Annotated in this window: 53 protein-coding genes (1 of these 53 running past the window's edge); 17 read left to right on the top strand and 36 right to left on the bottom strand. The window is 61.9% G+C overall.

Annotation, left to right across the window (positions count from 1 at the left end):
* A protein-coding gene (locus ACP15P_RS17275) for a phosphotransferase family protein (protein WP_424929708.1) crosses the window boundary here: on the bottom strand, positions 1-152 show its start. It extends 862 nt beyond the left edge of the window; 152 of the gene's 1014 nt are visible here — the first part of the coding sequence; its start codon is at positions 150-152; its stop codon lies beyond the left edge, outside the window.
* Positions 153-260: 108 nt separating this feature from the next.
* Here ACP15P_RS17275 and ACP15P_RS17270 point away from each other — a divergent pair, with 108 nt between their 5' ends.
* Both ACP15P_RS17270 and ACP15P_RS17265 read left to right on the top strand, forming a co-directional pair.
* On the top strand, positions 261-1235 hold the full coding sequence (locus ACP15P_RS17270) for a LacI family DNA-binding transcriptional regulator (protein WP_424929707.1): 975 nt from the start codon (positions 261-263) through the stop codon (positions 1233-1235).
* Positions 1236-1241: 6 nt separating this feature from the next.
* Entirely contained in the window at positions 1242-1400 is a 159-nt protein-coding gene (locus ACP15P_RS17265; RefSeq protein WP_424929706.1) for a DUF2256 domain-containing protein, read from the top strand.
* 27 nt (positions 1401-1427) lie between these two features.
* On the opposite strand, the gene ACP15P_RS17260 is transcribed toward ACP15P_RS17265, so the two are convergent.
* From ACP15P_RS17260 to ACP15P_RS17235, 6 genes are all read right to left on the bottom strand, one after another.
* The gene (locus ACP15P_RS17260; protein ID WP_424929705.1) at positions 1428-1991 is read right to left on the bottom strand and encodes a glutathione peroxidase; all 564 of its coding nucleotides are present in this window, start codon (positions 1989-1991) and stop codon (positions 1428-1430) included.
* A complete protein-coding gene (locus ACP15P_RS17255) occupies positions 1988-3370 on the bottom strand; it encodes an ABC1 kinase family protein (protein WP_424929704.1) in 1383 nt (460 codons plus the stop codon). Before ACP15P_RS17255 ends, ACP15P_RS17260 begins: the two co-directional genes overlap by 4 nt.
* Before the next feature lie 112 nt (positions 3371-3482).
* Positions 3483-4514, bottom strand: coding sequence for a LacI family DNA-binding transcriptional regulator (locus tag ACP15P_RS17250; protein WP_424929703.1), 1032 nt, complete (start codon positions 4512-4514; stop codon positions 3483-3485).
* 37 nt (positions 4515-4551) lie between these two features.
* Complete coding sequence (locus ACP15P_RS17245; protein WP_424929702.1) at positions 4552-6048, bottom strand: tripartite tricarboxylate transporter permease; 1497 nt, start codon at positions 6046-6048, stop codon at positions 4552-4554.
* 10 nt (positions 6049-6058) lie between these two features.
* Positions 6059-6478 carry a tripartite tricarboxylate transporter TctB family protein gene (locus ACP15P_RS17240; protein ID WP_424929701.1) on the bottom strand — a complete coding sequence of 140 codons (420 nt, stop codon included), beginning with the start codon at positions 6476-6478 and terminating at the stop codon, positions 6059-6061.
* A gap of 134 nt (positions 6479-6612) precedes the next feature.
* Positions 6613-7656, bottom strand: a complete 1044-nt coding sequence (locus ACP15P_RS17235) for a hypothetical protein (protein ID WP_424929700.1) — start codon at positions 7654-7656, stop codon at positions 6613-6615.
* A 241-nt stretch (positions 7657-7897) separates the two neighbouring features.
* Here ACP15P_RS17235 and araD point away from each other — a divergent pair, with 241 nt between their 5' ends.
* The 5 genes from araD to ACP15P_RS17210 are packed head-to-tail and all read left to right on the top strand — an operon-like array spanning position 7898 to position 13844.
* Positions 7898-9640, top strand: coding sequence for an L-arabinonate dehydratase (gene araD, locus ACP15P_RS17230; RefSeq protein WP_424929699.1), 1743 nt, complete (start codon positions 7898-7900; stop codon positions 9638-9640).
* 19 nt (positions 9641-9659) lie between these two features.
* Positions 9660-10571 carry a dihydrodipicolinate synthase family protein gene (locus ACP15P_RS17225; protein ID WP_424929698.1) on the top strand — a complete coding sequence of 304 codons (912 nt, stop codon included), beginning with the start codon at positions 9660-9662 and terminating at the stop codon, positions 10569-10571.
* Between the two features lie 13 nt (positions 10572-10584).
* A complete protein-coding gene (locus ACP15P_RS17220) occupies positions 10585-11310 on the top strand; it encodes a ribonuclease activity regulator RraA (RefSeq protein ID WP_424929697.1) in 726 nt (241 codons plus the stop codon).
* A 9-nt stretch (positions 11311-11319) separates the two neighbouring features.
* On the top strand, positions 11320-12846 hold the full coding sequence (locus ACP15P_RS17215; protein WP_424929696.1) for an aldehyde dehydrogenase (NADP(+)): 1527 nt from the start codon (positions 11320-11322) through the stop codon (positions 12844-12846).
* Positions 12846-13844, top strand: a complete 999-nt coding sequence (locus tag ACP15P_RS17210; RefSeq protein ID WP_424929695.1) for an aldo/keto reductase — start codon at positions 12846-12848, stop codon at positions 13842-13844. The genes ACP15P_RS17215 and ACP15P_RS17210 overlap by 1 nt, the downstream gene beginning before the upstream one ends.
* A gap of 13 nt (positions 13845-13857) precedes the next feature.
* Here the strand turns inward: ACP15P_RS17210 and ACP15P_RS17205 are convergent, their stop codons facing one another.
* The 6 genes from ACP15P_RS17205 to ACP15P_RS17180 form a co-directional block, all read right to left on the bottom strand.
* Positions 13858-14922 (bottom strand): DUF475 domain-containing protein, encoded by a 1065-nt coding sequence (locus ACP15P_RS17205; RefSeq protein WP_424929694.1) that lies wholly within the window; start codon positions 14920-14922, stop codon positions 13858-13860.
* Positions 14919-15890 carry a 2-hydroxyacid dehydrogenase gene (locus tag ACP15P_RS17200; protein ID WP_424929693.1) on the bottom strand — a complete coding sequence of 324 codons (972 nt, stop codon included), beginning with the start codon at positions 15888-15890 and terminating at the stop codon, positions 14919-14921. The genes ACP15P_RS17205 and ACP15P_RS17200 overlap by 4 nt, the downstream gene beginning before the upstream one ends.
* 3 nt (positions 15891-15893) lie before the next feature.
* Entirely contained in the window at positions 15894-17522 is a 1629-nt protein-coding gene (locus ACP15P_RS17195) for an ABC transporter ATP-binding protein (RefSeq protein ID WP_424929692.1), read from the bottom strand.
* Positions 17519-18457, bottom strand: a complete 939-nt coding sequence (locus ACP15P_RS17190; protein ID WP_424929691.1) for an ABC transporter permease — start codon at positions 18455-18457, stop codon at positions 17519-17521. The genes ACP15P_RS17195 and ACP15P_RS17190 overlap by 4 nt, the downstream gene beginning before the upstream one ends.
* Before the next feature lie 11 nt (positions 18458-18468).
* Positions 18469-19383, bottom strand: a complete 915-nt coding sequence (locus tag ACP15P_RS17185) for an ABC transporter permease (RefSeq protein WP_424929690.1) — start codon at positions 19381-19383, stop codon at positions 18469-18471.
* 65 nt (positions 19384-19448) lie between these two features.
* Entirely contained in the window at positions 19449-20954 is a 1506-nt protein-coding gene (locus ACP15P_RS17180; protein WP_424929689.1) for an ABC transporter substrate-binding protein, read from the bottom strand.
* Positions 20955-21141: 187 nt separating this feature from the next.
* Between ACP15P_RS17180 and ACP15P_RS17175 the strand changes: the two genes are divergently transcribed.
* Entirely contained in the window at positions 21142-22053 is a 912-nt protein-coding gene (locus ACP15P_RS17175; protein WP_424929688.1) for a LysR family transcriptional regulator, read from the top strand.
* Here the strand turns inward: ACP15P_RS17175 and ACP15P_RS17170 are convergent.
* Positions 22050-22922 (bottom strand): DMT family transporter, encoded by an 873-nt coding sequence (locus ACP15P_RS17170; protein ID WP_424929687.1) that lies wholly within the window; start codon positions 22920-22922, stop codon positions 22050-22052. The genes ACP15P_RS17175 and ACP15P_RS17170 overlap by 4 nt on opposite strands.
* A 282-nt stretch (positions 22923-23204) precedes the next feature.
* On the opposite strand from ACP15P_RS17170, the gene ACP15P_RS17165 reads away from it, so the two are divergent.
* The 4 genes from ACP15P_RS17165 to ACP15P_RS17150 are packed head-to-tail and all read left to right on the top strand — an operon-like array spanning position 23205 to position 27361.
* A complete protein-coding gene (locus ACP15P_RS17165) occupies positions 23205-24365 on the top strand; it encodes a sialidase family protein (protein ID WP_424929686.1) in 1161 nt (386 codons plus the stop codon).
* Positions 24349-25254, top strand: coding sequence for a dihydrodipicolinate synthase family protein (locus ACP15P_RS17160; RefSeq protein WP_424929685.1), 906 nt, complete (start codon positions 24349-24351; stop codon positions 25252-25254). Before ACP15P_RS17165 ends, ACP15P_RS17160 begins: the two co-directional genes overlap by 17 nt.
* Complete coding sequence (locus tag ACP15P_RS17155) at positions 25251-26381, top strand: iron-containing alcohol dehydrogenase (protein ID WP_424929684.1); 1131 nt, start codon at positions 25251-25253, stop codon at positions 26379-26381. The genes ACP15P_RS17160 and ACP15P_RS17155 overlap by 4 nt, the downstream gene beginning before the upstream one ends.
* Positions 26382-26392: 11 nt before the next feature.
* Positions 26393-27361, top strand: a complete 969-nt coding sequence (locus ACP15P_RS17150) for a ketopantoate reductase family protein (RefSeq protein ID WP_424929683.1) — start codon at positions 26393-26395, stop codon at positions 27359-27361.
* 21 nt (positions 27362-27382) lie between these two features.
* On the opposite strand, the gene ACP15P_RS17145 is transcribed toward ACP15P_RS17150, so the two are convergent.
* The 8 genes from ACP15P_RS17145 to ACP15P_RS17110 form a co-directional block, all read right to left on the bottom strand.
* Positions 27383-27880, bottom strand: coding sequence for a nucleoside deaminase (locus ACP15P_RS17145; RefSeq protein ID WP_424929682.1), 498 nt, complete (start codon positions 27878-27880; stop codon positions 27383-27385).
* Entirely contained in the window at positions 27870-28844 is a 975-nt protein-coding gene (locus ACP15P_RS17140; RefSeq protein ID WP_424929681.1) for an ABC transporter ATP-binding protein, read from the bottom strand. Before ACP15P_RS17140 ends, ACP15P_RS17145 begins: the two co-directional genes overlap by 11 nt.
* Positions 28841-29836, bottom strand: a complete 996-nt coding sequence (locus tag ACP15P_RS17135; RefSeq protein WP_424929680.1) for an ABC transporter ATP-binding protein — start codon at positions 29834-29836, stop codon at positions 28841-28843. Before ACP15P_RS17135 ends, ACP15P_RS17140 begins: the two co-directional genes overlap by 4 nt.
* A complete protein-coding gene (locus tag ACP15P_RS17130; protein WP_424929679.1) occupies positions 29833-31269 on the bottom strand; it encodes a chlorohydrolase family protein in 1437 nt (478 codons plus the stop codon). The genes ACP15P_RS17135 and ACP15P_RS17130 overlap by 4 nt, the downstream gene beginning before the upstream one ends.
* Positions 31269-32450 (bottom strand): amidohydrolase family protein, encoded by a 1182-nt coding sequence (locus ACP15P_RS17125; protein ID WP_424929678.1) that lies wholly within the window; start codon positions 32448-32450, stop codon positions 31269-31271. The genes ACP15P_RS17130 and ACP15P_RS17125 overlap by 1 nt, the downstream gene beginning before the upstream one ends.
* A gap of 6 nt (positions 32451-32456) precedes the next feature.
* Positions 32457-33413, bottom strand: coding sequence for an ABC transporter permease (locus ACP15P_RS17120; protein ID WP_424929677.1), 957 nt, complete (start codon positions 33411-33413; stop codon positions 32457-32459).
* A gap of 13 nt (positions 33414-33426) precedes the next feature.
* On the bottom strand, positions 33427-34410 hold the full coding sequence (locus ACP15P_RS17115; RefSeq protein ID WP_424929676.1) for an ABC transporter permease: 984 nt from the start codon (positions 34408-34410) through the stop codon (positions 33427-33429).
* 131 nt (positions 34411-34541) lie between these two features.
* Entirely contained in the window at positions 34542-36119 is a 1578-nt protein-coding gene (locus ACP15P_RS17110; RefSeq protein ID WP_424929675.1) for an ABC transporter substrate-binding protein, read from the bottom strand.
* A 163-nt stretch (positions 36120-36282) separates the two neighbouring features.
* On the opposite strand from ACP15P_RS17110, the gene ACP15P_RS17105 reads away from it, so the two are divergent.
* The 3 genes from ACP15P_RS17105 to ACP15P_RS17095 all read left to right on the top strand — a co-directional run bounded on the left by ACP15P_RS17105 (position 36283) and on the right by ACP15P_RS17095 (position 38533).
* Positions 36283-36972: a GntR family transcriptional regulator gene (locus ACP15P_RS17105; RefSeq protein WP_424929674.1), complete on the top strand. Its 690-nt coding sequence runs from the start codon at positions 36283-36285 to the stop codon at positions 36970-36972.
* The gene (locus tag ACP15P_RS17100; RefSeq protein WP_424929673.1) at positions 36969-37643 is read left to right on the top strand and encodes a flavin reductase family protein; all 675 of its coding nucleotides are present in this window, start codon (positions 36969-36971) and stop codon (positions 37641-37643) included. Before ACP15P_RS17105 ends, ACP15P_RS17100 begins: the two co-directional genes overlap by 4 nt.
* A 146-nt stretch (positions 37644-37789) precedes the next feature.
* Complete coding sequence (locus ACP15P_RS17095; protein WP_424929672.1) at positions 37790-38533, top strand: hypothetical protein; 744 nt, start codon at positions 37790-37792, stop codon at positions 38531-38533.
* Between the two features lie 20 nt (positions 38534-38553).
* Here the strand turns inward: ACP15P_RS17095 and ACP15P_RS17090 are convergent, their stop codons facing one another.
* On the bottom strand, positions 38554-39261 hold the full coding sequence (locus ACP15P_RS17090; RefSeq protein ID WP_424929671.1) for a FadR/GntR family transcriptional regulator: 708 nt from the start codon (positions 39259-39261) through the stop codon (positions 38554-38556).
* A gap of 185 nt (positions 39262-39446) precedes the next feature.
* Between ACP15P_RS17090 and ACP15P_RS17085 the strand changes: the two genes are divergently transcribed.
* Positions 39447-40187, top strand: a complete 741-nt coding sequence (locus ACP15P_RS17085; RefSeq protein WP_424929670.1) for an SDR family oxidoreductase — start codon at positions 39447-39449, stop codon at positions 40185-40187.
* 46 nt (positions 40188-40233) lie between these two features.
* On the opposite strand, the gene ACP15P_RS17080 is transcribed toward ACP15P_RS17085, so the two are convergent.
* The 6 genes from ACP15P_RS17080 to ACP15P_RS17055 all read right to left on the bottom strand — a co-directional run bounded on the left by ACP15P_RS17080 (position 40234) and on the right by ACP15P_RS17055 (position 46780).
* Complete coding sequence (locus tag ACP15P_RS17080) at positions 40234-41433, bottom strand: PQQ-dependent sugar dehydrogenase (RefSeq protein ID WP_424929669.1); 1200 nt, start codon at positions 41431-41433, stop codon at positions 40234-40236.
* A 123-nt stretch (positions 41434-41556) separates the two neighbouring features.
* The gene (locus ACP15P_RS17075) at positions 41557-42318 is read right to left on the bottom strand and encodes an ABC transporter ATP-binding protein (RefSeq protein ID WP_424929668.1); all 762 of its coding nucleotides are present in this window, start codon (positions 42316-42318) and stop codon (positions 41557-41559) included.
* Positions 42319-42321: 3 nt separating this feature from the next.
* Positions 42322-43152, bottom strand: coding sequence for an ABC transporter ATP-binding protein (locus tag ACP15P_RS17070; protein ID WP_424929667.1), 831 nt, complete (start codon positions 43150-43152; stop codon positions 42322-42324).
* Complete coding sequence (gene nikC, locus ACP15P_RS17065) at positions 43149-44057, bottom strand: nickel transporter permease (protein ID WP_424929666.1); 909 nt, start codon at positions 44055-44057, stop codon at positions 43149-43151. Before nikC ends, ACP15P_RS17070 begins: the two co-directional genes overlap by 4 nt.
* Positions 44054-45127, bottom strand: coding sequence for an ABC transporter permease (locus tag ACP15P_RS17060; RefSeq protein ID WP_424929665.1), 1074 nt, complete (start codon positions 45125-45127; stop codon positions 44054-44056). Before ACP15P_RS17060 ends, nikC begins: the two co-directional genes overlap by 4 nt.
* Before the next feature lie 60 nt (positions 45128-45187).
* Positions 45188-46780 carry an ABC transporter substrate-binding protein gene (locus ACP15P_RS17055; protein ID WP_424929664.1) on the bottom strand — a complete coding sequence of 531 codons (1593 nt, stop codon included), beginning with the start codon at positions 46778-46780 and terminating at the stop codon, positions 45188-45190.
* Positions 46781-47075: 295 nt separating this feature from the next.
* On the opposite strand from ACP15P_RS17055, the gene ACP15P_RS17050 reads away from it, so the two are divergent.
* Positions 47076-48122: a dipeptidase gene (locus ACP15P_RS17050; protein WP_424929663.1), complete on the top strand. Its 1047-nt coding sequence runs from the start codon at positions 47076-47078 to the stop codon at positions 48120-48122.
* A gap of 3 nt (positions 48123-48125) precedes the next feature.
* Here ACP15P_RS17050 and ACP15P_RS17045 read toward each other — a convergent pair whose 3' ends face one another.
* From ACP15P_RS17045 to acs, 7 genes are all read right to left on the bottom strand, one after another.
* Positions 48126-49490, bottom strand: a complete 1365-nt coding sequence (locus tag ACP15P_RS17045; RefSeq protein WP_424929662.1) for an MATE family efflux transporter — start codon at positions 49488-49490, stop codon at positions 48126-48128.
* Between the two features lie 50 nt (positions 49491-49540).
* Positions 49541-50977, bottom strand: a complete 1437-nt coding sequence (locus ACP15P_RS17040) for a 3'-5' exonuclease (RefSeq protein WP_424929661.1) — start codon at positions 50975-50977, stop codon at positions 49541-49543.
* Positions 50978-51055: 78 nt separating this feature from the next.
* Complete coding sequence (locus tag ACP15P_RS17035; protein WP_424929660.1) at positions 51056-51577, bottom strand: hypothetical protein; 522 nt, start codon at positions 51575-51577, stop codon at positions 51056-51058.
* Between the two features lie 21 nt (positions 51578-51598).
* Complete coding sequence (locus ACP15P_RS17030; protein WP_424929659.1) at positions 51599-53413, bottom strand: DUF294 nucleotidyltransferase-like domain-containing protein; 1815 nt, start codon at positions 53411-53413, stop codon at positions 51599-51601.
* A 106-nt stretch (positions 53414-53519) separates the two neighbouring features.
* Positions 53520-55298 carry a sodium:solute symporter family protein gene (locus tag ACP15P_RS17025; RefSeq protein ID WP_424929658.1) on the bottom strand — a complete coding sequence of 593 codons (1779 nt, stop codon included), beginning with the start codon at positions 55296-55298 and terminating at the stop codon, positions 53520-53522.
* A 10-nt stretch (positions 55299-55308) separates the two neighbouring features.
* Positions 55309-55572, bottom strand: coding sequence for a DUF4212 domain-containing protein (locus tag ACP15P_RS17020; protein ID WP_424929657.1), 264 nt, complete (start codon positions 55570-55572; stop codon positions 55309-55311).
* Between the two features lie 251 nt (positions 55573-55823).
* Positions 55824-57671, bottom strand: a 1848-nt coding sequence (acs, locus tag ACP15P_RS17015; RefSeq protein ID WP_424929656.1) for an acetate--CoA ligase, incomplete at its 5' end; no start/stop codon positions are given.

Genomic DNA, 57671 nt, shown 5'->3' with positions numbered 1-57671 from the left:
TTCACGCAGTAACGTGTGTCACCGACCCTCAGTGCCGCGATGTCGGACGCAACCCCACCTGTCAAAGGCGTAACGTCGCGCACCTCTTCCCGACGACCGAGGCCCAGTTCCTCGATCAGATCACAGCATTTTTCCGGCAGGGATTGAGACATTTCGACTTTACATGCTGCTTATGTTCACGTGAACATTTCATATTGGCATCTGTTTTTTTGTCAAGCCTCGTTCTTCCGTGATAGGGGTTTCCGGACAGGAGCAGTAAGTTGAACCGTGTAACAATCAAGTCCATTGCCAACGACCTTGGCATCTCGCACATGACCGTATCGCGGGCGCTTTCAAACAGCCCCAACGTCCAGAAGGAAACCCGCGAGGCCGTCCAGAAACGCGCCCGCGAACTGGGCTATGTCAGGAACGCAGCCGCGATGGTGATGCGCGGCGATGCCCCGAAAATCGTTGGACTTTTGCTTCCAAACATCGTCAACGAATTCTACGCGCGTTTCGCCAACGACATGGCCACCGCCTGTGAGAGCCACTCGCTCCAGCTTATCATCCACCTGACCAATGATGACGTCGCCAACCAGCAGCAGGCCCTGGACCGTCTGCAGGAGGTTCAGGCCTCATCGGTCGTCATGGTGCCTGCCCCGAACCGGACGGACGGGGACACTCCAAACACCGGGTCAATGCGCACCATCGAACTGATCCGCCAGAGCAGCAACGCGCCAGACACGCCCGCCATTCTGGTTGATGACGACCCCGCGATTCGCGCAGCGACGGACCATCTCGCCCGGGCCGGGCACACTCACATTGCCTATATCGGTGCTACAAGGGACCTATCCAGCGGCCGCAGACGTCTCGAAGCATTTGTTCAGGGTACTACGGAAGCAGGCCTCACCATCCCGCCAGAGATGATCCATACCGGCGCGCCCTCCTTTGCGATGGGCCGTGACAAGGCCAACATGATTTTAGAGGAAAATCGCGCTACCGCGATACTCTGCGGCGGCTTTGAAATCTCCAACGGCGCATTGAGCGCGGTCATTGATGGCACCAGGAATATTGACAGGAAAATTGCCTTTGTGGGCTACGGCGATCCTTCGTTCTATGCATGGATCGAAAACGGCATATCGACTGTTCAGGTTCCGGTGACCGAACTCGCCAACCATGCGGTCGATCTTATCACGACACAGGACAGCGAAGCATCGGTCGCAAGCGCGTTCCCGGCAAAATTTATCGCCAGATAACCCTCAATGAAAATGCGTCGAAAATCCGACCTTCCATCCAAGGTCTGCCCAATCTGCAACAGACCGTTCAACTGGCGCAGGAAATGGCAGCGCGATTGGGAGAACGTAATCTACTGCTCCGAAAGGTGCCGCCGTCTCGCCCGCACCAACCGACCGGAGAAATAATACGCGGGACTGGTTTTCTTTAGGCACCTAAGCCGGTGCCGCGAGAGCCTCCTCAATCACCGCCCGTGCCTCAACCGAGTCCGGCTCAAGCCTGCTTGGCATCCAGGTTTTGATTCTTCCGTCACGACCAACCAGATACTTGTTGAAGTTCCACGTCACCCGCTTGCCCGTCTCGGCCGCGGCCCATTTGTAGAACGGGTCAGCATCCGGCCCCTTTACGTGCAGCGGCGCTGTCATCGGGAAATCCACGCCGAAGGTCAGCTCACAGAAATCCTTGATCTTGGCGGTATCCTCATACTCCTGCCGGAAATCACCGGAAGGGACCCCGACAACCACCAGCCCGTCATCGCGGTAGTCCTGCCAGACTGACACGAGACCCTCGTACTGCGAGGTAAAACCGCAGAACGACGCCGTATTTACCACCAGGAGAACCTTGCCACGCCATGTTTCAAAGGGCATCTCCGTGCCCTCAAGCGATGTGAAACTGAATTGCCACGCGTCCGTTGGCCCTGCGGCCATAACGCCGTTCATCTTCGGCGCAAGACACGCCGCGGCTGACGCGGTCAAAAGCATGGCCTGTCTTCGATTCATGTCACGTCCTCCTGATTCGACGTCATGAAATCGCGCCTTCGCGCGGTTTCAGCATCTTCCCCGGCATAACGTTGCGCAAGCTCAATGACCGACAGTTTCGCCCGCATCCGAACGCAGAAAAGAGCCGTGCCACTGATCTTACGTTGCACGAATAAAGTCGTGGCGGGCGGCACGTGCCAGCTTTCCCGATCGGCCACCAGGGGCGCCGCCGCCTCGCGCAACCGGTCGACAAAGGCCCGGTCGGCGAAATCAAAAAGACCATCGCTACGACGCCCGATAGCGACCTGATCAAGAACAATACGGATCATCCGGTCGACGGCCGACCCATGCCGCTGCATCTGCGCCCCGGACACGAACCCGTGCTCGACCAGCGCATCTTTCATTCCCTCGAAATCCTCCGCGAGCCCGGTCTGCAATATCCTGCGATAGGCCTCGGCTGTTCCCTCCGGCACCGCCCGCGCGGCACCGAAATCGAGCAGCACAATCCGCCCCTCTTCCGCCCGCCATTTGAAATTCGCAAAATTTGGATCGGTCTGCATGTAGCCGAACTCAAACAGTTCCCGCACCACGAGTTCGAGCAGCGCGCCACACATCTCATTCCGGCGCTCCTGACTTTCTTCAGAAAGAGTCTCAATTGACGCACCGGTCAGAAACTCCATCGGCAGCACCTCCGGCCGCACCATGTCATCAACCGGCTTGGGCACGATGAACCGCGGATCATCCTTCAGGTGCCGACGATAACGGTGCATTTGCTGCGCCTCGCGCAGGTAGTCCGCCTCTTCATGCAGCTGCCGTTTGGCCTCTTCCAGCAGCGGACCAATGTTCAGGCCGCGCGGCAAAAGTCCGGAATACCGCAGCAGGGACGCCACGTTGTCGACATCAGCGTCAATACTGGCCGCTACGCCCGGATACTGCACCTTGACGGCCAGAACCTGACCGGATTTCAGCGTCGCCCGGTGAACCTGTCCGATGGAGGCCGCCGCAATGGGCCGGACATCGAACCGCTCAAACTGCTGTCGCCACTCCCGTCCCCAAGCTTCGACCAGCACCTGGTTGAGCTGTTTTGGCGGCATGACATGCGCCTGTTCCCGCAAGCGGGCCAGGACGGCCGTCAGTTCCTCCGGCAATACATCTCCCGCATCGAGCGAGATCATCTGCCCCAGCTTCATCGCCGCGCCGCGCATCCGTGAAAGCTGATCGGTGATCCTTCGCGCATTCCCGGGCGTGAGAAGCAGATCAGACATACCCGGCCGCTCACCCCGCGCAAACCGCCGCATTCCCTCGCCCACCGCGCCCGCTGCAACACCTCCGGCCATTTGGCCAAGTGCCCCGAGCCTTGAAAGTCGCGCCTGCGGCACTTTTCCGTATCGTCCGCTCACATGTGCCCCCTTTCCGGGTCGCCCGCCTGGCGGGCATCTACACGTGTTACGGATACTTAACGGATCCGGATCACATTTTCGCGGGTTATCCCTCGATCATCCGCAACGGCACTCAGGCTGTCGCCCGCCTCACAACCTCAAATCCAAGGTCGTAGATTGTTTCACCACCCCCGCCGGGGCCGAGCCGGTCGAGCATCGCACCAGCGGCAATCCTTCCCATCTCGCTACGATCCACCCGGACCGTCGTCAGCGGCGGGTCCAGATGCGCGGCAAATTCCTGATCTCCAAAGCCGATCACGGCAATGTCGCCCGGCACGTCATAGCCACGCGCCCGGGCCTCCACCAGAATACCCTGGGCAATCAGGTCCGAACTGCAAAACACAACCCCCGGCGATCCGCCAATGCGCCCGACCAGTTCCGACAGTCCCGCCCGCCCGGCAGCCAGGCTGGCCTGAGCCGGGAGGTTTACAGCCTCCACCCTGGCTCCGCCTTTACGGGTGAATGTCTCCGCGAAGGCCGCGGCCCGGCGCAGCGCCCGCTCATCATTGGCCGACACTGTTGCTGCCTGGTGATATCCAGCCTCAATGGCAAATTCGGCCACCTCACGCCCGGCGCCGTGATGGGAAAAACCGACGCAGATGTCGATTGGGCTGTCCGTCAGTTCCCATATCTCCACCACCGGAATGCCCGCGCCCAGCAGTATGCGCCGCGCTTGCGCCGTGTGGTTGATCCCGGTCAGAAGCATCGCATCCGGCCGCCGCGACAGATGGCGGGAAATCGTTGTCTCCTCATCCTCCCGGTCGAACCCGTATTCCGTCAGAAGCACCTGATAGTCATGCTCCCGCACCCGGTCGGTGAACTCCTTGATGAAGGATGTATAGGTGATGTTGGTAATGGACGGCACCAGAGCAGAGATCAGCCGCGACCGGCTGGAGGCAAGGGCCCCCGCCACCGCATTGGGCACAAATCCAGTCGCCTCAATCGCCTCACGGATCCGGCGCAGGGTCTCCGGTGAGACCTTCGACGGATCCGACAAAGCGCGCGACACCGTCACCTGGCTGACACCGGCCATGCGGCCCACTGCCGCCATGGTGACCCGCGAGCCGCCGGCCCTGCCCTGATCCCTGGAACTTCCGTCTGCCATGCTCGACACCCTAAACTCCTGCGCCGGTCAGGAAAAGTCAGTCCGCCGCCCTGTCCCGGGCCGCCTGTCGCCGCGACAGCAGAACCGACCCCGCCACTGATCCGATAATCAGAACCCACAACACCATGGCAATCCAGCTTTTCGTGAAGAAGATGCCCAGTGTGCCAAAGCTCTCCAGCGATTTCACAAAATACACCTCCGCCGAAGGTCCCAGAATGAAGCCGATGATAAATGGCGCGACCTCCAGCCGCAGCTTCACAAAAACCCAACCCGCAATGCCAAAGATCAGCAGCGTCCAGACATCGAACATAATGCCGTAATTTATCGTGTAGGCCCCGATCACGCACATCATCAGAATCACCGGGAACAGGATGTGCTTCGGCACCGTCACCACCAGCGCGAAATACCGGATCGCCACATACATCATCATCAGCATCGCAATATTTGCGACCAGCATGGCAAAGATCATCGCGTTCCATGTGTCCGGATTGTTGCCAATGAACAACGGACCCACCTGGATACCCTGCAGCGTGAAAGCCCCGATAAGAAGCGCCGTGGTCGAGTCCCCCGGAATCCCCAGGGACAGGAGCGGCACCAAAGCCCCGCCAGTCAGGCCGTTATTACCGCTTTCCGACGCAATGATGCCCGAGGGCTCCCCCTTGCCGAAAGCCTCAGGTTTCTTTGAGAAGGTCTTCGCGTTCGAATAGGCCAGAATCGACGCCGCCGACCCGCCAACACCCGGGAGGATGCCAACAAAGGTGCCAATACCCGAGGACCGGATCAGGTTAAGGGTCTGCCCCCGGAAAATCGAAAAAGAGAATGTCGATTTCCCACCAACCTTCAGATCCTCTTTCGAATGCCCCTTCGGCACACCCCGTTCCGCCTGCTCGAGTATCGCGGCGAGGCCGAACAGGCCGATCAGAACCGGCAGCAGCGAAAACCCGCTGTCGAGCCAGTACTCCGTTCCCGGCGGGATCAGCCGATATCGCCCGTTGCCTCCATCGGAAATGTCATAGGTTCCGATCAGCGCAATAAATATCCCCAACACACCGGAGAAAATCCCAATCAGCATATCCCGCGACAGGGCCGCCATGACGGTCAGGGCAAACAGAATTATCAGGAATTTCTCCACATAGGAAAACTTGATAGCAAAATCCGCCAGCGCCGGCGCAAAAAGCCACAGGACGAGCAGGGAGATGAGCCCCCCAACGAAAGAGGCCACAATTCCAATGCGCAATGCCTTCTCACCCTCACCTCTCTGGGCAAGTGGAAAGCCGTCAAACGTGGTGGTGATCGAACTTGGGGTGCCCGGAATTCCCAACAGAATAGCCGGTACCAGACCACCTGAGATGCCCCCGACATAAAGCCCAAGCAGAAGCGCCAGACCGTTCTCAAGCCCCAGCGAATAGGTGATCGGCAGACAGACCGCGACGGCCATCGTTGCCGTCATGCCCGGAATGGCTCCAAACACGATGCCAATAAAGGTGCCGCCTACCACCAGCGACAGAAACAGCGGGGAAATCAGCTCAAACATCAGCCGCGCCTCAGGGAAGGGTCAGGAAAAAGGGATAGGTGAACAGCCACCACACGAACACCGGCCCCACCACGGCCACAACTGCCAGCGCGACCGCCTTTCGAACCGTACGCTCATGCATGTACAATAGCCCAATCGCCATCACGAACGGCATGGAGCAGAACAGGAACCCGCGGCCGGTGTTGGGCCAAATGTTCCCCACCGGCACCATCAGCGAGAAATAAAGCAGTGTAAGGCCCAGGGTTCCGAAAAACCGAACCTTATCCATCTCCGCCATTACGTCGCGCCAGTAGGTTCCCGCGCCGGCGATCCGCCGCCGGTCGCGGATCAGAATGGCCACAAGCAAAACAAAGAGCACCACCCCGACGATGCGTGGGAACACAAGGTGCGAGCGTTCGAAATCAATGGTTATCGATGTCAGACTGTCCATGGGATGCGCCCTCCATGAAGTGGCCGGGACCAGGTCTCAAAAGACCGGGTTCCGCTATTTGCGCGGACCCGTGTTACCGCCGGGTCCGCGCTGTCGCAAAAGACCCCGGGGGTTACCCCCGGGACAATCCGGCGTCAGGAACCGCCGGAAATCTGCTGGATCACCTCGCCGTAGGTGTCACGCTTGTCCATCAGATGAGCCTGCGCGTCTTCGATAGACAGGTAGTTGGGGATGAAGAACGACGCTTTCTGACGCTCCTGAATTTCGCCAGCCGCGAAAATTTCCGACAGTGCAGTGTCGACCTGCTCAATAATGGCCGGGTCCATTTCCGGGTTGAACAGGAAGAAGAACTCCTTGTCGAAGGTGAAGTTCTGCTCGCCATCAAGCGTCACCTCAACGTTCGGAGCGGCATACTGCAACAAATCGTCGCGGGTTGTATCGCCCATACCGGCTTCCGGGGCCTGCTCCAGCGTTGCACTGCGCGCGGTGATCCAGACGAAGCGCATGCACTTCTCATCATCCTCTGGCAACTGCGTGAACTGTTCATTGGCCTGGATTGAGCCGTTGATTACGTCAGCCAGGTCATCCCACATCGCCTGGTTCTTGTCGGACTGCGAACCGGTATTGACTGCAACCAGATTCTCTTCCGACCCGGGCGAGCGCACGGAAGCGGCATTTTTCATGGCGGAAAAACCGATCTCCGACACGCCACCTGGCTGAATGGCGACACGAACCCGCTCACCATTTTCGGCCGCGCCCAGAATGTCTTCCATCGTCTGGTAGGGGCTGTCGCAGGAGACGAGATAGGCATTGCCCGGATTTATCGCGACCGTCGGCCCGACGGTATAGTTGGCGAAGGGGTCGGAATAACCCTCGCGGCCATACAGGTTCCCCAGGTAGGATTGGTCGTGGAAGATCATTAGTGTGGTGCCACGGCTGTCCCGACCCAACGCCTTGAAAGCTTCTGACGCGCCAACCGCATCGACTTTGACGTTAATGCCCAGATGTTCGGCCAATGCATCCGCCACGATGGACGAGTTCTGATACGTGTCACCTCCCGTTGAGGTCGACCCGATGACAAGGCGCACGTTCCGCGGCAGTTCCTGCGCGAATGTGGCCGCACCCGCGACCGTAATGGCGGCGGCACTGACGGCCGTAAGAAGAGAATTGCGGATCATGAAAAATGGTCCTCCCGAAGGCCTGAACGCGGCCCGCTGTTGGTTTTGGGGTTGGGATGAGCTTGCCCATCCAGCGCCATGTATGCGCATACATAGCCTCTCATCACGAATCGGCATGCCGTGTCAATAATTTTCGCCTTAACCCTTTTTTTGGGGCTAAATTCGTTGACGCCGGTAAATGTATACGCATACATACAGAAAATTGGCCGTAGAATCGGCCGTATCAACATCGGAGGAAGCCATGCCAAAAGACGGCCGCATCACGCCCGACCAGCTGCGCAGCGCACGCTGGTTCGCCCCCGACGATCTGCGCTCGTTCGGACATCGCAGCCGAATGATGCAGCTGGGCTACGCGGAAGAGGAGTTTCGCGACAAACCCATCATCGGCGTCCTCAACACATGGTCGGAAATCAACTCATGCCACGGCCACTTCCCGGAACGCGCCCGCGAGGTGAAACGGGGCGTCCATCAGGCGGGCGGCTTCCCCATCGAAATGCCCGTTCTCAGCGTTGATGAGCAGTTCACCAAACCCACCTCCATGCTCTACCGCAACATGCTCGCCATGGAGACCGAGGAAGTCATCCGGTCCCACCCCTTTGACGGCGTGATTCTCATGGGGGGCTGTGACAAAACCACGCCCGCGCTCATCATGGGCGCGCTCAGTGCCGGGGTTCCCTTCATATTCATGCCCGCCGGACCCATGCTGCGCGGCAACTACGCGGGCCAGATCCTGGGCTCCGGCTCCGACGCCTGGAAATACTGGGACGAGCGCCGCGCGGGCAACATTTCCGCCGAACAGTGGCGCGGCGTCCAGGGCGGCATCGCTCGCTCCCACGGTGTCTGCATGACCATGGGCACCGCCTCCACCATGACCGCCATAGCCGACAGCCTCGGGCTGACCCTGCCCGGCGCCTCCTCCATCCCCGCCGTTGACGCCAACCACTCACGCATGGCCTCGGGCTGCGGTCGCCGCATCGTGGACATGGTCTGGGAAGGCGTGTCGATGCAGAACATCGTCACCCCGGCCGCCGTCAAAAACGCAGCCATCGTCGCCATGGCCACCGGCTGCTCCACTAACGCCGTCGTCCACCTCATCGCCATGGCCCGCCGCGCCGGTGTGGACCTGTCCCTTGATGACCTCGACGCGCTCGGGCGCGACACACCCCTGCTGGCCAATGTCCGCCCCTCGGGCAAAGACTACCTCATGGAGGATTTTTTCTACGCGGGCGGCCTGCTCGCGATGATGAAACAGATATCCGACCGTCTCGACACCGCCTGCTTGACCGTCAACGGCCACACCGTCGCGGATAACATCTCCGAAGCCCAGGTCTACAACGACGACGTCATCCGCCCGCTCTCCAACCCGGTCTATCACGAGGGTTCCCTGGCGGTTCTGCGCGGCAACCTCGCCCCCTCGGGCGCGGTGATCAAACCCGCCGCATGTGACTCGAAATACCACGTCCACGAAGGCCCGGCCCTCGTCTACGACAGCTATTCCGAAATGAAAAAGGCCGTCGACGACGAAAACCTCGACGTCACGCCCGACCACGTACTGGTCCTGCGAAACGCCGGCCCCCAGGGCGGCCCGGGCTTTCCGGAATGGGGCATGCTCCCCATCCCCAAGGCCCTCATCAACCAGGGCCACCGGGACATGCTGCGGATCTCCGACGCACGCATGTCCGGCACGTCATATGGCGCCTGCGTGCTCCACGTCGCCCCCGAGAGCTTCGTTGGCGGCCCCCTCGCCCTGCTCCAGACTGGCGACATCGTCCGCATGGACCTGCCCAACCGCTCGCTCGACATGCTGGTGGATAAGGCCGAACTTGAACGCCGCCGCGCCGTCTGGACCCCGCCCGAACCCCGCTTCCAGCGCGGCTGGGGCTGGATGTTCTCCAAGCATGTCGGCCAGGCCGACACCGGCTGCGACTTCGATTACCTCACGCGGGAACACGGCCCCGCCGCCGGCGAACCCGACATCTACTAGACTCTCAGGAGGAGGCCCAATGGCCGACACATCGACACCGGACCTCGACGCTGCCCTTGCGGGCATCTCCGGCATCCTCGTCACGCCCTACGACGACCAGGGCGACATCGACCCCAGGCGGCTCCGGCCCATACTCGATCGCGCCCTGGCAGCCGGCGTTCACATGCCGGTCGTCAACGGAAATACCGGAGAATTCTACGCCCTGACCACCGACGAGGCCTGCACCATGGTCCGTGAGGTCGCCGACCTGATGGATGGCCGCGCACCCCTGCTCGCCGGTGTCGGTCGCGGACTGCGCGACGCCTGCCGCCTCGCCAAAGCCTCTGCCGAGGCCGGTGCGACCGCCCTCATGGTTCACCAGCCCCCAGATCCGTTCGTCAGCCCCCGCGGGACTGTCGACTACCTGAAAGCCGTGGCCGATGCGGGCAACGGTCTGCCCCTGATGCTCTACCTTCGCAACGACGCAATGGGCACGGCCAAAATCGCCGAACTCTGCGCGGTCGAAGGCGTGAAGGGCGTAAAATGGGCCACTCCCAATCCGCTAAAACTCGCAGCAGCCATTGAGGCGAGCGATCCGGCCATTACATGGGTTGCAGGGCTGGCCGAAGTCTGGGCACCTCCGCTATACGCTGTGGGGGCGCGGGGCTTCACCTCCGGACTGATCAATGTCTGGCCGGAACGGTCTGTCGCGATCCACATCGCACTCGATGCGGGCAATTATGGTGAGGCCAACAGGCTGATTGCCGGAATGCGCGCTTTCGAGGACATCCGCGCCGAGGAACAGAACGGCACAAACGTCACTGGGGTGAAAGCCGCCCTTTTGGCACAGGGTCTCGACTGCGGCCCGACACGACCACCTTCCGCGTGGCCGCTCACCGGCCCGCAACAACAACAACTGGATGAATTCATGGCCGCAAACGGCCTGATCTGAGGGACGGAAAAATATGACAGACCACCCGCTGAAGCCGGAAACCAAAGCAAAACTCGAAGGCATCTCGGTGGCCACCATCGCCACGGCCCTCTACAAGCGGGGCCTGCGCAACCAGGCCATCCAGGATGTACGGCCGCTGTCCCAAAAGGGACGCAACATGGTCGGACCGGCCTTCACCCTGCGTTACATGCCGGCCCGCGAGGACCGCAACACACTGGCCGAGTTCCGTAACCCCGAACATCCGCAGCGTGTCGCTATTGAGACCTGTCCCGAAGGCCACGTGCTGGTCATGGACAGCCGCAAATCCGCCTATGCGGCCAGCGCGGGCGACATCCTCATCACCCGTCTCATGATGCGCGGTGCTGCGGGCATTGTCACGGATGGCGGCTTTCGTGACGCGATGAACATCGCGAAACTGGACCTGCCCGCCTATCACCACCGCCCGTCCTCCCCGACCAACCTCACCACGAACGAGGCAATCGCCATCAACGAGCCCATTGGCTGCGGCGACGCTCCGGTCTTCCCGGGTGACATCGTGGTGGGCGACGACGACAGCGTGATCATTATTCCCGCGCATCTTGCGGATGAGATCGCGGACGAGGCGGTGGAGATGACCGCCTATGAGGATTTTGCCATTGAACAGGTCCGTAATGGTGCCTCGATCATCGGGCTCTATCCCGCTACAAGGGAAGAGAGCTTGGATAAATTTGCCGAATGGCGTAAAGCCAACAACCGCTAGGAGTTCGAAATGCTCGACGACCTGAGCTTCAAACCTCATGGAAAACACCTGATCGCCGGAGAATGGATTGCCGGTGAGACAACCTTCCAGAACGAACCCGCCTCCGGGCCGGCAAACGAGTTTTCCGTCGGTACGCCTGACCTCGTGAACCGCGCCTGCGAAGCCGCCGAAGAGGCGTTCTGGTCCTACGGCTATTCCAGCCGGGCCGACCGTGCCAAATTCCTGCGCGCAATCGCGGACGAGATTGAGGCCCGCGCCGACCTCATCACCGAAATCGGCTCCCGCGAAAGCGGCCTGCCCGAGGCACGCCTCCAGGGCGAACGCGGACGCACCGTTGGTCAGCTGCGCCTCTTCGCGGATCACATCGAGCAGGGGGACTACCTCGACCGCCGGCACGACGGCGCCCTGCCCGACCGCGAACCGCTGCCCCGTCCGGACCTGCGCATGATGCAGCGTCCCATCGGGCCGGTTGCCGTGTTCGGTGCCTCGAACTTCCCGCTTGCTTTCTCCACTGCCGGTGGCGACACCGCCGCGGCACTGGCCGCCGGCTGCCCGGTTGTGGTCAAGGGCCACTCCGCCCATCCCGGAACCGGTGAGATCATCTCCGAGGCGATCCACGCAGCCATCAAATCCTGCGACATTCACCCTGGCGTTTTCTCGAACATCCAGGGCGGCAAGCGCGATGTCGGTCAGGCCGTGGTCCAGCATCCGCTGATCAAGGCCGTTGGCTTCACCGGCTCCCTCGGCGGCGGCCGCGCACTGTTCGACCTTTGCGCACAGCGTCCCGAGCCGATCCCGTTCTTCGGTGAGCTTGGCTCCGTCAACCCGATGTTCCTGCTGCCCGAGGCCATGTCGGCCCGCGGAGCTGAAATCGGCACCGGCTGGTCCGGCTCGCTCACCATGGGCGCAGGCCAGTTCTGCACCAACCCGGGCATCGCAGTAGTTATCGATGGACCGGACGCCGACGCGTTCGTTGCAGCAGCAAAAGAGGGTCTGGCCGGAACCGGTGAGCAGACCATGCTCACCGATGGTATCGCCAAAGCATACCGCGACGGCCGCGACCGCGTTGCGGCCAGCACCGGCGTTCGCGAGGTTCTGACCTCCACCTGCGACATGCGCACCGCAACACCCTACCTCTACGAGACAGACGGCGCGACCTGGCTCGCGAATGAGGATCTGGGCGAGGAAGTGTTCGGCCCGCTCGGCCTCGTGGTGCGGGTGAAGGACGCCGAGGAAATGGCAACCGTGGCACGCTCTCTCGTCGGTCAGCTCACCTGCACCCTGCAGATGGACGCTGGCGACGCCGAAATGGCGCGACACCTGCTTCCAATTCTTGAGCGCAAGGCCGGCCGCGTGCTTGCTAACGGCTTCCCTACCGGTGTGGAAGTTGCCGACTCAATGGTTCACGGCGGCCCCTACCCGGCCTCCACGAACTTCGGCGCGACATCCGTGGGAACCCTGTCCATCCGCCGGTTCCTCCGGCCCGTGTGCTATCAGAACATCCCCGGCGACGTACTGCCTGCGGACCTCACCTGATGCACTCCCGCAAACTCGGCCCCGACGGACCTCCTGTGTCGTCCGTCGGGATCGGCGGCATGTCTTTCGGCCCTTTCTACGGTGAGACCACAGAGGCCGAAAGCCACGCCATCCTCGACGCCGCCCGCGAGGCCGGCATCGACCACATCGACACCTCCAACGTCTACGGAGCAGGCCGGTCGGAGGAAGTCATTGGCTGTTACCTGGCCCGCCTCGACGGTCCCTCTCCGTTCCGCATCGCCACCAAGGGCGGCATCACCACCGACCCTGACACCGGCGCGCGCAGGTTCGACAACTCCGCCGCCCATCTTAAGGCGGAACTGGACAAAAGCCTGAAACGCCTCGGAGTTGACCAGGTGGAACTGTACTATGTCCACCGGCGCGATCCGGACATCCCAATCGAGGAAGTCACCGGCACACTCGCAAACCTGATCGCGAAGGGAAAAATCGCCCGCTTCGGCTTCTCCGAAATCGCACCCACCTCCCTGCGCCGCGCGGCACAGGTGCATCCGGTCGCCGCCGTGCAGTCGGAATACTCCCTTCAGACCCGCGCTCCGGAACTTGGTCTCATCCAGGCCTGTGAGGAACTGGGCACGGCCCTCGTGGCCTTTTGTCCGGTCGGACGTGGCCTGCTGACGGACACACCACCGACGCCGCAGCGGGTGGAGGCTTCGGGCTTCCTGAAAACCAATCCGCGTTTCACGTCTGAGAACCTGCCCCGCAATATCGCCGCCAGCCAGCCCCTGCGCGACCTGGCCCGCGATCTGGGTCATTCAACGGCGGCACTTGCCATCGCCTGGCTCCTGACACGCAGCGAAACAGTGATCCCGATCCCAGGCACGCGCAGCACGGACCATTTCCGCGAACTCGTGGCGGGCGCGAATCTCAGTCTCGACGCGGACACACTGGCGGAAATCGACCGTCACCTGCCCCCCGGCTGGTGTCACGGCGCCCGCTACTCCGCGGCCCAGTCCATCGGGCCGGAAGACTACTGCTGAGACCTGCCGGCCATTACCGGCCTGGCGGGGCCCCGGCCCGCTCATCATCCACGAGACGCCTGTAGCGCAGCGACGACATCAGCGCGAGCCCAATCAGCCCTGCGCCGAGCAGCCCGGTGACCAGTTCCGGTACATGCCAGATCGAATTTGCAAACATGATGAAGGACAGCGCCAGGATCGAATAAAACGCCCCGTGTTCGAGGTACCGAAATTCAGCCAGCGTCTCTTTCTGCACCAACATGATTGTCATCGACCGCACGTAAAATGCTCCGATCCCCAAACCAATCGCGATCAGAAAAAGGTTCTGCGTCAGCGCAAAGGCCCCGATCACCCCGTCAAACGAAAAACTCGCATCCAAAACCTCAAGGTACAGAAACGCGCCCAACCCGCCCTGCGCCGCGGCCTTCTGTGCCTCATTTGCGCTGTCGAGGATTTGCCCCAACAGTTCAACCAGCAAAAACACCAGCAGACCGCATACCGACGCAAAGAGAAACTCCTGCCCCTTATCCGCGGGAAGGTTGACCACAAACAAAAGCGCGAGCCCCAACACCAGAACGATCTCGAGGCCCCGGATCGTCGCCCAGGACCGTAGCCGCCGCTCAATCGTATGGACCCAGTCGACCTCCTTGTCCTCGTCAATGAAGTAGCTCAGCGCCACCATCATCAGAAACGTCCCGCCGAAGGCCGAAATGGAAATATGGGCGTCATGCATGATCCGCGCGTATTCATCCGGCTCCGCCGCCGCGAGCACTATTGCCTCCCATGGCCCGATACGCGCGGCAATTACCACCACTGCGAGCGGAAACACGATCCGCATCCCGAACACCGCGATCAGAATACCCCAGGTCAGGAACCGCTGCTGCCATTCCGGCGTCATATCCTTGAGTTTGTTAGCATTCACGATGGCGTTGTCGAAGGAAAGCGATATCTCCAGCACCGCCAGAACCGACCCGATCAGCAGGAATGAAAGCGCCCCGGCCCAGTTGCCATCGGCCCAGTAGCCGAGGAAAAACGCCATGACGAGGCCCAGCACGGTAAAACCAATGGGCCACCGGAAATAGGACAGCACGCCGGTCATACGGTCTCAGCCCGCGCCTGCGCCACCTCAATGACCGGGGTAAGAAGCGGCCGCCCCGCAAAATGTGCCTTCAGGTTGTCCACCACCAGTTGCGCCATCGCATCCCGCGTCTCCACAGTACCGGATGCATGATGTGGATAGAGCGTCACGTTCGGCAGAGCTGTCAACTCGAGGTCCGGATTCGGCTCATTGAGGAACACGTCGAGCCCGGCATTGCCGAGCCGCCCGTCCCTCAGCGCCGCAATCATCTCCGGCTCATCCACCACAGTCCCACGGGCAACATTGATAAGCGTTCCCTCCGGCCCCAACGCCTCAATCACCTCACGACCGACCAGAGCCTCCGTCTCCGGTCCGCCGGGAATGACAACCACCAGAATATCCGACCAGGCGGCCAACTCGGTTGGCGTCGGAAAATAGGTCCAAGGGCATTCCTTCGGCCGCCGATTGCAGTACCCGATCTCAAGCCCCATCGGTAAAAACCGGGCCGCGATCGCATCACCGATCTGACCAAGACCCAGAATACCCGCCCTTTTGCCGCGAATATTCGACAGCAGGGGATACGGCCCGTCCCGCCCCCAGGCGCCCGAGGTAACGTGGGCATGCCCCGCCACCAGATGCCGCCGCGTCGCCAGCGTCAGCATCAACGCCGTATCCGCCACATCGTCATAAAGCGCCGCCGACGTATTGGTAAACGCGACCCCCGCCTCCTTCAGAGAATCCACGTCAATCGTATCAAACCCCGCTGAGGAACAGGCCACAATTTCGAGGTTCGGCAAATGCTCGAGGTCATCACGGGTCAACGCCGCATGCCCGTTCGTCACCGCCCCCACACATTTCGGCCCTTGCTCCGCGAGAAAAGCCTCCCTGTCCGTCGCCTCATCCAGGCGGTGCAGAGTATAGGTCTCCTCCAGCTGGGCCATGGCTTTGGGGCGCGCGGGATAAAAGACGAGAATGTCGCGTTTGCTCATGGCTCAGGCTCCTTGAAGTTCCAGCCGCGCGGCCCGGCGGCCGGCCTGGATATCGGGGTCCGGATGCAGACCCGCGGCAATAAGGTTTCGCGTGTAATCCTCACGCGGGGCGTCAAAAATCTGGGCCACCGGACCCTGTTCAACGATTTTTCCGTTCTTCATTACAATCACCCGATGCGCGAAGTCCCGCACCACCGGCAAAACATGGGCAATAAACAGGTAACTGAGGCCAAATTCCTTTTGAAGATCGGCCAGTAATCCCATCACCTGCGCCTGGATCGATACATCCAACGCCGACACCGCCTCATCACAGATGATCAGCCGCGGCTCCAGGGCGAGCGCACGGGCAATAGCGATACGCTGCCTCTGCCCGCCGGAAAACTGGTGCCGATACCGGCTCATATGCGCCGCCTCGAGCCCCACATGCGCGAGCAGGTCCCGGACCCGGTCGCGCCACTGCGATTTGGGAAGGATCTGCGGATGAATGACGAAGGCCTCCGCGATAATGTCATGGACCGACATGCGCGGGTTGAGCGACTGGGTCGGGTCCTGAAACACCATCTGGATGTCCCGGCGCAGATCAAACAGCTCCGCCTGCCCCATCGTCACAAGATCCCGGCCCTCCCACAGCGCTTCGCCGGCGGTCGCCTCCTCCAGGCGCAGCAGTGTCTTGGCAAGCGTCGATTTCCCCGACCCGCTCTCGCCAACCACGGCCACCGTCTCGCCCGGCAGCACCGTCAGACTGACCTTATCGAGTGCCACGAAATTGCCGTAGTGCTTACTGAGCCTGTTTACTTCCAGCACCGGTTTGATGCCCGTATCCAGCGGCTGGGCCATCTCACCGCCTCCCGGAACCGCCCCAATCAGTTTCCTCGTATAGGGGTGCGACGGCGCGTGATACACGTCCCGCGCGGTACCGGCCTCGACAATCTCACCGGAATTCATCACCACAACCCGGTCCGCCGTTTCCGCCACCACACCAAGGTCATGGGTGATCAGCAGCATCCCCATACCGGTTTCCTGCTGCAACTCCTCAAGCAGTTCCAGGACCTGCGCCTGAACGGTCACATCCAGTGCCGTTGTTGGCTCATCCGCGATCAGAATGTCGGGCTTAAGCGCCAGTGCCATGGCGATCATAAGCCTTTGACGCTGCCCACCGGAGAACTGGTGCGGATAGGCGTCGATTTTGGTCTCGAACTCCGGAATGCCTACCCGCTCCAGAAGGTCGAGCACCCGTGTCCGCGCCTCCGCCTTGGGCGTGCCGTGCGTCGTCATCACCTCGGCAATCTGAAATCCAACAGTATAGACCGGATTGAGATGACTTAGCGGGTCCTGAAAGATCATCGCTATGCGACGCCCGTTCAGGTCACGCCGCTCCTCCTGCGACATTTTCAGAACGTCCCGCCCCTCGAACAGGATCTCGCCGGAGACAATCTCACCCGGCGGACAGTCGATCAGGTTCATGATCGCCGATGCGGAAACCGACTTGCCCGAACCGGATTCACCCAAAATCGCCAGCGTCTCACCGCGTCCAAGATGCCAGTTCACATTGCGAACCGCATGAACCGTGCCGCCGGCCGTGTGAAAATCGACGGAAAGGTCCCTGACCTCCAGCAGATGATCGCCCGTCATTTCTTCTTCCTCGCAATCTCCAGCCGCCAGCGCTGCACCGGATCGAGCGCGGTCCGCATCCAGTTCGACAACAGGTTCAGACTGAGCGTGGTCATGATTATCGCCAGCCCCGGGAAGAACGACTGCCACCACGCCGTGGTCAGATACGGCCGCCCCTGGCTCACCATCAGACCCCAGGTGATCTCAGGCGGCTGAATACCGATCCCAAGGAACGAGAGCGAACTCTCCGCCAGCATGACAAACGCAAAATCCAGCGTCGCAATTGTCACCAGCGTCGGCATGACAATCGGCAGGATATGGCGAAAAACGATCCGCCTGCCTGATGCTCCCATCACCTGAGCGGCCTGCACAAACATCCGCTCCCGCACCTCCAGGACCTCGGCCCGCGAGGTGCGGAGGTAAACGGGAATGCGTGTAATCGCCAAAACGATCACGAGATTCCCCACCGATGGGCTGAGCATGTAGAGCACGATCACCGCCAGCAGCAATGACGGAAAGGACATGATTACATCCGCAAACCGCATGATCACCTGGCTCGTCCGGGGTCCCGAATATCCAGCGACCAGACCGAGTGTCGTCCCAATGATCAACGAGCAGACAACCGCACCCGCGGCCACCATCAACGTATTCTGCGCGGCTACGATAATCCGGGCCAGCAGTGGCCTCCCGAGGGTGTCGCCGCCCAGCCAGAACAGCCAGTCACGCGAGAAATCAAACGGCGGCGCATTGCGCCCGCGCAAATTCTGCCGCGTTGCCTGATCCTCCAGCATCAGGGGCCCCAAAACCGCGCAGAGCACCATGAGCACGAGGAAAAGCGCGGCCGCAAAGGCCAGTTTGTCACGCCACAGCATGCGAAAAATCTGCCGCGCCGCGCTGCTCTGCGGCACCTCCGTAATCGGCGTCGTGCCGCCTGCGCTGTCGGTTCCCGTGGTCATCTCACAGCCTCTCAGTACCGGATCCGCGGATCAAGCACCGCATAGATGATGTCGATAATGATGTTCATGATAAAGATCGCCACGGCCGTAACAAAAATCGCGGCCAGAACCACGGTAAAATCCCGCTGCAAAATAGAGTCGATCATCAGCTTGCCCACACCTGGAAACCCGAAAACCGTCTCTACCACCACTGCCCCATTCAACAGCGCCGCCGCCTGATCCCCAATAACGGTGATGACCGGAAGCATGGCGTTGCGCAGACCATGCACAAAAATAATCGCCCGGTTGCGCACCCCCTTGGCCCGTGCCGTCTTGACGTAAGCCGAACTGAGAACCGTAATCATCGACCCCCGGACAACCTGTAGGATCAGACCAAACGGCCGAATGAACAGAACCGCCACCGGCAACACCCAGTGCCAGACCGTTCCCGTACCCGAAGTAGGCACCCATCCCAGGTTCACCGAGAACAGAACGATCGCCACAATCGCGATCCAGAAATCCGGCGCACTCGCCCCAATGAGTGAGAAAAACGTGGCAATCCGGTCAAACACGCCCCCCACATGAAACGCAGCCAGTGAGCCGACGATAATCGCCATAACCGTCACAAGGCTCATGGTGATCACGGCCAGTTGCAACGTCCACACAAACGCCCGCAGCACCGCATCGAGCGCGGGCTCCGACCGGCGGATTGAGTCTCCAAAATCAAGCCGGGCAAGATCCGACAGGTAACTGCCGAACTGCACGATCAGCGGATCATTTAGTCCGTGAAGCTCCCGAAACTGCTCACGGCTTTCCAGGGACGCGTCGACGGGCAGATAAAGCGTGGTTGGATCACCTGTCAGCCGGGAGAGAAAAAAAACAAGTACGATAAGGCCAGCCAAAGATATGGCGCTGGCAACGGCGCGCTTTTGGAGAAAGGATTTCATGGACTTGCCCCCAGGCTGGTGTTCCGGGGCGGCGGTATCCGCCGCCCCGGCATTCCGGCATCAGATCACTTAAAAGAGATCTGGGCCAGTTGCAGTTCGCTGTTGGTCTTGATTGACGGCGTGAAATCCAGACGCGGATTTACGCGGGAAAATCCAACCATGTGGAAGAGCATTACGTCAGCCACCACGTCCTCGTGAAGGTGGGTGAACAGCTCACGCCAGAGCGCCTCGCGCTCGTCTCCGGTGGCGGCGGTGGCCTGGGCCATCAGAGTGTCGGTTTTCTCGTCCTTGATACCCGACTGAAGGCCCTCGGAGTTGTACTTGAAGTACATCGAGAACACCGGATCACCTTTCGCGTTATCATGCTGCGACGCCACGATGATTGGACCGCGGTCGTCTGCAAAGGGCTTCGAGTAGTACTCGTCCCACGTGGCAACCTCGTTCATCTCGAGTTCCATGTTGAAACCCACGTCCTGGAACATCTGAAGCAACGCCTCCATGGTTTCCAGCACGTTGCCCCAGTTGTTGACACGGCCCACCAGCTTGATCTCGGTATCCACCGGCACACCATCGGCAGCGGCCTCCTCAAGCAGCGCCTTGGCCTGGTCCGGATCGTAGGCAAACGGCTCAAGCTCGTCATTGTAACCGAGGGTCGAAGGCGGCGTCATACCGGTCGCCAGGAGGGTACCATCCGCCAAAACCGTGCCGATAAAGGCCTCCCGGTCAACCGCATGGTTCAGTGCCTTGCGCACCCGAACGTCATCAAGCGGAGCGATCTCATGGTCCAGCCGCAGGTATACCGTTTCCGAGTTGGGATACGAGAAATCCATCTCAGGGTTGGTGGCATCCTGCAGCGCGATGTTTGGCGCAATATCCGCCTCGCCGGTCTGCACCATGGCCGTACGCACCGCGCTGTCGCTGCGGAACACGTAAGTCGCGTCCGTCACTTCCGGGGTATCGCCCCAGTAACCGTCAAAGGCGCTCAGCTTAATATGCTGACCCACGGCGTATTCATCGAACGTGTAGGGCCCGGTACCGATCGGCGTGTCGACAAAGCTGTCCATTGGCGTCTCGGACGGCACCACGGTCAGTGTCGACATAAGCAGAGGCAGGATCGGCTGAGCCGGATCCGCGGTAATGTCGATGGTCAGGTCATCCACGACCTCAGTCGTGAGCGTCATACCACCAAAAAACTTGGCGCCGTTCTCACAAACAATCTGGTCACCCACGGTGCGCGCGATGGAATGCGCTACATCTCCAGCGGTAAAGGCCGAACCGTCGTGGAACGTCACGCCCTCGCGCAGGCTGAACCGCCACTTGCCATCGCCCATGTCTTCCCAACTGGTGGCGAGCCTCGGCTGCAGCCCCTCCTCAGGAAAGTTCTCGGTCAGGGTTTCCGCCACGTTCTGCTGCACCACCCGTCCGATATTCGAACGTGACGACATGCACGGGTCGACGAGATCCAGTTCCTCGCTCAGAACCACGGTAACGCCCGTGTCCTGTGCGACGGCCTGTCCCGCGATGGTACTGGCAAGCAGAATGGCAGCGGCGCGGCCATAGATGTGGGTCATAAGTTTTCCTCCCTTGGTCTTCTTCCGATACGGCCACTTCATGGGGACCGCGGTTCTCATGCAGGCAGGATTCGCCCACATGTTTTTTAAGCAGAATAGCCGCTGAGCGACGCACTGCCAGTCTAATCCTGAATTGAATTGATCCAATTTTTGTATCACACCTGTCAGGCATGACAGGAGACCCGCCATGGCCCAGGGTGCCTTCGAACTCTTTCAACTTAGGTGCTTTGTCGCCGTAGCGCAGGAGCGAAACTTTCGCCGCGCCGCAGTACGCATGAACATGACCCAGCCACCGCTCTCGCGGCAGATCAAGCTGCTGGAACATGGCGTCGGCGTGACCCTGTTCGACCGGAACCAGGGCGGCGTCAGGCTGACCCCAGCGGGCGAATCTTTCCTGGTCACCGCCTCCGACATCCTGCAACGGGCGGAGGCCGCCGTCCTCGCCGCCAGACAGGCCGAACGCGGCGAAATCGGCGCGCTCGCCATCGGATTTGTTCCCTCCGCGGCGCTCGACTTTATCCCGCGTATCGTCGTCGCCCTGAAGCAGAACCTGCCAGGCGTCACCTTCACCGTGACCGAAATGATGAGTTACGAGATCATCGAGGCGCTTCAGTCCGGCCAACTCGACCTCGGTCTGACCCGCGCCAGAACGAACCAGGGCGGGATCGAAAGCCTCCGGGTGGTCAACGAGCCCTTCGTCCTTGCCCTGCCCCGTGACCACCCGCTGGCGACAGCCGAAACCGTTGCTCTGTCCGACCTGGACGGAATGCCAATGATTGGTTACTCCGATGAACGCGGCGGTTTTCTGCGCAGCATCCACAAAACCGCCTTCGCATCCGTCGGGATCTCCCCGACCATCGTTCAGGAAGTCAGCCAGACCCACACTGTGGTCGCACTGGTCAACAGTGGCCTTGGAACCGGTCTGGTTCCGCGTTCCGCCGAAGCCATCGCCATGGCAAACACGGTCTTCCGCACGATTGACCTGCCCGAACGCTGCCGCTCCACACTGTATCTCAACAGCAGTCCCAACAGTGCCGGCCCGCTCCACGAACAGGCGAGCGAAACCATCATTGCCACGCTGGACGCCGTCCCGCCCTAAACCTCGGACATCTTTTTCCGCCGCGCACTTCGCGCCGTCAGCAGCGTTGCAGCAAAGATCACAGCGCCCCCGATCCACGTCGTCAGAGGCACAGCCTGCGCGAACAGGAGATAGCCCAGCACCGCCGCGAAAGGCAGGCGCATGAAGTCTATCGGCGCGATCAGCGACGCATCGGCCATCGCGAAAGCCCGCGTCACCGCACCCATGGCGAGCGCCCCCAACGCACCCTGAAGCGCCAAAAACCCCCACTCCGACGCCGTCGGCATCTGCCAGACCAAAGCCGCGGGCACGGCCGCAATCGGCACGGTCAGGATCAGGTTCCAAGCCACCAGTGTCTCCGTGCTGTCGCGCGCGGACATGGGCTTCAAGATCAGCTGGATAACCGCGGTCAGCAACGCACCCAACAGCGCAAAAAGCAGCCCGGCCGTCACCTCGCCTCCCTGACCTGGCCTGAGCACGATCAAAACCCCGATGAACCCGCCAACCACCCCGGCGACCCGCAATGCCTTCGGCGATTCCGACAGGAACACCCACGACCCCACGGTCACGAAAATCGGCGCGGCAAACGCAATTGCCATCACATCCGCCAGAGGTGCCGACGCAAAAGCGAAGAAATACGCGATCAGGGAGGCGAGCTTCAAAGCAGCCCGCACCGCATGCCGCCCGCGGTACACCGACTGCAGCATGGCGGGACGGCTGAGGATGTAGGGCAGAAACACCAAAAGGCCGAACAGCGCGCGCGTGAACCCGATCACGAACGGATGCACCCCGGGCGAGATATGGCGCACAATGGCGGCATCCACCGCACCCAACGCGGCCGCAAGCAGCATCAGCGCAAGGCCGATAAAGGGGGTTCTGTCGCTCGTCATGCGTCATCCGGACCACGCCACCCTCGAAACATCAAGGTGGAAAATCTCGGCCCCAGGCGATCACCGAAGCCACATGCAATATCGGAACAGCCTCGGCCATATTTGTCAATCTCCATGACGACCCCGGAAACGAAACAATGGCAAATATAATTTTTATTAATTTAAACATTACTTTAATTTCCGTCTCGCCAGTGCCACAACCCGCGAACCTCACTCCATAACTTGACAACCTCCACCCGCACGGCAACTGTCCCACCACGAAATCTACAAACAGGACCTTTCATGTCCCCCGCTACACCGGACGAAATCGCCGCCGCGATGGATGGCATCCCCAGATCCGTCGCACCCGGACGGACCGAAGCACTGCTGCCATCACCCATGGTCCAAAACCACGCGGGCTTTCTCGCCCAGGCGGGCGACGGGCTCCATTGCCTGTGGTTCGGAGGCTCGCTTGAGGGCCGCTCCGACATCTCCATTTGGCGCTCCCGGCTTACGCCCGAGGGCTGGGGACCGGCGCAGCGCCTCTCCAACGATCCCGACCGCTCTGAACAGAACCCGATCCAGTTCGATGCCCCCGACGGGCGACGTCTGGTCCTGCACACGGCCCAGCCCGGCGGCAACCAGGATGCCTGCATCCTGCGCATGCGCGAGGAAGACCGGGACACCCGCACCATCGACCTGCCGTCCGGCACCTTCATTCGCGGACCGATGCACGTACGCGGCGACGGCGCCTGGGTCCTGCCCCTGTTCCGTTGCATTCCCCGCGAGGGCCAGCGCTGGACAGGCAGTCACGACACCGCCGCCCTCGCAATAAGCGAGGACAGCGGCGAAACCTGGCGCATGGTCGAGGTCCCCGGTTCCATGGGCTGCGTTCACATGACCCTCGTCCCCCTCGGCGGCCAACGCTGGACGGCATACTTCCGGCGCAGACAGGCCGATTTTGTCCACCGCGCAACGTCAGAGGACGATGGCGAAACCTGGACTGAGCCTGCGCCCACTGACCTGCCAAACAACAATTCATCAATCTCCGCCATCCGCCTGGCCGATGGCCGCATCGCCATTGCCTGCAACCCCACCAATGCCGCTGCACATCCAGAGGCCCGCCGCGCCTCCCTGTATGATGAACTGGGCGGATCCGACGACCGCCCCAATGCCTCGGGCGGTTGCGAGCCGATCTGGGGCGTACCGCGCGCACCCATGTCCATCGCGCTAAGCCAGGATGACGGCAGCACCTTCCCCCATCGGATCACCGTTGAGGACGGCCCGGGCGACTGCCTTTCGAATAATTCCCTCGACGGCCGAAACCACGAGATGTCATATCCATCCCTGAGCCAACGCCCGGATGGAACACTCGACCTTGCCTACACACTGCACCGCCGCGCGATCAAACACGTGGCCCTGACACCCGACTGGCTGGAGACGTCCAATGACGCACGTAATTGAGGGCGTACACTGCGCCGCCGCGACACCGGTTACATCGGACGGCGCGCCCAACCTCGCGCTCTTCACCGACCACTGCCGCAAACTGCTGGAGGAAGGCTGCCAAGGCATCGCCCTGCTCGGCACCACGGGTGAGGCCAACAGCTTCGGTTTGGATCAGCGCAAATCCCTGCTCGAAGCCGCCATTGAGGGCGGCATTCCCGCCAACACCCTCCTTCCCGGCACCTCCGCCTGCAGCGTAGCCGACACCGTGGAGCTGACCCGCCACGCAGCCCGCGCGGGCGCCAAAGGCGTCGTCCTTCTCCCGCCCTTCTACTACAAGGGCGTCAGCGACGAGGGACTTTTCCGTTTCTATGCACGTGTGATTGAGGGCGTGGCCGAACCCGGCCTGCGCGTCGTCCTTTACCACATCCCGCAGGTCAGCCAGATCCATATTGGCGCGGAGCTGATCGAACGCCTTATGGCCGAATTTCCCGGCATCGTTGTCGGCATCAAGGACAGCGCCGGCGACCTCGACAACATGTGCGCGCTGACCGAACGTTTCCCCAATCTCGGCGTTCTGGCCGGAGCGGACCCTCTGCTTCTGCCGCTACTCCGTGCCGGAGGCGCAGGCTGTATCACCGCGACATCCAACCTGCGCTCCGATGCCCTGCGCGTGATCTGGGACCACTGGTCGGACCCCGAAAAAAACGGAGCGGTCAACGCCGCTCAGGATCGCATCAACGCCTGGCGGGAACTGTCCAACCGCTATGTCCAACTTCCCACCATCAAGACCATGCTCGCACAAACCCGCGCCGACACCGGCTGGCTGAACGTGATGCCGCCACTGGTGGAACTCACGGAAGCCGAACGCGCCGATGTCGAAGCGAAGATGCGGGAACTGGCACCGTGAGCGAAATCGACCTATCCCGTCCGATCACCCTGCACTTTCCCAAACGCATTGAAGTGGGTTCCGGCACCGCCGCCACGGTCGGTGACTGGGCCGAAGACCTCTCCCCTGTTCTGGTCATCACCTCAAACTCAACCGCCGCCATGGTCGACCGGCTGAAAATCACCGGCACGGTCGAAATCATCTCCGGCATTCCCGCCGAACCAAAGGACACCGACCTCGCAAAAGCTGTTGAGGCCGCCCGGCGCATTCGCCCCGCGCTGATCGTGGGTCTCGGCGGCGGCTCGGTCATGGACGTGGCCAAACTGACCTGTGGACTTTGGGACAGCGACCAGACCCTGGAGGATGTTGCCGGACCCAACCGCGTCCGCAAAAAATGCAGCGCCCTGGCCCAAGTCGCCACCACCGCGGGCACCGGCTCCGAGGGCGGCATCCGTGGCCTTGTGACCTCATCGGACACCGGCATGAAAATTGCCGTGGAAAGCCCGCACCTGCTGGCGGATCTCGCGGTACTCGACCCCGACCTCACCATGTCCGTGCCCGGCCCCCTCACCGCCGCTACCGGCGTGGACGCACTGGCCCACTGTGTCGAGGCCTTCACCAGCAAACGCGCCCATCCCCTGGTCGACGGCTACGCCCGCATGGGCATTTCACTCACCGGTAAATATCTTGCCCGGGCCACCGCTGATGGAACGGACGCGGACGCCCGCGCCGGAATGCTGCTCGCTTCCTTCTATGGCGGCCTCTGCCTCGGCCCGGTCAACACCGCCGCCGGCCATGCTTTGGGCTATCCCCCCGGAACCCGCCTCGGGCTCGGCCACGGTCTCGCGGTCGCGCTGCTCTTCCCCCATGTGCTCGCCTTTAACGCCTCGGCCCGCCCCAACAAAACCGCGGAGATCCTTGCCGCACTTGGCCTGCCGCCCGCGACTGACGAGGCTGAAATCGCGCAAGCCTTGACCCAATGGTGTGAAGACCTCGGCCTGACCATGTCCCTCACCGACCACGGGGCCGACCCCGACGCCATGGCAGCCTGGGCGGAAGAGGCCCATGGCATACGCCGTCTGATGGATTTTAACCCGCGCGACATGAGCACCGGGGACGCCCTCCGGCTCTATCGCGCCGCACTGTAAGGACCGTTCCCATGCGGATCATCATTCACGGCGTTGGCGCCATTGGCGGCGTACTGGCCACCGCGCTTGCCGCTTCCGGAACCGAGGTCATTGGCATCGCCCGTGGTCCCCGGCTTGAGGCAATCCGCAATTCCGGCCTGACCCTGCGCACACCCGACGGCATGACCCAGGCCCGGTTCAACGGCGTGTCCCATCCCCGCGACATTGACTTCCGTGACGACGACATGATCCTGCTCACGGTCAAAAGCCAGGACACCACCGCGGCACTCGAGGACCTGCGCGCCGCAGGCGTTACCGACCAGCCCATATTCTGCGCCCAGAACGGTGTCGCGAACGAGACCATGGCACTGCGCCTCTTTCCCAACGTTCACGGCATCAACGTCATGCTGCCCGCCGAATACCGCGAACCCGGCGAAACCATTGCCTTCGGGACACCCAAAACCGGTGTCTTCGACATCGGGCGTTTCCCCGGCGGATGCGACGCCGCCGACCACGCCATTGCAGAGGCGCTCGACCGCGCAAACATCGCGGGCTTTCCCACTGATGATGTAATGCCCAGCAAATACGGTAAGCTTCTTCTCAATCTCGGCAACATTGTCGAGGCCGCTCTGGGACGTGGCACCGATACCGCTGAAATCACAAAGGCCCTGAGGGCGGAAGGCCGCGCCGTCCTCGACGCCGCAGGCATCCGCTACACCGAGGTCGACAGCAAGGACCCCCGTCGCGGCACCCTGCTCAATATCGTGGAAATCGACGGCGTCACCCGTATCGGCAGTTCCTCGAGCCAGAGCCTCGCAAGGGGCGCGGGCCGCATAGAGACAGACTTTCTGAACGGAGAGATCGCCCTGCTCGCCCGCCTGCACGGCGTACCCGCCCCCGCAAACACCTACGCCGCCCGCCTTGCATCCGAACTCGCCCGCGACAACGCGCGCCCGGGCTCCGTCACTCCTGAAGATTTTGCAAAAGGCATCGGACTATAAAGCAACAGAACGGTTTCGTGGTCAGACCCGCGACCGTGCAAGCGCGGCCCAGTCCTGCAGGATCTTTGTCGCCTCCACATGCAAATGCTGCTCCGACGGCATAATGCGCTCCGTAACCTGCCGCCCGCACTCATGGGTAAGCCGGTCAACATCCACCGGGAAACGTGCGGCCTCAGGCAGATCCGCGATCGCTTCACCGGCCTGCCCCATGTCGGCCGCGTAATAGAGCGCGGCAATCCCCGCGATGTTCATCGCCGCCACGCACAGCGCACAGGGCTCGCAGCTGGAATAGAGCTCACAACCGCGCAGATCGACCGTTTCGAGATTGCGGCAGGCATCGCGGATCGCTTCGGTCTCGCCATGCGAGGTCGGGTCATGGTTTACGACTGACCGGTTGATACCTTCCCCCACGATCCGGCCGTCCTTGACGATGACCGCACCAAACGGCTCGGTGCCGGGGATCTCAAGCGCCTGTGCCGATATTTCGATGGCACGGCGCATAAAGGCTTCATTGTACATCGGACGAACCTTCCTCTGCGGCGAAACATGCAACGCGGCGGTTGTGTACACTGGCGCGGCGCTGCGGCCTTTCAGACCTGCACCGGTCAAAGGCCAGGGGACAGCGTGGATGAAAACTGCAGCCAGGCGGCGGCGACACAGGCGACGGCACCTCACCGACCATCGGGCTGCGGTCGCGGCACGGCGCCTCCAGATCCGGGATCGTATCAAGCAGCAGCCGCGTGTAGGGGTGCAGTGGATTGTCGAACAAATCAGCAGTCGGCTGAATTTCAACAATGCGGCCGAGATACATCACCGCGATTACATCAGCCATATGGCGCACCACACTGAGGTCATGGCTGATAAAGAGGTACGTAAGATCCATCTCTTTTTGCAGCCGTTTCATAAGGTTAAGCACCTGCGCCTGAACCGACACATCAAGTGCCGAGGTTGGCTCATCGCAAACCAGAAACTCCGGCTCGCCGGCCAACGCCCGCGCAATGGAAATACGTTGCCGCTGTCCACCGGAAAACTCATGCGGGAACTTCAGGCCGTCCGCCGGTGCCAGACCAACGGTGCGCAGCAGTTCATCCACCCGTGCCGAAACCTCCGCAGCCGGCGTCTCAGGCCGCAGGGTCCGCAACGGTTCCGCGATGATCCGGGCCACGCGCCAGCGCGGGTTCAGGCTGGCAAACGGGTCCTGAAAGATCATCTGCAGCCGGTCACGATCGCCGTGAAAGCTGATCTTGCCCCCCGACGGCGCATGAAGCCCGGTCACGAGCTTGGCTATGGTGCTTTTGCCGCAGCCGCTTTCCCCGACCAGGGCCAGGGTCTGACCGCGCTTGATAACGAAATCCACTCCGTCTACGGCGCGAAGCGTTCGGCGGGGCTTGCGTTCAATCAGCCGGTTCAGCCACGGTGCGGAAACATCGAACCGGCGCTCCAGAGCATCGACCTCTAAAATGGCATTCTGACGAAGGGTCATACGGGTTCTCCCTGAGTAACGGTGGTGCCGGTCTGCGCCAGCCAGCAGGCGGCCCCGGTGGTCGCCGTATCCGGGATCCGTGGCACTTCCTGACGACAGCGCACCCCGGCATGGGAACAGCGCGGATTAAAGGCACAGCCTTTGGGTATCGCATTGAGGCGCGGCATGCTGCCCGGGATCATCTGCAACTCCTCCACCTCGCGGCGCAGTGACGGGATCGAGCCCATCAGCCCCGTGGTGTACGGATGGCGCGGCCTGCGGACGAGATCATCGACACTGCCAATCTCCGCCAACCGCCCGGCATACATCACAGCCACCCGGTCGGCGGTTTCAGCGATTACACCCATGTCATGGGTCACCAGCATTACGGCAGTCCCGCGTTCGCGGCACAGACGTTTGAGAAGTGCGGTGATCTGCGCCTGAATCGACACATCAAGCGCCGTGGTCGGCTCATCCGCCACAATGAGTTCGGGTTCGGCACACAACGCCAGCGCAATCACGATCCGCTGCCGCATCCCTCCGGAAAACTGGTGCGGGTAACTGTCGATACGCTCCTCCACCGCCGGTATTCCGACCTCACGCATCAGATCCTTGGCCCGCTCACGCGCCCCTGTTCGGTCAAGATCCGTATGCAGCCGTATGGTCTCCACAAGCTGGTCACCAACCCGAAACAGCGGGTTCAGCGAGGTCAGCGGGTCCTGGAAAATCGCCCCGATACGACGACCGCGAACCGCCTGCATCCCCCGGTCATCGAGATTGTCGATCCGATCCCCCGACAGATGAATGGTGCCAGCGGCAATCCGCCCCGGCGGCTCCAGCAGTCCCAGAATCGACATCCCGGTCATGGATTTCCCGGCACCGGATTCGCCAACCATTCCAAGGATCTCTCCGCGGCGGATCTGCAGCGAAATATCGTCCACGGCGGTCAGCACGCCCTTGCGGGTGGGAAATTCGACGCGCAGATTTTGCACGTCCAGAACGACATCGCTCATGGCGTGGCCCTCTCATAACTGGGGGTGAATATCTCCCGGACCGGCGGATGTCCCGCCGTACGGTCAGGGTATTTTGCGATCAGTCCATCGAACTGCACCTGCGCGCGGGCCGCATCCGCCTCCGCGTCAACGCCAGGGATCAGGCCATCCGCCATCACCTGCCGCCCGTCGATCCAGACATCGCGCACATCGCGGCCGGATGTCCCCGTCATCAGCGTCTGCACCGGGTCGGGTGTCTGCAGGGTCCGGCTGAAGTCAATCACCGCAATATCGGCCTTCGCCCCAGGCGCGAGCCTCCCGAGGTCAGCCCGGTTCAGCGCCTCAGCCCCGCCAAGCGTGGCCGCGTCCAACATGTCTTCCGCCCGGATCGCATCCATTCCGTCGCAAAGCCGCGCGGTCATCATACCGATCTGCATGTTCAGGATCATGTCCGCCGGATGGGTATCCGTACCCAGCCCAATGTTGATGCCACGGGCGCGGACTTTCGGAAAACTCTTCAGCATCCCGCCATGCCTGGCGGCCACAAGCGGGCAGTGTACCAGTGTAGCTCCGGCACCCGCGATCAGATCAAACTCCGCCTCAGTCGCCTGGGTACCGTGCGGCAGCAGCCAGTTGCCGCGCAAGGCACCAATCCGGTCCAGCCATTCAATCGGCGCGCAGCCATGCAGTTCATGCACCAGGCGCACCTCAACCGGCGACTGACTGCAGTGCTGCCGCACCGGCGCTCCCATTTCGGCGGCCAGATCCGCCGTGCGTTGCAGCAGTGTTCCGGTACAGGTCTCGATACGGTCCGGCGCGAACATCGCGCGGATACGCCCGCCGGCGGTCCCGTCGACGGCCCGCGCAAATTCTGCGGCCTCGTTCAAACCCGCCAACCCCCGCGCCTCGTCAAACACCGCACGGATGTTGCCCACCTCATCGGTGACCTGTCCGCCCGTACGATAGGCGGGACCCAGATACACCCGCAGCCCTAGATCATCGGCTGCCAAAGCAGCAGCCTCAAATTCCGCCACCGTCTCGCCCCATTCGCGATAGAACAGCGACGCAATGGGCAGCGCGGTGGTAATCCCGTTGCGGATCAGCTGGGAAAAGGCATGACGCTTCTGAAAGGCCAGTTCCGCCGCGTCGTACATCTCGTAGGGACCACGGGCGATGTAACTCTCCGGCCAGACCCGACCCTTCTTCCAGGCCGGACCGTTGTCATAGCCAAGGATCGTGGTATCGAGATCCGACAGCGCATCGAGATCAATGAAACCCGGTGAAATCACCGCTGCGCCGTAGTCAATCCGCCGCGCCACCTCACCTTCAAACGCGGCTCCAACAAACAGCACCTCGCTGCCCTCAATCACAACGACACCGTTCTCATGAACTGCGTGCCGACCCTCGCGATGACCGATCACCCATTGCGCCGTGAGCAGCGTTCGCCCGGTCATCACGGCGCCTCAATCACGCAGGCGCCATCCCGCGCCGTCACCTGACCGCCTTTCAGGACCAGCTTGCGCGGCGCATGGGTAACCACCGCCTCGGCAAGGGTTTCGCCCTCAACCAGCACGCAGTCAGCACGGCACCCCGGCTCCAGCCCGTATCCGTCCACCTCCATGATCGCGGCACCGCCCGCGGTGCAGATCTCCAGCGCCAGTTCCACCTCATCGTCGCGGCGCAGGTTGTTCCGCATCCCGATATGCATGGCCTTTTCCAGCATGTCGGAATTGCCGTAGGGGCCCCAGGTGTCGCGGATACCGTCGCAGCCCGCGCCGGTGAGGATGCCCGCCGCCTTCAACTCCTTGACCAGCGGCACCGGGGCAGAGGCTGGCGCGGTGGTCAGGATGTGAATGCGGTTCTCGGCGAGCCGCTTGTGCAACCCGGTCACATAGGCACGGTCCACCGCGCCAAGGCAGAACGCATGGCTGATCGAAACATGGCCCTGCATGCCATGCGCCACGGTGCGGTCGATAATCTCTTCCATCGAGAACCAGCCAAGCGCATCGCGCTCATGCAGATGAATGTCCACCGGCTTGCCATGCTTCTCCGCCAGCGCAAATACCGTATCCAGATGACCCTTCGGGTCATGCTCCATTCCGCATGGATCAATTCCACCAACCAGATCAGCACCCAGAGCCAACGCCTCGTCCATCAGTTCGGCGGTGCCTGGACGTGTCATCATGCCCGACTGCGGAAAGGCCACGATCTGGATGTCGACCATGCCCGCGAGTTTCTCACGTGTGGCCATCACCCCTTCAATCCCCGCCAGCCCGTGATGGGTGTCGACATCGACATGACTGCGAATATGGGTACAGCCATGGGACATGGCGAGAATGGCATGTCGCTCACTCTGCACCCTTGGATCGAGGCCCAGTGAAACCTTCACCTCGCGCTCGTTATTGATCTTGTCGATCAGCCGCGGCCCCACCTCATTGCGATACCAGGGCAGGCCGAGCAGGGATTTGTCGAGATGCGTGTGCGCCTCCACAAGCCCCGGGATCACGATCCGGCCGCCACCATCGATCACCTCCGCGCCGGGGGCAGCGCTGGTGACAAAGACGCCATCGGTGATGTGCAGATCGGTTGCCGGACCGCCCATGGGGCGAACGTTTTTGAGTGTTTTGGACGTCATGTGGAGTTACCGAAGTTTGGGGTTGAGCGCATCGCGCAGCCAGTCGCCGATCATGTTGACCGAGAGCACGATAAGGCAGAGTTGGATCGACGGGAAAACAACGATCCACCACAGACCGGAAAACAGGTACTGGTTGCCAATTCGGATAAGCGTGCCAAGCGAGGGTTGATCCGGCGGCATCCCGACACCGAGAAACGACAGCGTCGCTTCCGACAGAATGGCGAGACCGAAATTCAGCGTCGCCGCCACCAGGATCGGAGTCAGGCAGTTGGGCAGAATATGGTGCAGCATCACCCGCCAGGACTTCACCCGGATCAGCCTCGCGGCCTGAACATATTCCTTTTTGGCCTCAACCATGGCCGACGCCCGCACGGTGCGCGCGTACTGCACCCAGGACGGCACGGCGATGGCGAAAATCAGGATCGGCGCCGCCAGAACATCCTTGAGACCCGTGGGCAGCGACGCGGTGGCAATGGCGGTAATCAGGATCGCGATCAGGATGAACGGCATAGACAACAGAACATCGCCCAACCGCATGATCACATTGTCGATCCAGCCTCCGAAATACCCGGCGACCAGGCCCAGCGAGAGACCCACCGCCAGCGCCAGCAACACCGACGCAAAACCAATGATCAGCGAAATACGCGACCCGTAGAGCACCGCCGACAGAATGTCGCGCCCCTGCGTGTCCGTACCCAGCAGATAGGGCCACTGACCGCCCTCCTCCCAGACAGGCGGAATCTCTGAATTCCAAAGTTCCAGCGCAGCCAGGTCATAAGGATTCTGCGGTGTGATCAGTGGCGCAAGCGCCGCTGTAAGGGCCACCAGCAACAGCAGCACCGCGGAGAAGATCGCCGACGGATGCGAGCGGAACGAATACCACAGGTCACTGTCGCGCATACGGTCGAACCAGGTCGGGCGCACGACATCGGGCTGCGGGGGCAGGGAAACGGTCTTTTCCATGGGGGTCTCCGGTTCAGCCATTGCCACGGGCGCTGTCGTCGCGCAGGCGCGGATCGACCCAGGCGTAGGTGATATCAACGAGGGTATTGAGGGCGACAAAGATAAACGAAACGATCAGCAGATACGCAGCCATTACCGGCAGATCGACAAAGGTCACCGCCTGGATGAACAGCATCCCCATCCCCGGCCACTGAAACACCGTCTCGGTCACCAGGGCAAAGGCGATCAGATTGCCGATCTGCATGCCCGTCAGGGTGATCACCGGCATCAGACAGTTGCGCAGCGCATGACGCCACTGCACACGTCTGGTGGGCACGCCACGGGCGCGGGCGAATTTGATGTAATCGGCGCGCAGGGTCTCAAGCATCTCAGCCCGGACCAGCCGCATCACCAGCGTCACCTGAAAGGTAGAGAGCGAGACCGCCGGCAACACGAGCGCAGCCCGACCCGACGGGGTCAGTAACCCGGTGGACCACCAGCCAATATCCACCGTCTCGCCGCGACCGAAGGCCGGGAGCCATCCAAGCGACACGGAAAACGCGAGAATCAGGAGAATGCCGACCACAAAACTCGGCAGCGAAACCCCGATAATCGAGCCCAGCTGCAACATGTCGGCCAACCGGCTGTCCCGGTAAACCGCGGTAATCACCCCGGCCGGAATACCCACCACCAATGAGATCACCGTCGCGACCAGAACAAGTTCAAACGTGGCAGGAAAACGCTCCTTGATCAGCACCATGACATCCTGCTGATTGCGGTAGGAGACCCCGAAATCACCCTGCACGGCATTCGTGACAAACCGCGTATACTGGGTGACAAAACCGTCATTCAGCCCCAGTCGCTCTCGCAACTCGATACGGTCCTGAAGACTGGCCTGCTCGTTCACCATCATTTCCACCGGATCGCCAAAGAACCGGAAGATCACGAAAGCCAGCAGCGCCACCGCCAGCATAACGAAGACCGCATTGGCGGTACGTTTGAGAAGAAAGGCGATCATTCCGGTCTCCAGTGTCAGGTCGGACCATGGGCGCGCACCGCCACATCATCCTGCCGAATTACGTCTCTTGAGATCCGGGGCGATGGCACGCCCCGGCTGTCCGGACCGCCCCTCGGCGATCCGAAGTGCTATCAGGAACCACCGCCCATTTTGGCGAACCAGAGCCGCGGCTTGGCATCGGGGAACAATGGCATTTCAGTCACTTCCTCTGTGACGGCCCAGGCCATCGGCTGCTGGTGCAGCGGGATCATGATAGTCTCGTCCTTAACCATCTGAAGAGCCTCGGTCTGCAGCGCGAGGCGCGCCTCAAGATCCAGCTCCTGCCCCGCCGCATCGATCAGCGCATCAAGCTCCGGATAGGACCAGCCGCCCCAGTTGAAGACGCCCGCGTTGCCGGTCTTGGAGTGGAAAATCTGGAGCAGAGGCGAATAGCTGTCGAGCAGCGGCAGCGTCGCCCAGCCCAGGGTATAGACGTCCGTCTTGCCGTTGGTCCGTTTGGGCGACTGTACCGCACGCGGCGCCACGTCGAGCTTCGGCGAAAGACCGATGCGCGACCACATTGAGGCGATCGCCTGACAGAACTGCTCCTCGTTGACCAGACCATCACTGAGGCAGTTGAACTCAAACTCCATCCCTTCGGGCACACCGGCCTCGGCCAGCAGAGCCTTTGAGGCCTCCGCGTCATATCCGGGAACCGTGTCCAGAGCCTCGACATAGCCAGGAATCGGCGGGGCAATCGTGGCACCGGCGGTCCGGGATTTGCCGCGCATGACCTTCTGCTGGATCAGGTCAAGGTCGATCGCCTTGTAAAGCGCCTCACGCGCGGCCTTTTCCTTAAAAGGATTGGGCTCGCCATTCGTCAGGGTGTCCCGGAACGGGAAGCCGATCATCACCGTGCGCAAATCGACGCCTTCAAGCACCTCAACATTCGGCGCGGCGGTGAGGCGCGGAAGATCCTGAACCGGAGCATCATTGGTAAAGCTGATCTCGCCCGACAAAAGAGCCGCCACACGGGTTGCCGCCGAATTCACCGGCGTCAGCTCGATTTTGTCCAGGTTGTGCTGCGGCTCATCCCACCAGTCGGGATTGACAACAAACACCGTTTTGGCGTCGGGCTGGCGGCTTTCGACAATAAACGGACCCGTGCCATTGGCATTGTAGGTGGCATACCCCTCGGTCCCTGCACCCACATCCGTCGGCATCAGGGCATCATTCTCGGTCATCCACTCCTTATCGAAGATATGGATGTTGGTCAGGTCATTGAGCAGCAGCGGGTACGTGCCGTTCAGCGTAATGTCGACGGTATACTCATCCACCACACTGGAACTGACATAGGCCGGCAGATTGCCTTTCAGCGGCGAGGTCTCGTCGCTCACCCGGGTCAGGGAGGCGACCACATCCTCGGCGGTGAAAGGGTTGCCGTTGTGGAAGGTCACACCTTCGCGCAACTTGAACCGCCAGGTGATCTGATCGTCAAGGATCTCCCAGCTTTCCGCCAGCGCCGGCTCGATTTTGAGATCGCGGCTGTAACGGACCAGACCTTCATAAACATGGTTGAGCACATTGATGGTGAAGCTGTCGCCGAAGGAATACGGGTCCAGCGAACCAATGTCCCGGTTGGCGCCCCATTTGAGCACATTCTCCGCCTGAACGGTGCCCGCCAAAGCGGCAATTGCCGCTGAAGCAAGCATTACGTTTTTAATTTTCATGATCTGGTCCCCTTCCAACTGGATTGCTTTGTGAGATCGGGCAAATTGGATACGATGCATTATGCCTTACATATCGGATACGCTATTGCAAGTATATTGTATCCAATTGACGTTTTAAACTGTATGCGATATTGCTTCTGCAAATTTCATGGGCAGACACATTATGAGTGAAGACAAAACCACACTGACCGACGCGGTTCATGACCTGTTGAAAAAGGCGATCATCGAGCAGGGGCTTAAGCCCGGCATGCGCCTGCCCGAGGACACCGTGGGCGAGCAGTTCGGTGTGTCGCGAACCATCGTGCGCCACGCCTTTGTCCGGCTTGAGCATGAGGGCCTGATCGCCACGCGTCGCAACCGGGGTGCATTTGTCGCCGAACCCACACGCGACGAGGCCCAACACGTGTTTGAGGTCCGTCGCTGTCTGGAAAACGACGTGATTCGCCTGCTTTGTCAGCGCATGCCCGCCGGCGGCTACGAAACACTCGAGGCCCATGTTCGCCAGGAAGAGACTGTCAGGGGCAAGAATGGACCGGTTTCGATTCGGCTCGCCGGTGAATTCCACATGCTCCTGGCCAGGCTAACCGGCAACCCGGTCCTGACCCGCTACGTATCCGAGGTCGTTCTGCGCTGCTCGCTCATCATGTCGCTCTACGCCCGCACCCATTCCTCCGAATGCGCTGTGGATGAACACTCGCAGATCATCGAGGCAATCCGCGCGGGAGATGCCACGCGGGCAATAGAAATCATGGAGCATCATCTGGGCGCCGTTGCTGAACGCGCCGAGCTTTCCGGCCAGACAGATAGTATCCAATCCATTCTTTCACATTACGGCAAGGAGCTGGCCCAATGACCAGTCAGGCGGGCTATCATGCCTTCGATTTTTCCGATCTTTCGGCACGCGAAGCCTACAAGGTCATGATCGGCACCATTGTGCCCCGCCCGATTGCATGGGTGACCACGATCTCTGAGGACGGCGTGGTCAATGCCGCGCCCTACTCATTCTTCAACTGCCTTTCGGCCGATCCGCCCATCCTTGCGCTCGGTGTCGAAAACAAACCCGACCGCAGCTTCAAGGACACCGCCTACAACATCCGGATGACCAACTGCTTCACGGTCAACATCGTCGACCGCGCCAATGTCGAGGCCATGTCGGTCACCGCCGTGGATTTCGCATCGGAAGTGGACGAACTGCAAATGGCCGGGCTCACCGCCGTGCCCGGCGAGCGGGTCGCATCCCCGCGCATCTCCGAGGCGCCGGTGGCTTTTGAATGCGAACGCTATCTCGGCATCGCAGTCAGTTCCGCCCGCGAAATCATCCTGGGCCGAATCGTCCGCGCCCATATCCGCGAGGACATCATCGACCCAAATACCTTCTATTCCGACCACGAAAAACTCGATGCGCTGGGACGCATGGGCGGCAACGGCTACGCTGGAACATTCGACTACTTTGACCTGCGCACGCCCTCAATCGACGACGTCCTCAACCCCGGCGGCAAACAGGCCCAGGTCGGCAACAGCTGATCCCGCCAAACCAGCGGCCCAAAAATCCGGCCGACCAAAAACGTCACAGTGGCGGACCCAAGCGTGGGCCCGCCCCTTTTTTTCTGGTTACCAAACCTTCGGGTGACGTATCCTGCCCCCACGCAGACAACCGAAGGACCATTCCAGTGAAACGAACCGCCGCAATTTCGGTCGCGATCGCACTTGCCGGCGCCGCCCCGGCCACCGCCGAGGACTGGCAGTACTCCGGCGCCCTCTACGGCTGGCTGCCCAGCATGACGGGCACGATAACAACACCGCTCGGCGAGGTCGAAATGGAACCAGGCGGCGGTAGTGTTCTTGAATACCTCGAGGGCGTATTCATGGGACTGGTTACCGCCCATAACGGAAAGTGGGGTGTCACGGCGGACTTTCTCTACACCGAACTCGGCAAGGAGGCGGAACCTCCGCTTGGCCTGGTGTTCGACGATGCCGATGTCGATCTTAAACTGGCCATGCTGAACCTCAAGGGGCTCTACCGCGTGGTCGACACCCCGCGCGGCTTCGTCAACCTGACCGGCGGCGTCCGCTGGTACGACATCAGCCTCGGCACCGAACTGAAAAGCGATCTGGTCGCAAACAGGAATTCAGACCTGAGCAGTTCCTGGGCTGACCTTACACTTGGCGTCAACGGCTACGCGCCGCTATCCGAATCGTGGTTCGTGGTCGGAACCGCGGATGTTGGCGGTTTCGGCATCGGGTCATCGTCTGATCTGAGCTGGCAGGCCGTCGGCGCGGTAGGATACCGCTTCAACGGTACCTGGTCCGCGGAACTCGGGTACCGCCACCTGTCCATTGAAAAGGACATTCGTGGATCGGACTGGGCCATCGACCTGAGCGGCCCGGTTGTCGGTGTGTCCGCACGGTTCTGACGACCACCTGTCACTTAGCTCTATTCGGCCCCACGGTCCAACCCGTCAACCATCCGCGCCTGGGAGCCGGTCAGATGCTCGTGCATCAACGCCTCCGCCCGCGGCGCATCACGCTCGCGGATCGCATCCACAATCGCCTGATGCTCCGCATAAACCCGCTCCAGCGCCCCGGCCTCCGCCTTCAGCGACCGGCCATGTGCCTGCATTCCCACCGCAATATGCTCCTTGAGCGCGGCAAAAGCCGTCGCGAAATATGAATTGCGGCTGGCATTGGCGATGGCGAGATGAAATGAAAAATCCGCATCATCCCGGTGGCTCTGCCGGTCCGTGGCCCGGCGCATATCCGCCAGCGCCCCCTCAATATCGGCCAGCGCCGCATCCCCATGCCGCTCCGCCGCCGCCGCTGCGGCCTTCGGCTCAATCGTCAGTCGAAACTCGTAACACTGCGACAGGTCATCGCGGCTTTCGAGCGGATCGAACCCGATCGGTTCCCGCACTCCCACATGCCGCACAAAACTCCCGGCACCCCGCCGGGAATGGATCAGCCCCATGTCCCGCAACCCCTGCAGGGCCTCGCGCACAATTGGCCGGGACACGCCAAACTCGGCCGCCAGATCATGCTCCGTCGGCAACTGCTCGCTCTCGGAATAGGCCCCGGACTTGATCGCCCGGGCCAGCCTGTCCTTCACGGTTTCCGACAACGGACGGCGTTTACTGCGAACCGGCATAATCTGTGCCTCCCTACCTGGCCGGGAAAAATACGCGGCCCATACAACCGGAGTACCAAACCCGCCGGACGCCGTCACCTGCATCCTTGCCACGCACCGGCAAAAGCCATCCGGTCGCTCCCGCGCTTTTCGCTTCAGGCCGCTGCCCGGCTCGCCTAGTCTGCGCGCGGGAAGGAGAATTCACAATGACAGCTAAAACCATAATCATCACCGGCGCGGGCAGCGGCATAGGCCGGGCAACCGCCCGTCGGTTTCTCGACGAGGGCTGGACCGTGGGCCTGATCGGCCGCCGCGAGGAACCGCTCCTCGAAACCGCGGGATCCGCCCCAGGCGCCCTGACCCTGCCCTGCGACGTGACCTCTCCCGACCAGGTCGCCCAGGCCTTCCGCACCTTCACCGAACAGGCCGGCCGCCTCGACGTGCTCTTCAACAACGCCGGCACCAACGTACCGGCCGCCACCATCGACGAAATCACCCCGGAACAGTGGCGACAGGTCATGGAGGTCAATATCTCCGGAACCTTCCTCACCGCCCGCGCGGCTTTTGCAACCATGCGCGCCCAGGACCCCCAGGGCGGCCGCATCATCAACAACGGCTCCGTATCGGCCCGCACACCGCGTCCAGGTTCAGCCCCCTACACGCTGTCCAAGCACGCGGTCACCGGCCTGACCAAAACACTGGCCCTCGATGGACGCCCCTTCGGCATCGGCTGCGGCCAGATCGACATTGGAAACGCGCTGACGGACCTGTCCAAACGCATGAAAACCGGAGTGATTCAGGCCGATGGCTCCAAACGGCCCGAAGCAATGATGGACGTCTCCGCCGTCGCCGACACGGTGCTTCACATGGCCTCACTGCCGCCCGAGGCCAACATCCCCTTCGTGACCGTCATGGCCACCAACATGCCACTATTCGGACGCGGCTGACGTTCCGGTAAGGCGGGGCCCTGGCCCCGCCGCTCCGCCTTCGACCTCACTCCTCCGGCAGCAACCGCACCAGCGCCCCGTCTCCGGAGATGGTCAGGATCACGATGGACCCGTCCTCCTGGTCCACATCGACATCCCTGACGCGCCCCTCATCCTGCAGATAACGCGCCTCACCGGTCACACGCCCGTCCTCCAGCGTCAGACGCACCAGAGCCTGACCGGCCAGACCACCAATCAGCGCATCGCCCTGCCAGTCGGGAAACATGTCACCGTCATAGAACACCATCCCCGACGGCGCGATCACCGGGTCCCAGTAGTAGACCGGCTGCTCCACATCGTCGCGTGCGGTGATGCCCTCACCAACCGGCACCCCGGAATATTCCTCGCCGTAGGTGACCTCGGGCCAGCCGTAGTTCAAACCCGGCTGCGGCTGGTTCAGCTCATCACCGCCACGCGGCCCATGTTCCACCGTCCAGAGCGTCCCGTCAGGGGCCAGCGCCGCTGACTGAAGATTGCGGTGCCCATAGGACCAGATTTCCGGCAACCCGCCCTCTATCTCCGGATTACCGGCGGCCGCGCCACCCATTGGATTGATCCGGACCACCTTGCCCAGATGCGCGTCGACATCCTGCGCAAGCTTGCGCGGCTCCGCATCCGACCGCTCACCCGTGGTCACGAACAGCGCGCCCTCCTGGTCGAACACGAGGCGCGAGCCGTAATGCTTGGTGGACCGCCAGGCCGGCTGCTGCTGAAAGATCACCTCGACCTCCCTCATCCGGTCCGCCTCTTCCGACAGAATTCCGGTCGCCACCGCAGTGGCGTTTGAGCCATTGCCCCGTGGTTCAGAGAAACTCCACCAGACGCGCCGCGTCTCCGCAAAATCATCAGCCACCGTCACGTCCAGCAGCCCGCCCTGTCCACGCGAGTCCACTTCCGGCAGGCCCGCAATCGGGTCCGACAGGGTGCCATCCGGGCTGACAATGCGCATTCGCCCCTTCCGCTCTGTCAAAAGCCAGCTCCCGTCAGGCAACTGGTCAATACCCCAGGGGTTTTCCAGCCCATCAACGATCACCTCACGCCGCAGGGTCGTGCCCGCGTCGATCACCGGCGCGCGCGTCTGCTCCGGAAAAGCCGGTGTCTGCCCTTCAGCATTCGGTGGCGCGTCATTGAAATTCTGGCCATTGACCGATCCGCACGAGGCGATCAGCACGGCAAGCGCTGCGGCGGCATGGGGGCGAAGGCTCATGAGTTTTCTCCCGTAGTGTCGTGCATGTATCCCGATGCTAGACCAATACTGATTGGCGTACAGGCCACATGCAATGCTGTGACCGCAACTTTCGGTGAGCCCTCCCGGTTCCGAACGGCAGTCCTAACCCGCCGCCGCCTCCACGTAACTGCTCGCCTCCAGCAACTCCCGCGTGTACTGCTGCGTCGACCGCCCCCCGGCCAGCGCCTCCCGGTCTATCGACTCGACCACCTGGCCCTGTTTCATCACGACAATGTCGTCGCACATGAAATCGATCACCGCCAAATCGTGACTGACCATCAAAAATGTCAGTCCACGTTCGGCCCGCAAGCGGTTGAGAAGGTTGAGAACCTCCGCCTGAACCGACGCATCCAGCGCCGAGGTGGGCTCATCGAGCAGCAGTATCTCCGGCTCCAGCATCAGCGCCCGCGCAATGGCCACCCTTTGCCGTTGACCGCCTGACAGCTGATGCGGATAGCGGAACCGAAAACGCGGATCGAGCCCCACATCCTCCAGCGCCCGGATCACCTTCGCGTCACGGCCCCTAACCCCATGTATCCGCAGCGGCTCCGACAGGGTCGCATCCACCGTCCGTTTCGGGTGCAGCGAGCCGTAGGGGTCCTGAAACACCATCTGCACCCGCCGGGTAAAGGCAATATCCCTCGGTTCCGGCACCGGCACCCCGTCGATCAGGATACGCCCCGAGGCCACCGGCGCCAGCCCGCACATGGCCCGCAGAACCGTCGATTTCCCCGACCCGGATTCACCCACCAGGCCGCAGGACCCCTTGGCCGCAACATCAATCGACACGTCCCGGACAGCCCGCACGGTCTGAGATCCCTCACCAAAGGTCACGGACAGATTTTCAATACTAATCAGTGACATGCCCTACTCCGCCCAGGCCGCATCGCGGTTCAGCACCGGCAGCGGCTGCCGGTCACCACCAAACTTCGGCAGGCAGTTGAGCAAGCCCTGTGTGTACGGATGCTCCGCGCCGTGGAGGTTTTTCGCGTCCAGCTCCTCCACAACGCGCCCCTGATACATCACCAGCACCCGGTCGCAAAACCGCGACACCAGCGGCAGGTCGTGGGACACGAAAATCAGCCCCATGCCCCGCTCCCGCACCAGCCGATCCAGAATATCCAGAACCTCGCCCTGCACGGTCACATCCAGCGCCGATGTCGGTTCATCCGCAATCAGGAGGTCCGGATCGGGAATGAGCATCATGGCGATCATCACCCTCTGCCCCATGCCCCCCGACATCTCATGCGGATAGGCATGAAACACGCGCTCCGGATCGGTAATCTGCACCGCCTCCAGCATGTCGAGCGCCTGCTGTTTGGCCTTTCCGCCCTTGGCCCCGTCATGCATGCGCAGCCCCTCGGTCAGCTGCGCCCCGATCTTCATCACCGGATTAAGAGAGTATTTCGGGTCCTGCATCACCATGGAAATCCGGTTGCCCCGGATCTGCCGCATCCGCTTTTCACTGATACTGAGCAGGTCGATGCCATCGAACTCCATGCGCTTCGCCTCAATCCGACCCGGCGGGCGGATCAGCCGCAAAATTGACCGCCCGGTCATGGTCTTGCCGGAACCGGATTCCCCAACAATCCCAAGCCGTTCCCGGTCGAGGTGAAACGAAATCCCGCGTACCGCCTCCACCGGCCCGGTCTCAGTGTCGAACGTAACGCGCAGATCCTCAACGTTCAGCAGGCTCATTTCCCCGAACTCCTAGGATCCAGCACATCGCGCAATCCGTCACCGAGCAGATTGAACCCCAGACTCACAATAAAGATCGCCAACCCCGGCATGGTCGCAACCCACCACTGCTCAAACAGGAACTTCCGCCCCGACGAGATCATCAGCCCCCATTCCGGCAAAGGCGGCTGCGCGCCAAGGCCGAGAAACCCAAGCCCCGCCGCCGTCAGGATAATCCCCGCCATATCAAGCGTCACACGAACGATCACCGATGGCAGACACATGGGCGCCACGTGGGAGAACAAAATCCGTCCCGACGACGCCCCCTGCAACCTCACCGCCGCGATATAATCCGTCGACCGGATGCTCAGCGTCTCCGCCCGCGCCACCCTTGCGTAGGGCGGCCAGGCCGTAAGCGCGATGGCCAGAACCGCATTTTCCACCCCCGGCCCCAGTGCCGCAACGAATGCAAGTGCCAGGATAAGCCGCGGAAACGCCAGAAAAATATCGGTAATCCGCATAAGAACCGTATCGGTCCAGCCGCCAAAATACCCCGACACCGTCCCGATAATCAGCCCGATCACCGGCGCAGTCAGCGTCACCAGCAGCACGATATAAAGCGTCACCCGTGAGCCATAGACCAGACGGCTCCATATATCCCGCCCAAACTCGTCCGTGCCGAGGATATGGCCAGGTGAAAGGGGCGGCTGCAACCGGTCTTGCAACACCTGCGCCACCGGATCATGCGTAGCAAACAGCGGCGCAAAAATCGCAATCACCACCAGTGCCAACACAACGATCAGCCCGGTCAGGGCCAGCCGGTTGCGAAACAGCCGAACAAACCCGAGGTAGATCTGCCCTGCTCGCGCCTGTCCCCGTGATTTCGGGCTGGGATCAAGCAGCCACTCCCGCGACAAAACACTCATGCCCTGGCCCTCGGATCAAACCGTTTGTAGAGGAAATCGGAGAACAGATTCAGCAGGATAAACACCGTTCCCACCACAATGGTACCGCCCATCACCGCCGCAATGTCACTCGAAAACAGCGCATTGGTGATATAAAGGCCAAGCCCCGGCCAGGCGAAAACCGTCTCCGTCAGAACCGACCCCTCCAGCAGATAGGCGTAACTCAGCGCAATCACCGTAATCAGCGGCACCGCAATGTTGCGCAGCGCGTGCACCCACACGACCCGCCATTCCGGCACGCCCTTGACCCGCGCAGTCGTGATATATTCCTGACCGAGTTGTTCGAGCATGAACGACCGTGTCATCCGGCTGATATAAGCCATTGAGTAGTAACCCAAAACCGACGCCGGCAAAATGATGTGGCTGAGCGCATTGCCAAAAATGTCCCACTGCCCGGCGAGCGCCGTATCGATCAGGATCATGCCCGTCACCACCGGCACATCCAGCTCGGCCATAAACTCATATGTCGTATCAAGCCGCCCCGGACCGCCGACCCAGTCAAGCTGCCCGTAGAAAATCAACAGCCCCATCAGACCCAGCCAGAACACCGGCATCGAATACCCCATCAGACCCACCAGCCGCACGAGCTGATCGGCCAGCGATCCAGGTTTCGTCGCCGCCAGCACCCCCGCCGGGATGCCAAACAGAACGCCCAGGATCGTGGCAATCGTCGACAGCTCCAACGTCGCGGGAAACACCCGTTTCACATCCTCAAGCACCGGCCGCGAGGTCAGAAGCGACGTGCCGAAATCCCCCGACAAGGCATCCCGCACGTAAATCCCGAACTGCACGATCAGCGGATCATTCAGACCCAGCCGCTCACGCGCCGCCGCCATCTGCTCTTCCGTTGCCCGTTCCCCGAGGATCGACAGGACAGGATCAATCGGAATGATCCGACCGATGATAAACGTCACGGCCAATAGCCCGAGGAACGTGGCGGCCAGCGTCGCGACCAGGCGCAAAAACCCGGACAGACCGGATCTGGCCCGCGCCGCGGCACCCCCGCTGTCGGATGAGGAAACTGATGTCATTGGGAATCCGTCAAACCACGTCGGCCCGGAAATTCATCCGGGCCGAACCGTGTCTCATTGTCACTTGGTTGTCGCCCAGTAGAAGGCCGAATGAATCGACCCGCCCTGGCTGAAACCCTCAACGCTGTTCTGCATCGCAACCTGCTGAATCTGCTGGAACATCGGCATGAAGGGCGAGACCTCCTGGTGCGTGCGCTGAATGTCCTCATAGAGAACCGCGCGCTTTTCGGAATCCTTCTCCAGCACCGCCGCGTTGGTCAGGTCGTTGACCTCCTTGGCCTCCCAGGCGTTCCGCCAGGCGAGAATACCGGTATTGGCGTCCTCATCCGCATTGCCAGGGTTGCGCGCAAAGGTGTCCGCATTGGTGTGCGGGTCCGGATAGTCCGGCCCCCATGCGCCCAGATAGACGTCATGGTTCCGCGCCCGGTACTCGCCCAGGATCTCGCTGCCCGTACCAACGCGCAGCTCCGCCGTGATCCCGGCCTGTGCCAGTGTCGACTGGAAAGACTGTGCCATATCAAGACGTTCCTGATCGTTCCTGACATAGATCAGGAACGTGAACGGCTCAACTCCGGCCTCGTCCAAAATCGCCTTGGCCTTTTCAACGTCGAGCGAATACGGCGTATCCTCAATCGCGCCGAGGAAACCCGCAGGCAGGAAAGACTGGTGCGTCCGGTACTGGCCCTTGAGGAAGGTCGAGGACATGCCCTCATAGTCGATCAGGTACTTGAACGCCTCGATCACCGCCGGATTGTTCAGCGGCTCCTTCTTCTGGTTGAGCGAAACATACATGATCCGCCCCTTCACCTCGTCAACGACCTTGACGTCCCCGTTATCCGCAATTCCCTCGATGTCCACCGGGGTCAGCTTGCGGGCAATGTCGATGTCGCCCTTCTCAAGCAGCAGCCGCTGTGTTGCGGGCTCTGCCACGTGGCGCAGGAACACGCGTTTGAGCGCCGGCGTGCCGCGCCAGTATTCGTCCTTGGCTTCCAGAACATAGCTCTCGGACGGCTTGTAGCTGCGCAGGTTATAGGCGCCCGTCCCGGCCGAATTGGACTTAAGCCATTCATGGCCCATGTCACCGTCGACCTCATTGGCCATCGCGGCTTCCTTGTCCACGATGGCGGCCACGCCAGCGGTCAGGCAGTTGTAGAAGAACGACGGCGCATAGGGCTTGTCCGTGACAATCGTCAGCTCGTAATCACCCGTGGCCTTGATCTTCTCCGCCACGTTGTCGGCGGTAAATCCGAACTGATCCAGAATGAACGACGGCGTCTTGTCGAGGATCACGGCCCGCTGCAGCGAAAACGCCGCGTCTTCCGCCGTCATCTCATTGCCTGATTCAAACTTCACGCCCTGACGGATCTGGAACGTGTAGGTCACGCCGTCATCGGCAAGTTCCCAGCTCTCCGCCAGTCCCGGCACCAGCGGCCCCAGATCGGCCGGGTCCAGTTCAACCAGCGTGTCGTAGATGTTGTTGAGCATGTCGTTGCCCGAAAACTCAAACGACTCCGCCGGGTCCAGCGATACAATGTCATCAATCTTGTCCGCAATCACCAGGGTATCGGCTGGCGTTTCGGCGAACACATGTCCCGGGGTTGAGAATGCGAGTGCTATTGCGGCCGAGGCCGCCAGTAATCCAGCGTGTTTCAAGACTGAAGCTCCTTGTCGAATTCGGCCGGCATTGGTGCGGTCCGGTTTTCATTGTGGGCGAATAGGAACGTGGAACGGCCTCCGCTGTCAAGGCAACGCCAGCCCGGCCTACAACCGATTGCCAAAGTTTCGTCCCCAGCCACACCCGCGCCGCTTCATTCGTATGCAAACAGTATCGAAAACGCGGGCCTGCGCATTTCACCACTGGAACTCGCAGCCGCATTCCGCCACCCTGTCCACAATTAACAAATGCCACATGTCGCACCACCTGAACACCGATCCGCAGGATACTGAAATGCAAAAGATATTTGACGGCCACAACGATCTCCTCCTCCGTCTCTGGCGGAACGATGACATGGAGGCCGGCCGGTTCCTCAACGGCTGCACCGGGGGTCACATCGACCTGCCCCGCACCCGCAAAGGTGGCCTCGCCGGTGGTTTTTTCGCCATCTACGTTCCAAACGAGGAAATATCAGGCGGGTTTGACGACGCCGGCATCGGCCGCCTCGACATCCCCTATCTGCCCCCGGTCGACGGCCTCACCGCGCGGCGCACCGCCCAGGAAATGGCCGGCATTCTGCTCCGCCTCGAACGCAACCATCCCGAGGCCCTGCAGATCTGCCGCAGGGCCGCCGACATCCAAACCGCCAGCGACAGCGGCGCCATCGCGGCCATCATGCATATCGAGGGCGCCGAATGCATCGGCCCCGACCTTTTGGAACTCGAACTGTTTTATGCGGCCGGTCTGCGCTCCATAGGCCCGGTCTGGTCACGCCCCAACGCCTTCGGATACGGCGTGCCGTTCCGCCACCCGGGCGACCCAAACAACGGCCCCGGCCTCACCGGCCTCGGCCGCGACCTTGTCGAGGCCTGTAACCGGATGAACATTCTTGTCGACCTCTCCCACCTCAACGAGGCGGGCTTCTGGGACGTGGCCCGGATCTCCGACAAACCGCTTGTTGCCACCCACTCCAACGTCCACGCCCTCTCCCCCTCCGCGCGCAACCTGACCGACAGACAGCTTGCCGCCATCGCCGAAACAGGTGGCCTCGTTGGCCTCAACTACGCCGTGAACTTCCTGCGCGAGGATGGTCTGCGCGACCCCGACATGCCACTTGAGCTTATGCTGCGCCATCTCGACCACCTCATCGGCATCCTGGGCGAGGGCGGCGTGGCACTCGGCTCCGATTTCGACGGCGCCACCATCCCCGCCGCCATCACCGACTGCGCCGGTCTGCCAAATCTCGTCCAGGCCATGCGCGATCACGGCTGGGGTGACGAGCTTACCGAACGCGTGTGCTGGCGCAACTGGACGGACGTGCTCGAACGCACAGTCGGCTGAGGTCTAACCGTCGCGGTACCTGACCGTTTTGGACAAATCGCGCCAGAACCGGAAGTTCAGCAAAATCCCCGCACAGGTCAGCCCCGCGATCAGACCCATCCAAACCCCTGGCGCTCCAAGCTCAAACCATGTGGAAAGCACCAGCGCCACGGGGATCCCCACGGCCCAGTAGGACAGGGCCGCCATCACCATCGGCACCCGCACGTCCTGAATACCGCGCAGGAGCCCAATCGCCGCCGCCTGCGCCCCGTCCGCCAACTGAAAGACAGCTCCAAACAGCAGCAGCAGCGACGCAATCGCAATAATCTCCTCACGCGCCGGATCATCCGGCGACAGGAACAGCCCCGTCATAGGCTCCGGAATCCAGACAAACAAAATCGCGGTAATCACCGAATACCCCAGCGACAGAACCATGATCGCCAGTCCGCCATCGCGCAAAGCCACAACATCCCTGCGGCCGTAATGGCTTCCCGCCCGGATCGTCGCCACACCACTCAGACCCAGATGCACCATGAATGTGACGGATGTGACCTGAATGGCAATCCCGTGCGCAGCCAGGTTCAGTGTCCCGGTCCAGCCCACAATCACCGACGACGCGGCAAAAAGCCCCACCTCGGCCAGCATGGTCAACCCGATCAGAACGGCCATGTTCTGCACCCGAAAAAACACCTCCCAGTCTGGCTTCCACAGACGCAAAAACAGCGAATGCTCCGGCAAAACCCGCCGAATATACACCAGCAGCACGACAAAAGTGAGCGCATGGGTCGTCACAGACGCAATCGCCGCCCCCGCGATCCCCAGTTCCGGAAACCCCCAGTTCCCGAAGATCAGCGCGTAGTTGACAATCGCATTGAGAACCGCCGCCGCGACCGTCGCCACGAACAAAACAGTTGTCCGCTCCAGCCCGGACAGAAACCCGCGCAGAACCGTGACCAAAATCGCGGGCAATATCCCCGGCCCCGCAATCCGCAGATAGGTCTGCGCCAGATCCGCCACCACGGGCTCCTGCCCCATCCCGAGCAGCAGCGGCGCCGACCAGACAAATATCGGAAGGACCAGCACACCGAAAATCACGGCCAGCCACATGCCCATCCGCGTCACGCGCCGCACCTGCGTCGTCTCGCCGGACGCATTGGCCTGGGCCACCATCGGCATCACCGCGTTGCCGATCCCGGCCCCGAAAATGAAGATCACGAAGAAAAGCGAACTGCCAATAACCGACGCGGCCAGGGTGGTCACATCATACCATCCCAGCATCAATGTATCGGTCACGCCGATGGCCATCTGCGCCAGGTGACTGCCGATTAACGGAATGCCGATCCTGAGAATGGCCTTAACGTGACCACCAAATGAAAGGCGTCCGTCCATCACCGAGCATTAGGCCTCCGCACGTCCCGGGGCAAGAGCCCGGGGGGTCGTCAGTTGCTGTCCTTCAAAAGCCTCCGGTGACGCCGCATGGCCTCGACCGCCTCGCCAAACGTCGTAATTCCACGGGACCGCAGCACCGGCAGAAGCTTCAGGAACACCTCCGTCGTCGCCATCGCGTCCCCAAGCGCCGTGTGCCGTTTGTCCTCCGGAATCACCACGTCCAACCGCTGCGCCAGGTCGTCGAGCGTGTGGCTTGCGGTCTCTCCAAACACCACCGCCGACAACAGGACCGTATCGAGGACGGGAATGTCAAAGGCATAGCCCCGCTCCTTCCCGGCCCGGCGCAAAAACGCCAGATCGAACGGCGCGTTATGCGCGACCAGCACCGCATCCCCGACATAGCGCCGGAAATCCGCGACCGCCTCCACCGGACCCGGCGCGTCCTTCACCATCTCATCGCTGATGCCATGAACCCCGGTCGACACCGCCGGAATGTTGCGGCCCGGGTTCACAAGCGTGTCGAACACCTCCGTATGCACGGGCTTGCCACGCACCACCCGCATACCCGCGACCTGCACCAACTCATCACCCTGGAAGGGGAACAGACCCGTGGTTTCCGTGTCGAATACCACGAAACTCAAATCCTCCAGCCGCGCCGCCGCCACGTCACAGTCCGGCACCTCATCGAGCAGCGAGAAATCATAGGTCACCCCCCGCCTTTCCCGCGCCGCCAGCGAGCCGACCGGTTTCTCCGGCCGGAAGGTCAGCATGTAACCCGGCCGCGGCCCCGTCCCGTCCGGATCGCGGTAAAGCTCACAGACCAGCGCGCCATCGGACGAGCGCAGCGCACATTTGAACCGCACCGGCACCTCGGCACCCTCCGGATCGGACAGGCGCGCAACCGCCTCCTCCACCGGTCCCATGTCCAGATGCTCACTCAGCATCCGGCCCAGGTTGGCCCCCCCCGGCACCGGCAGACACCGCGCCGCCACGTCATTGTAAAACACGATCCGGTGCCGTGACGAACACATGACCACGCCCTGGTCCAGTTCGCCCAGCATCGCCTCAAGCCGCTGTTTTTCGGCCGAAATCCGCGTCGTGTTCCGCTCAACCAGTTCCGCGAGATCCGACCGCGCGCTGTGCAGCTCGCCCGCCACCGCCTGCGCCGCCGGCGCCAGATCACCCAGATACCGCGCGTCCTCACCGTCGAACCTTGCGGCCACCCCGGAATGCGCCTGCACCCGCAGGCGATTGGCCAGCCCCTGGGTCGGCTTCGCCACGTTGAGGTCAAACAGCCACCACACCAGCGTGACGAGCCCAAAGGTCAGAAACCCGCCATAAACCCCGGCGAAGAAAAAGCCGTTCTCGGTGTTTCCATCACCGGCCCGAAGATAGCCGACGTAAAGACCCGACAGCAAAATTATGAGACATCCAACCCCGAGTCCCATGAATATCAGAAGAACCCGGAGCCGAAGGCTCCATCCCATGAACATCTCCATGTCCAATCCCCCTAAAATGACGCCCGGTTTTTCCGGGTCGGTATTCGTGACCGGTCTAAAACCCGGTCAGCGTGCACCGCACGCCGCGTCCATCACGGGATCAGCCGGGTCCTGATCGAACCACTCGGCCCCCACAATGTCGCCTGTCTCGGAAAATTCCGCTCCATCCGATATGTCCGCCCGCCGCATCAGCTCACAGTCCACGGCAATCGGCAGAGCCGAGGGCGGCTGCCAGCGCGTGAACAGCACCAGCTCCGTCAAAACCTTGCCCGGCACGTTCGGATTGGTCCTGTGCATGTCCTGGTTCACGGCCGCAAACCGCGACACGAACGGCACGGCATAGGTCCAGGGCCGGAACGGCTGACGGCTCTCATGGGCCGACACCACCACCAGACTGTCCGGCATGGTCTCAACCGTGCGCCCATACCACGTGTATTCCGACCACAGCACATAGGCGAACAGCGCCAAACCCGCGCAGACCGGCGTAAACCAGCGCGGCAGGGCACCGCCCGAAAGCCGCCCAACCAGCATGGCCACACCACCCGCGGCCAGCGCGGTGAATATGGCGGCAAAAAATTCCAGCAGCATCAGGCGCCCCCCAAAGTCTTTTTATCCGGCCGTTGCCCGGCCATGAGCAAGTGCCGACTGCATGGTCCGTACAACCAGAAACGCGTCGCGCAAATGATTTCGCTCAAATGCCGATAGAAGATTTGGCGAGACAAAATTGTCCGGCGCTTCCCCCTCCCGGATCTGACGCGCCTGATGCAACAACCGCGTCTCCGCGATCAGGTCATACGCATCCACGAGATCCCCCGCCCCGGACGCGCTGATCACCCCGGCCTTCTCCGCCGCCTTGAGCCGCATCATGGTGTTCGCCGGCGTCAACCTGCCCTGCAACGCATAAACCCGCCCCAGATCCACAATAGGCACCACGCCATTATGCTTCATGTCGAGCCGGTTCTTGTGCTCCCCCGACCGGATCGTCGCAAACCCGCGCAGAAGCCCAAGCGGCGGCGCGTGCTTGAGCGAGTTGCTCACCATATGGGCCACGAAAATACTGTTGCGCGAAGCCATCTCCAGCGTCTCCCGCTGAAGGTTCTCAAACAGGCTCACGGTCCCCGCAATGGGCCGCAGGTCAAACATCACCGAGGCCAGCATCTGCGCCATCGGGTCAGGCTTCTGCACCCAACCCGCGAAATACTCGCGCCACACCCGGACCGGCTGCCGCCAGCGCGGATTGGACGCCATCATGTCACCGGGACAGTAGACATAGCCGCATTCGTTCAAACCATCGCAGACAAAATCCGCCAGCTTCTCAAAATAGCCCATGTCCTCCGGCGTCACGGCGTCGTCGAGCATCAGACAGTTGTCCTGATCCGACACACCCGTCTGCTCCCGCCGACCCTGCGATCCGCAGGCCAGCCACAGATACGGCACCGGCGGCGGCCCAAGCTCCTCCTCGGCCATCCGCACCAGGCGCTTCGTCACCCCGTCGGCAATATCCGTAATCAGCCGCGTCACCACCGTATGTGACTTGCCCGACGCCACCGACTGCGCCAGAAGCTGCGGTATGCGCGCCGTGACCTGCGCCAGGTCCGACACCCGTTTCGCATCCGCCATGTCATTGAGAAACGCGGCCGACGTCACCGCCTGAAACCGCGTCACATCCGTTTGCGACACGATGCCCACAAACCGCCCGTTATCCACGATCGGCACATGCGCCACCCGGTTGTCGAGCATCACCTGCAACACATCCGTGCCCAGCGACGAGGACGGCAGCCCCAGCGGCCCCGAGCCACAGACCTCACCCACCTTCGTGTCCGGCGACAGCCCCCGCGCCAGCGCGTTCATCGTCAAAATCCGCGCCGTCACCAGCCCGGTCAACGTCCCGTCCGCGACTACGCCAAGGCTGGAAACCCGCGCGTCCCGCATCATCGCGGCCGCGTCCTGAATGGTGACGTTCGGCCCCACCTTCAGCGGGTTGCGCGTCATGATGTCCGACACGCGCACGGTCGCCAGATCATTGCCGGCCGGGATCGCCGCCGGCCGCGAGGCGGCGTAAAACTTGCCAAAATCCCGGTGCTCCCGCACCAGCAGCAGAAACACCTCCGCCGGAATGAGCAGAAGCTCCACATCCACCACGGCGCGCGTGTAGCCCGTGGTCTGAACATTTCTCAGAAGATTGCGGCTGCCAAATCCGTGGCGCCCCTGCACCAGCGAGACCTGCACCTTGTTCGGATCAAGGATCTCCACCTCGCCTGAGATAATCAGATAATAGTATTCGAGTGTCTGCCCGGGTCCGTAAACCACCTCACCGGCAGCGTGTTTCAGGGGTTTGGCCTGCGAGGCCACCATCTGAAGCACATTCACCGGCAGCGTGTCGAAGGGAGAGATCTCCGCGAGTTGATCGGTCAGCTTGTCCATATCCCAATCCTGCGACAGTCCCGGCGATTTGAAAACCCACCCCGGACGGGCCGGGGTGGGAAGCTGGTCCGGACAGGACCTGGGTGTCTGTCCGAACCGGCCTGTCTTAGTGGGCCTGGGCCGAACCGGCACCGCGCGGCACGCGGATGCTCTCGACCAGGTCCTGGATCTCCTGCGGCGGCTCATCCGTGGAGCGGCTGACCATGATGGCCACACCGAAGTTGATCAGCGCGCCAATCGATCCGATGGCCGTGGACTGGATGCCCAGAAGCGAACCACTGATGCTGTCCTCGAACATGTTGGTGCCGGGAATGAAGAACCAGCCCTTGTGCAGGAAGATGTAGACCAGCGTGAACAGAAGACCCGCGAGCATGCCCGCAACGGCCCCGGTGTTGTTCACCCGCTTGGAGAAGATACCCATCATCAGAGCGGGGAAGATCGACGCCGCCGCCAGACCGAAGGCCAGAGCCACCGTCTGCGCCGCAAATCCCGGAGGATTGAGACCCAGCCAGGTCGCGACACCAATGGCAACCGCCATGGAGACACGCGCCGAGAGCAGTTCGCCCTTCTCCGAAATGTTCGGATTGATCGTACCCTTGATCACGTCATGGGACACGGCGGACGAAATCGCCAGCAGCAGACCCGCAGCCGTCGAAAGAGCGGCAGCCAGACCACCGGCCGCAACGATCGCGATAACCCAGCCAGGCAGCTGTGCAATCTCGGGGTTGGCCAGAACCAGAATGTCACGGTTCACGGTCAGCTCCGAACCGGCCCAGCCATTGGCCTCGGCCGTCGCGGCAAAGCTCTCGGAGGAGTCATTGTACCACTGGATCTTGCCGTCGCCGTTCTTGTCCTCAAAGCTCAGAAGACCCGTCAGCTCCCAGTTTTTCACCCAGTCGGGACGTGCCTCATAATCGATGGACTCCTCAGCCACGCCACCGGGATAGATGGTGGTGATCAGGTTCAGACGTGCCATGGCACCAACAGCCGGAGCAGTCAGGTACAGCAGAGCAATGAACACCAGCGCCCAGCCGGCGGACCAGCGTGCGTCGGCCACCTTCGGCACCGTAAAGAAGCGGATGATGACGTGCGGCAGACCGGCGGTACCGATCATCAGTGAGAACGTGAACAGGACCATGTTGATCACGGATGAGGGCGAGCCGTCCTGGGCGGTGTACTCGGCAAAACCAAGATCGGTCACAACCTGGTCCAGCGTCTCAAGCAGAGGCTGACCGGACGGCAGGTGATCCCCAAACAGACCAAGCGGCGGCAGCGGGTTGCCCGTCAGCTGCAGCGAAATAAACACGGCCGGAATGGTGTAGGCGGTAATCAGGACGCAGTACTGGGCCACCTGGGTGTAGGTCACACCCTTCATGCCACCAAGAACGGCGTAGAAGAACACAACCGCGGCACCGATAAACAGACCCGTGCTGTTCTCAACTTCCAGGAAGCGCGAGAACGCAACACCCACACCGGTCATCTGACCGATAACATAGGTGAGCGAGGCCACGATCAGACAGATCACCGCAACCATGCGGGCCGTCGGGCTGTAGAACCGGTCACCGATGAACTCAGGGACGGTAAACTTGCCGAACTTGCGCAGGTAGGGCGCCAGCAGAAGCGCGAGCAGAACGTAACCGCCGGTCCAGCCCATCAGATAGGAGCTGGTGGCGTATCCGCCGAACGCGATGAGACCGGCCATCGAGATGAACGAGGCCGCCGACATCCAGTCAGCCGCCGTGGCCATACCGTTCGTTACGGGATGAACGCCGCGACCGGCGGCGTAGAACTCCGATGTGGAACCCGCCCGGGCCCAGATCGCGATGCCGATATAGAGCGCGAAGGTCGCACCCACCACCAGCAGGTTTAGTGTAAACTGATCCATGACCCGTCCCTTACTCCTCGTCCACGCCGTGTTCGATATCGAGCCTGTTCATGCGCCAGGCGTAGAAAAAGATCAGGATCAGAAACACGAGGATCGATCCCTGCTGGGCGAACCAGAACCCAAGGTCCGTCCCCCCAACGCTGATGCCCGACAGCAGCGGCCGCAGCAGAATGCCGAAACCGAACGATGCCAGCGCCCAGATCACCAGGCATATTTTTACCAGACGGATATTCGCCGCCCAGTAACTGTTATTGTTGGATGACTCTCCGGCCATATGTGTTGGCCTCCCTTTCAAGTTGACTGTCCCCGATGACCGCAGGTGACAAGATTTTTTAGGCTGATCCGGGGACGCAACCGGTCACTGCGCCAGAACTCCCGGAAAAAAGTCAGGGATGTTTGCCCTGTCAGTCACACCGCTTTCCCTGGCACAAACATCCGGGGTTTACGGTTTTGGCGACGGGGCCTTTGCGCCCCGCCACATTCCTTCCGGCCGGCCGGCGCCCCGCACGGGGGCACCCGGTCCGGTCAGTCCCGGTTCATCCTGTTGTCGATGAGATTGTCGACGACGGAGGGGTCGGCGAGAGTGGAAGTGTCGCCGAGGGCGCCGTAGTCGTCCTCGGCGATCTTGCGCAGGATGCGGCGCATGATCTTGCCCGAGCGGGTCTTCGGCAGGCCCGGTGCCCACTGGATCAGATCAGGGCTCGCAATCGGCCCGATCTCCGTGCGCACCCACTGGCGCAACTCCTTGCGCAGTTCCTCGGTGTATTCCTCGCCATCCATCAGCGTGACATAGGCGTAGATGCCCTGCCCCTTGATGTCATGCGGGTAGCCCACCACGGCGGCCTCGGCCACCTTTACATGCGCCACCAGCGCGCTCTCGATCTCGGCCGTGCCCATGCGGTGACCGGAGACGTTGATCACGTCGTCGACGCGGCCCGTGATCCAGAAATCCCCGTCCTCATCCCGTTTGCATCCGTCCCCGGCGAAGTAATACCCCTTGTAGTCCGAGAAATAGGTCTTCTCGAACCGCTCGTGGTCGCCCCAGACCGTGCGCATCTGCGCGGGCCAGCTGTCCTTGAGGCACAGCACACCCTCGCACGGCACCTCCGTGATCTCCTCGCCCGATGTGGGCTCCAGCACCACCGGCTGCACCCCGAAAAACGGCTTCATCGCGGAACCGGGCTTGGGTGTGTGCGCGCCCGGCAGCGGGGTCAGCAGATGCCCGCCGGTTTCCGTCTGCCACCAGGTGTCGACGATGGGGCAGTTCCCCTTGCCCACCACGTCGTTGTACCAGTTCCAGGCCTCCGGGTTGATCGGCTCGCCCACCGTACCAAGCGTGCGCAGGGCGGAAAGGTCACATTTCTCCACAAACTCCGTGCCCTGCGCCATCAAAGCGCGAATGGCCGTCGGCGCGGTGTAGAACTGGTTGACCCCATGCTTCTCGCAGACCTGCCAGAAGCGCGAGGCGTCGGGGAATGTCGGCACGCCCTCGAACATCACGGTCGTGGCGCCGTTGGCGAGCGGCCCGTAGACGATGTAGCTGTGCCCCGTGACCCAGCCCACATCGGCCGTGCACCAGAACACGTCGCCCTCGTGGTAGTCGAACACGATCTCATGGGTCATCGAGGCGTAAACCAGATAGCCGCCGGAGCTGTGCACCACGCCCTTGGGCTGGCCGGTGGAGCCGGAGGTGTAGAGAATGAACAGCGGATCCTCCGCATTCATCTCCTCCGGCGCGCATTCGTTCGAGGCCTCGGCCATCAGCGCGTTGCAGTCCACATCCCGGTCGGCGATCCAGGTGGTCTGGGCGCCGGTATGCTTGACCACCAGGCACTTCACCCTGTCGGAGCAGTGCAGCAGCGCCTCATCGGTATTGGATTTGAGGTGGGTGACCCGCCCGCCCCGCGGCGCGTGATCCGCCGTGATCACCACCTTGGCCTCGGAGCCGTTGATCCGCGCGGCCAGCGCGTCCGGCGAGAAGCCCGCGAAAACGATCGAGTGAATGGCGCCGATCCGCGCACAGGCGAGCATTGCGTAAGCCGCCTCCGGGATCATCGGGAGATACAGCACCACCCGGTCGCCCTTGCCCACACCGAGGTCCTTCAGGACATTCGCCATGCGGCAGACGCTGTCATGCAGCTGACGGTAGGTGATGTGCAGCGCCGGGTCCTTCGGGTCATCCGGCTCAAACAGGATCGCCGTCTGGTCGCCCCGCGTCGCCAGGTGCCGGTCGATGCAGTTGGCCGCCACGTTCAGCGTGCCATCCTCATACCATTTGATGCTCACATTGCCGGGCTCAAACGAGGTGTTCTTCACCTTCGTATAGGGCCGGATCCAGTCAACCCGCTGCCCGTGCTCCCGCCAGAACCCCTC

The organism is Amaricoccus tamworthensis, assembly GCF_049800875.1.
Classification (GTDB): domain Bacteria; phylum Pseudomonadota; class Alphaproteobacteria; order Rhodobacterales; family Rhodobacteraceae; genus Amaricoccus; species Amaricoccus tamworthensis.
Note: the sequence above shows the minus strand (reverse complement) of the source record. Positions and strands in the feature narration are given on the sequence as shown.

What these genes read in the sequence shown, in the direction of transcription:
- ACP15P_RS17265 (WP_424929706.1), top strand. Translation starts at nt 1,242, where the DNA reads ATGAAAATGCGTCGAAAATCCGACCTTCCATCCAAGGTCTGCCCAATC.
- ACP15P_RS17260 (WP_424929705.1), bottom strand. Translation starts at nt 1,991, where the DNA reads ATGAATCGAAGACAGGCCATGCTTTTGACCGCGTCAGCCGCGGCGTGT.
- ACP15P_RS17250 (WP_424929703.1), bottom strand. Translation starts at nt 4,514, where the DNA reads ATGGCAGACGGAAGTTCCAGGGATCAGGGCAGGGCCGGCGGCTCGCGG.
- ACP15P_RS17245 (WP_424929702.1), bottom strand. Translation starts at nt 6,048, where the DNA reads ATGTTTGAGCTGATTTCCCCGCTGTTTCTGTCGCTGGTGGTAGGCGGC.
- ACP15P_RS17240 (WP_424929701.1), bottom strand. Translation starts at nt 6,478, where the DNA reads ATGGACAGTCTGACATCGATAACCATTGATTTCGAACGCTCGCACCTT.
- ACP15P_RS17235 (WP_424929700.1), bottom strand. Translation starts at nt 7,656, where the DNA reads ATGATCCGCAATTCTCTTCTTACGGCCGTCAGTGCCGCCGCCATTACG.
- araD (WP_424929699.1), top strand. Translation starts at nt 7,898, where the DNA reads ATGCCAAAAGACGGCCGCATCACGCCCGACCAGCTGCGCAGCGCACGC.
- ACP15P_RS17225 (WP_424929698.1), top strand. Translation starts at nt 9,660, where the DNA reads ATGGCCGACACATCGACACCGGACCTCGACGCTGCCCTTGCGGGCATC.
- ACP15P_RS17220 (WP_424929697.1), top strand. Translation starts at nt 10,585, where the DNA reads ATGACAGACCACCCGCTGAAGCCGGAAACCAAAGCAAAACTCGAAGGC.
- ACP15P_RS17215 (WP_424929696.1), top strand. Translation starts at nt 11,320, where the DNA reads ATGCTCGACGACCTGAGCTTCAAACCTCATGGAAAACACCTGATCGCC.
- ACP15P_RS17210 (WP_424929695.1), top strand. Translation starts at nt 12,846, where the DNA reads ATGCACTCCCGCAAACTCGGCCCCGACGGACCTCCTGTGTCGTCCGTC.
- ACP15P_RS17205 (WP_424929694.1), bottom strand. Translation starts at nt 14,922, where the DNA reads ATGACCGGCGTGCTGTCCTATTTCCGGTGGCCCATTGGTTTTACCGTG.
- ACP15P_RS17200 (WP_424929693.1), bottom strand. Translation starts at nt 15,890, where the DNA reads ATGAGCAAACGCGACATTCTCGTCTTTTATCCCGCGCGCCCCAAAGCC.
- ACP15P_RS17195 (WP_424929692.1), bottom strand. Translation starts at nt 17,522, where the DNA reads ATGACGGGCGATCATCTGCTGGAGGTCAGGGACCTTTCCGTCGATTTT.
- ACP15P_RS17190 (WP_424929691.1), bottom strand. Translation starts at nt 18,457, where the DNA reads ATGACCACGGGAACCGACAGCGCAGGCGGCACGACGCCGATTACGGAG.
- ACP15P_RS17185 (WP_424929690.1), bottom strand. Translation starts at nt 19,383, where the DNA reads ATGAAATCCTTTCTCCAAAAGCGCGCCGTTGCCAGCGCCATATCTTTG.
- ACP15P_RS17180 (WP_424929689.1), bottom strand. Translation starts at nt 20,954, where the DNA reads ATGACCCACATCTATGGCCGCGCCGCTGCCATTCTGCTTGCCAGTACC.
- ACP15P_RS17175 (WP_424929688.1), top strand. Translation starts at nt 21,142, where the DNA reads ATGGCCCAGGGTGCCTTCGAACTCTTTCAACTTAGGTGCTTTGTCGCC.
- ACP15P_RS17170 (WP_424929687.1), bottom strand. Translation starts at nt 22,922, where the DNA reads ATGACGAGCGACAGAACCCCCTTTATCGGCCTTGCGCTGATGCTGCTT.
- ACP15P_RS17165 (WP_424929686.1), top strand. Translation starts at nt 23,205, where the DNA reads ATGTCCCCCGCTACACCGGACGAAATCGCCGCCGCGATGGATGGCATC.
- ACP15P_RS17160 (WP_424929685.1), top strand. Translation starts at nt 24,349, where the DNA reads ATGACGCACGTAATTGAGGGCGTACACTGCGCCGCCGCGACACCGGTT.
- ACP15P_RS17150 (WP_424929683.1), top strand. Translation starts at nt 26,393, where the DNA reads ATGCGGATCATCATTCACGGCGTTGGCGCCATTGGCGGCGTACTGGCC.
- ACP15P_RS17145 (WP_424929682.1), bottom strand. Translation starts at nt 27,880, where the DNA reads ATGTACAATGAAGCCTTTATGCGCCGTGCCATCGAAATATCGGCACAG.
- ACP15P_RS17140 (WP_424929681.1), bottom strand. Translation starts at nt 28,844, where the DNA reads ATGACCCTTCGTCAGAATGCCATTTTAGAGGTCGATGCTCTGGAGCGC.
- ACP15P_RS17135 (WP_424929680.1), bottom strand. Translation starts at nt 29,836, where the DNA reads ATGAGCGATGTCGTTCTGGACGTGCAAAATCTGCGCGTCGAATTTCCC.
- ACP15P_RS17130 (WP_424929679.1), bottom strand. Translation starts at nt 31,269, where the DNA reads ATGACCGGGCGAACGCTGCTCACGGCGCAATGGGTGATCGGTCATCGC.
- ACP15P_RS17125 (WP_424929678.1), bottom strand. Translation starts at nt 32,450, where the DNA reads ATGACGTCCAAAACACTCAAAAACGTTCGCCCCATGGGCGGTCCGGCA.
- ACP15P_RS17120 (WP_424929677.1), bottom strand. Translation starts at nt 33,413, where the DNA reads ATGGAAAAGACCGTTTCCCTGCCCCCGCAGCCCGATGTCGTGCGCCCG.
- ACP15P_RS17115 (WP_424929676.1), bottom strand. Translation starts at nt 34,410, where the DNA reads ATGATCGCCTTTCTTCTCAAACGTACCGCCAATGCGGTCTTCGTTATG.
- ACP15P_RS17110 (WP_424929675.1), bottom strand. Translation starts at nt 36,119, where the DNA reads ATGAAAATTAAAAACGTAATGCTTGCTTCAGCGGCAATTGCCGCTTTG.
- ACP15P_RS17105 (WP_424929674.1), top strand. Translation starts at nt 36,283, where the DNA reads ATGAGTGAAGACAAAACCACACTGACCGACGCGGTTCATGACCTGTTG.
- ACP15P_RS17100 (WP_424929673.1), top strand. Translation starts at nt 36,969, where the DNA reads ATGACCAGTCAGGCGGGCTATCATGCCTTCGATTTTTCCGATCTTTCG.
- ACP15P_RS17090 (WP_424929671.1), bottom strand. Translation starts at nt 39,261, where the DNA reads ATGCCGGTTCGCAGTAAACGCCGTCCGTTGTCGGAAACCGTGAAGGAC.
- ACP15P_RS17085 (WP_424929670.1), top strand. Translation starts at nt 39,447, where the DNA reads ATGACAGCTAAAACCATAATCATCACCGGCGCGGGCAGCGGCATAGGC.
- ACP15P_RS17080 (WP_424929669.1), bottom strand. Translation starts at nt 41,433, where the DNA reads ATGAGCCTTCGCCCCCATGCCGCCGCAGCGCTTGCCGTGCTGATCGCC.
- ACP15P_RS17075 (WP_424929668.1), bottom strand. Translation starts at nt 42,318, where the DNA reads ATGTCACTGATTAGTATTGAAAATCTGTCCGTGACCTTTGGTGAGGGA.
- ACP15P_RS17070 (WP_424929667.1), bottom strand. Translation starts at nt 43,152, where the DNA reads ATGAGCCTGCTGAACGTTGAGGATCTGCGCGTTACGTTCGACACTGAG.
- nikC (WP_424929666.1), bottom strand. Translation starts at nt 44,057, where the DNA reads ATGAGTGTTTTGTCGCGGGAGTGGCTGCTTGATCCCAGCCCGAAATCA.
- ACP15P_RS17060 (WP_424929665.1), bottom strand. Translation starts at nt 45,127, where the DNA reads ATGACATCAGTTTCCTCATCCGACAGCGGGGGTGCCGCGGCGCGGGCC.
- ACP15P_RS17050 (WP_424929663.1), top strand. Translation starts at nt 47,076, where the DNA reads ATGCAAAAGATATTTGACGGCCACAACGATCTCCTCCTCCGTCTCTGG.
- ACP15P_RS17045 (WP_424929662.1), bottom strand. Translation starts at nt 49,490, where the DNA reads ATGGACGGACGCCTTTCATTTGGTGGTCACGTTAAGGCCATTCTCAGG.
- ACP15P_RS17040 (WP_424929661.1), bottom strand. Translation starts at nt 50,977, where the DNA reads ATGGGATGGAGCCTTCGGCTCCGGGTTCTTCTGATATTCATGGGACTC.
- ACP15P_RS17035 (WP_424929660.1), bottom strand. Translation starts at nt 51,577, where the DNA reads ATGCTGCTGGAATTTTTTGCCGCCATATTCACCGCGCTGGCCGCGGGT.
- ACP15P_RS17030 (WP_424929659.1), bottom strand. Translation starts at nt 53,413, where the DNA reads ATGGACAAGCTGACCGATCAACTCGCGGAGATCTCTCCCTTCGACACG.
- ACP15P_RS17025 (WP_424929658.1), bottom strand. Translation starts at nt 55,298, where the DNA reads ATGGATCAGTTTACACTAAACCTGCTGGTGGTGGGTGCGACCTTCGCG.
- ACP15P_RS17020 (WP_424929657.1), bottom strand. Translation starts at nt 55,572, where the DNA reads ATGGCCGGAGAGTCATCCAACAATAACAGTTACTGGGCGGCGAATATC.